At 71.2% G+C, this 57,671-nt stretch carries 52 protein-coding genes (2 of these 52 cut by a window edge); 23 read left to right on the top strand and 29 right to left on the bottom strand.

Translation table 11 applies throughout. The features are described from left to right. The 3 genes from Vlu01_RS04785 to Vlu01_RS04775 form a co-directional block, all read left to right on the top strand. On the top strand, nt 1-418 hold the 3' portion of the coding sequence (locus Vlu01_RS04785; protein ID WP_203994427.1) for a GNAT family N-acetyltransferase. The gene continues 26 nt to the left of window position 1, outside the view; the window shows 418 of its 444 coding nt (coding positions 27-444); its start codon lies beyond the left edge, outside the window; the stop codon is at nt 416-418. A 202-nt stretch (nt 419-620) separates the two neighbouring features. Then, nucleotides 621-1,706 (top strand): lytic polysaccharide monooxygenase auxiliary activity family 9 protein, encoded by a 1,086-nt coding sequence (locus Vlu01_RS04780; RefSeq protein WP_203994426.1) that lies wholly within the window; start codon nt 621-623, stop codon nt 1,704-1,706. Nucleotides 1,707-1,939: 233 nt separating this feature from the next. Next, entirely contained in the window at nt 1,940-3,037 is a 1,098-nt protein-coding gene (locus tag Vlu01_RS04775) for a lytic polysaccharide monooxygenase auxiliary activity family 9 protein (protein ID WP_203994411.1), read from the top strand. Between the two features lie 121 nt (nt 3,038-3,158). Here the strand turns inward: Vlu01_RS04775 and hemQ are convergent, their stop codons facing one another. Genes hemQ through hemE form a run of 3 tightly spaced genes read right to left on the bottom strand, consistent with a single transcriptional unit; the run spans nt 3,159 to nt 6,368 of the window. Then, complete coding sequence (hemQ, locus tag Vlu01_RS04770; protein ID WP_203994402.1) at nt 3,159-3,860, bottom strand: hydrogen peroxide-dependent heme synthase; 702 nt, start codon at nt 3,858-3,860, stop codon at nt 3,159-3,161. Beyond that, nucleotides 3,857-5,266: a protoporphyrinogen oxidase gene (gene hemG, locus Vlu01_RS04765; protein ID WP_203994400.1), complete on the bottom strand. Its 1,410-nt coding sequence runs from the start codon at nt 5,264-5,266 to the stop codon at nt 3,857-3,859. Before hemG ends, hemQ begins: the two co-directional genes overlap by 4 nt. A gap of 4 nt (nt 5,267-5,270) precedes the next feature. Next, the gene (hemE, locus tag Vlu01_RS04760; RefSeq protein ID WP_203994382.1) at nt 5,271-6,368 is read right to left on the bottom strand and encodes a uroporphyrinogen decarboxylase; all 1,098 of its coding nucleotides are present in this window, start codon (nt 6,366-6,368) and stop codon (nt 5,271-5,273) included. Nucleotides 6,369-6,584: 216 nt separating this feature from the next. Here hemE and Vlu01_RS04755 point away from each other — a divergent pair, with 216 nt between their 5' ends. The 4 genes from Vlu01_RS04755 (at nt 6,585) to Vlu01_RS04740 (ending at nt 12,038) form a co-directional block, all read left to right on the top strand. Beyond that, on the top strand, nt 6,585-7,157 hold the full coding sequence (locus Vlu01_RS04755) for a DUF3000 domain-containing protein (protein ID WP_203994379.1): 573 nt from the start codon (nt 6,585-6,587) through the stop codon (nt 7,155-7,157). Between the two features lie 142 nt (nt 7,158-7,299). Then, entirely contained in the window at nt 7,300-8,622 is a 1,323-nt protein-coding gene (locus Vlu01_RS04750; RefSeq protein ID WP_203994378.1) for a ribonuclease D, read from the top strand. Between the two features lie 156 nt (nt 8,623-8,778). After that, on the top strand, nt 8,779-9,972 hold the full coding sequence (locus Vlu01_RS04745; protein ID WP_203994368.1) for a thiolase family protein: 1,194 nt from the start codon (nt 8,779-8,781) through the stop codon (nt 9,970-9,972). Continuing rightward, a complete protein-coding gene (locus Vlu01_RS04740; protein ID WP_203994365.1) occupies nt 9,969-12,038 on the top strand; it encodes a 3-hydroxyacyl-CoA dehydrogenase NAD-binding domain-containing protein in 2,070 nt (689 codons plus the stop codon). The genes Vlu01_RS04745 and Vlu01_RS04740 overlap by 4 nt, the downstream gene beginning before the upstream one ends. 87 nt (nt 12,039-12,125) lie before the next feature. Here Vlu01_RS04740 and Vlu01_RS04735 read toward each other — a convergent pair whose 3' ends face one another. The 4 genes from Vlu01_RS04735 to Vlu01_RS04720 all read right to left on the bottom strand — a co-directional run bounded on the left by Vlu01_RS04735 (nt 12,126) and on the right by Vlu01_RS04720 (nt 16,467). Next, nucleotides 12,126-12,572 (bottom strand): VOC family protein, encoded by a 447-nt coding sequence (locus tag Vlu01_RS04735; protein ID WP_203994356.1) that lies wholly within the window; start codon nt 12,570-12,572, stop codon nt 12,126-12,128. A 675-nt stretch (nt 12,573-13,247) separates the two neighbouring features. Then, entirely contained in the window at nt 13,248-14,438 is a 1,191-nt protein-coding gene (locus Vlu01_RS04730; protein WP_373307275.1) for a sensor histidine kinase, read from the bottom strand. Further along, on the bottom strand, nt 14,435-15,103 hold the full coding sequence (locus Vlu01_RS04725) for a response regulator transcription factor (protein ID WP_203994354.1): 669 nt from the start codon (nt 15,101-15,103) through the stop codon (nt 14,435-14,437). Before Vlu01_RS04725 ends, Vlu01_RS04730 begins: the two co-directional genes overlap by 4 nt. Nucleotides 15,104-15,174: 71 nt before the next feature. After that, complete coding sequence (locus Vlu01_RS04720) at nt 15,175-16,467, bottom strand: outer membrane protein assembly factor BamB family protein (protein WP_203994351.1); 1,293 nt, start codon at nt 16,465-16,467, stop codon at nt 15,175-15,177. Nucleotides 16,468-16,536: 69 nt separating this feature from the next. Between Vlu01_RS04720 and Vlu01_RS04715 the strand changes: the two genes are divergently transcribed. Next, complete coding sequence (locus tag Vlu01_RS04715) at nt 16,537-18,387, top strand: DUF6311 domain-containing protein (RefSeq protein WP_373307273.1); 1,851 nt, start codon at nt 16,537-16,539, stop codon at nt 18,385-18,387. 89 nt (nt 18,388-18,476) lie between these two features. On the opposite strand, the gene Vlu01_RS04710 is transcribed toward Vlu01_RS04715, so the two are convergent. Together Vlu01_RS04710 and Vlu01_RS04705 are read right to left on the bottom strand one after the other, a co-directional pair. Beyond that, a complete protein-coding gene (locus Vlu01_RS04710) occupies nt 18,477-20,297 on the bottom strand; it encodes a hypothetical protein (protein WP_203994348.1) in 1,821 nt (606 codons plus the stop codon). Then, nucleotides 20,297-22,282 carry a DUF6311 domain-containing protein gene (locus Vlu01_RS04705; protein ID WP_203994527.1) on the bottom strand — a complete coding sequence of 662 codons (1,986 nt, stop codon included), beginning with the start codon at nt 22,280-22,282 and terminating at the stop codon, nt 20,297-20,299. The genes Vlu01_RS04710 and Vlu01_RS04705 overlap by 1 nt, the downstream gene beginning before the upstream one ends. Nucleotides 22,283-22,529: 247 nt before the next feature. Between Vlu01_RS04705 and Vlu01_RS04700 the strand changes: the two genes are divergently transcribed. Beyond that, entirely contained in the window at nt 22,530-23,729 is a 1,200-nt protein-coding gene (locus Vlu01_RS04700; RefSeq protein ID WP_203994345.1) for a hypothetical protein, read from the top strand. 151 nt (nt 23,730-23,880) lie between these two features. Here the strand turns inward: Vlu01_RS04700 and dxs are convergent, their stop codons facing one another. The 3 genes from dxs to Vlu01_RS04685 form a co-directional block, all read right to left on the bottom strand. After that, nucleotides 23,881-25,854: a 1-deoxy-D-xylulose-5-phosphate synthase gene (gene dxs, locus Vlu01_RS04695; RefSeq protein ID WP_203994342.1), complete on the bottom strand. Its 1,974-nt coding sequence runs from the start codon at nt 25,852-25,854 to the stop codon at nt 23,881-23,883. 172 nt (nt 25,855-26,026) lie between these two features. Further along, the gene (locus Vlu01_RS04690) at nt 26,027-27,247 is read right to left on the bottom strand and encodes a class I SAM-dependent RNA methyltransferase (RefSeq protein ID WP_203994339.1); all 1,221 of its coding nucleotides are present in this window, start codon (nt 27,245-27,247) and stop codon (nt 26,027-26,029) included. A 58-nt stretch (nt 27,248-27,305) separates the two neighbouring features. Next, nucleotides 27,306-29,369: an APC family permease gene (locus tag Vlu01_RS04685; protein ID WP_203994336.1), complete on the bottom strand. Its 2,064-nt coding sequence runs from the start codon at nt 29,367-29,369 to the stop codon at nt 27,306-27,308. 152 nt (nt 29,370-29,521) lie between these two features. On the opposite strand from Vlu01_RS04685, the gene Vlu01_RS04680 reads away from it, so the two are divergent. Then, on the top strand, nt 29,522-30,184 hold the full coding sequence (locus Vlu01_RS04680) for a potassium channel family protein (RefSeq protein WP_203994333.1): 663 nt from the start codon (nt 29,522-29,524) through the stop codon (nt 30,182-30,184). A 2-nt stretch (nt 30,185-30,186) separates the two neighbouring features. Continuing rightward, nucleotides 30,187-30,876 carry a potassium channel family protein gene (locus Vlu01_RS04675; protein WP_203994330.1) on the top strand — a complete coding sequence of 230 codons (690 nt, stop codon included), beginning with the start codon at nt 30,187-30,189 and terminating at the stop codon, nt 30,874-30,876. A gap of 61 nt (nt 30,877-30,937) precedes the next feature. On the opposite strand, the gene Vlu01_RS04670 is transcribed toward Vlu01_RS04675, so the two are convergent. The 4 genes from Vlu01_RS04670 to dut all read right to left on the bottom strand — a co-directional run bounded on the left by Vlu01_RS04670 (nt 30,938) and on the right by dut (nt 33,438). Then, a complete protein-coding gene (locus Vlu01_RS04670) occupies nt 30,938-31,660 on the bottom strand; it encodes a DUF3159 domain-containing protein (protein ID WP_203994327.1) in 723 nt (240 codons plus the stop codon). A gap of 31 nt (nt 31,661-31,691) precedes the next feature. Continuing rightward, nucleotides 31,692-32,072: an OB-fold nucleic acid binding domain-containing protein gene (locus tag Vlu01_RS04665; RefSeq protein WP_203994324.1), complete on the bottom strand. Its 381-nt coding sequence runs from the start codon at nt 32,070-32,072 to the stop codon at nt 31,692-31,694. A 173-nt stretch (nt 32,073-32,245) separates the two neighbouring features. Further along, nucleotides 32,246-32,911 carry a DUF3710 domain-containing protein gene (locus tag Vlu01_RS04660; protein ID WP_203994322.1) on the bottom strand — a complete coding sequence of 222 codons (666 nt, stop codon included), beginning with the start codon at nt 32,909-32,911 and terminating at the stop codon, nt 32,246-32,248. Continuing rightward, nucleotides 32,908-33,438 carry a dUTP diphosphatase gene (gene dut / locus Vlu01_RS04655; RefSeq protein ID WP_203994318.1) on the bottom strand — a complete coding sequence of 177 codons (531 nt, stop codon included), beginning with the start codon at nt 33,436-33,438 and terminating at the stop codon, nt 32,908-32,910. The genes Vlu01_RS04660 and dut overlap by 4 nt, the downstream gene beginning before the upstream one ends. A gap of 77 nt (nt 33,439-33,515) precedes the next feature. Between dut and Vlu01_RS04650 the strand changes: the two genes are divergently transcribed. Continuing rightward, the gene (locus Vlu01_RS04650; protein WP_373307279.1) at nt 33,516-34,016 is read left to right on the top strand and encodes a DUF3093 domain-containing protein; all 501 of its coding nucleotides are present in this window, start codon (nt 33,516-33,518) and stop codon (nt 34,014-34,016) included. 12 nt (nt 34,017-34,028) lie between these two features. On the opposite strand, the gene Vlu01_RS04645 is transcribed toward Vlu01_RS04650, so the two are convergent. Further along, nucleotides 34,029-34,814: a hypothetical protein gene (locus Vlu01_RS04645; RefSeq protein WP_203994312.1), complete on the bottom strand. Its 786-nt coding sequence runs from the start codon at nt 34,812-34,814 to the stop codon at nt 34,029-34,031. Between the two features lie 140 nt (nt 34,815-34,954). Further along, a complete protein-coding gene (locus Vlu01_RS04640) occupies nt 34,955-35,251 on the bottom strand; it encodes a DUF4193 domain-containing protein (RefSeq protein WP_007075406.1) in 297 nt (98 codons plus the stop codon). Between the two features lie 427 nt (nt 35,252-35,678). Between Vlu01_RS04640 and Vlu01_RS04635 the strand changes: the two genes are divergently transcribed. Beyond that, nucleotides 35,679-36,194 (top strand): LytR C-terminal domain-containing protein, encoded by a 516-nt coding sequence (locus Vlu01_RS04635; RefSeq protein WP_203994309.1) that lies wholly within the window; start codon nt 35,679-35,681, stop codon nt 36,192-36,194. Between the two features lie 45 nt (nt 36,195-36,239). On the opposite strand, the gene Vlu01_RS04630 is transcribed toward Vlu01_RS04635, so the two are convergent. Next, nucleotides 36,240-37,061, bottom strand: a complete 822-nt coding sequence (locus Vlu01_RS04630) for an inositol monophosphatase family protein (RefSeq protein WP_203994523.1) — start codon at nt 37,059-37,061, stop codon at nt 36,240-36,242. A gap of 288 nt (nt 37,062-37,349) precedes the next feature. On the opposite strand from Vlu01_RS04630, the gene Vlu01_RS04625 reads away from it, so the two are divergent. Both Vlu01_RS04625 and Vlu01_RS04620 read left to right on the top strand, forming a co-directional pair. Continuing rightward, entirely contained in the window at nt 37,350-38,951 is a 1,602-nt protein-coding gene (locus Vlu01_RS04625; RefSeq protein WP_203994307.1) for an RNA polymerase sigma factor, read from the top strand. Nucleotides 38,952-39,195: 244 nt separating this feature from the next. Then, nucleotides 39,196-39,429 carry a DUF7455 domain-containing protein gene (locus tag Vlu01_RS04620; protein WP_073835435.1) on the top strand — a complete coding sequence of 78 codons (234 nt, stop codon included), beginning with the start codon at nt 39,196-39,198 and terminating at the stop codon, nt 39,427-39,429. Nucleotides 39,430-39,548: 119 nt separating this feature from the next. Here Vlu01_RS04620 and Vlu01_RS04615 read toward each other — a convergent pair whose 3' ends face one another. The 3 genes from Vlu01_RS04615 to Vlu01_RS04605 form a co-directional block, all read right to left on the bottom strand. After that, nucleotides 39,549-41,279, bottom strand: coding sequence for a DEAD/DEAH box helicase (locus tag Vlu01_RS04615; RefSeq protein WP_203994304.1), 1,731 nt, complete (start codon nt 41,277-41,279; stop codon nt 39,549-39,551). Between the two features lie 196 nt (nt 41,280-41,475). Next, entirely contained in the window at nt 41,476-42,129 is a 654-nt protein-coding gene (locus Vlu01_RS04610; RefSeq protein ID WP_203994301.1) for a trimeric intracellular cation channel family protein, read from the bottom strand. Between the two features lie 40 nt (nt 42,130-42,169). Then, a complete protein-coding gene (locus tag Vlu01_RS04605; RefSeq protein WP_203994298.1) occupies nt 42,170-42,388 on the bottom strand; it encodes a DUF3039 domain-containing protein in 219 nt (72 codons plus the stop codon). Nucleotides 42,389-42,476: 88 nt separating this feature from the next. Between Vlu01_RS04605 and Vlu01_RS04600 the strand changes: the two genes are divergently transcribed. Both Vlu01_RS04600 and Vlu01_RS04595 read left to right on the top strand, forming a co-directional pair. After that, a complete protein-coding gene (locus Vlu01_RS04600; protein WP_203994295.1) occupies nt 42,477-43,412 on the top strand; it encodes a pseudouridine-5'-phosphate glycosidase in 936 nt (311 codons plus the stop codon). After that, on the top strand, nt 43,409-44,329 hold the full coding sequence (locus Vlu01_RS04595) for a carbohydrate kinase family protein (protein ID WP_203994281.1): 921 nt from the start codon (nt 43,409-43,411) through the stop codon (nt 44,327-44,329). Before Vlu01_RS04600 ends, Vlu01_RS04595 begins: the two co-directional genes overlap by 4 nt. A 14-nt stretch (nt 44,330-44,343) precedes the next feature. On the opposite strand, the gene Vlu01_RS04590 is transcribed toward Vlu01_RS04595, so the two are convergent. From Vlu01_RS04590 to Vlu01_RS04580, 3 genes are all read right to left on the bottom strand, one after another. Further along, a complete protein-coding gene (locus Vlu01_RS04590; protein WP_203994279.1) occupies nt 44,344-44,706 on the bottom strand; it encodes a DUF3099 domain-containing protein in 363 nt (120 codons plus the stop codon). 117 nt (nt 44,707-44,823) lie between these two features. Then, nucleotides 44,824-46,050, bottom strand: a complete 1,227-nt coding sequence (locus tag Vlu01_RS04585) for a low temperature requirement protein A (protein WP_203994277.1) — start codon at nt 46,048-46,050, stop codon at nt 44,824-44,826. Between the two features lie 36 nt (nt 46,051-46,086). After that, nucleotides 46,087-46,665 carry an HhH-GPD-type base excision DNA repair protein gene (locus Vlu01_RS04580; protein WP_203994275.1) on the bottom strand — a complete coding sequence of 193 codons (579 nt, stop codon included), beginning with the start codon at nt 46,663-46,665 and terminating at the stop codon, nt 46,087-46,089. A gap of 118 nt (nt 46,666-46,783) precedes the next feature. On the opposite strand from Vlu01_RS04580, the gene Vlu01_RS04575 reads away from it, so the two are divergent. The 3 genes from Vlu01_RS04575 to Vlu01_RS04565 are packed head-to-tail and all read left to right on the top strand — an operon-like array spanning nt 46,784 to nt 50,557. Then, nucleotides 46,784-47,839: an iron ABC transporter substrate-binding protein gene (locus Vlu01_RS04575; RefSeq protein ID WP_203994273.1), complete on the top strand. Its 1,056-nt coding sequence runs from the start codon at nt 46,784-46,786 to the stop codon at nt 47,837-47,839. Nucleotides 47,840-47,886: 47 nt separating this feature from the next. Continuing rightward, on the top strand, nt 47,887-49,440 hold the full coding sequence (locus Vlu01_RS04570) for an ABC transporter permease (RefSeq protein WP_203994271.1): 1,554 nt from the start codon (nt 47,887-47,889) through the stop codon (nt 49,438-49,440). Between the two features lie 43 nt (nt 49,441-49,483). Further along, the gene (locus Vlu01_RS04565) at nt 49,484-50,557 is read left to right on the top strand and encodes an ABC transporter ATP-binding protein (protein WP_203994268.1); all 1,074 of its coding nucleotides are present in this window, start codon (nt 49,484-49,486) and stop codon (nt 50,555-50,557) included. An 84-nt stretch (nt 50,558-50,641) separates the two neighbouring features. On the opposite strand, the gene Vlu01_RS04560 is transcribed toward Vlu01_RS04565, so the two are convergent. Beyond that, a complete protein-coding gene (locus Vlu01_RS04560; protein WP_203994265.1) occupies nt 50,642-51,862 on the bottom strand; it encodes a S8 family peptidase in 1,221 nt (406 codons plus the stop codon). A gap of 177 nt (nt 51,863-52,039) precedes the next feature. Between Vlu01_RS04560 and Vlu01_RS04555 the strand changes: the two genes are divergently transcribed. Together Vlu01_RS04555 and dtd are read left to right on the top strand one after the other, a co-directional pair. Continuing rightward, nucleotides 52,040-53,524 carry a DUF7782 domain-containing protein gene (locus Vlu01_RS04555; protein WP_239095693.1) on the top strand — a complete coding sequence of 495 codons (1,485 nt, stop codon included), beginning with the start codon at nt 52,040-52,042 and terminating at the stop codon, nt 53,522-53,524. Then, entirely contained in the window at nt 53,524-53,946 is a 423-nt protein-coding gene (gene dtd / locus Vlu01_RS04550) for a D-aminoacyl-tRNA deacylase (protein WP_203994262.1), read from the top strand. Before Vlu01_RS04555 ends, dtd begins: the two co-directional genes overlap by 1 nt. Nucleotides 53,947-53,998: 52 nt before the next feature. Here the strand turns inward: dtd and Vlu01_RS04545 are convergent, their stop codons facing one another. After that, a complete protein-coding gene (locus Vlu01_RS04545; protein ID WP_203994259.1) occupies nt 53,999-54,787 on the bottom strand; it encodes a sporulation protein in 789 nt (262 codons plus the stop codon). A 254-nt stretch (nt 54,788-55,041) separates the two neighbouring features. On the opposite strand from Vlu01_RS04545, the gene sigB reads away from it, so the two are divergent. Further along, nucleotides 55,042-56,052: an RNA polymerase sigma factor SigB gene (gene sigB, locus Vlu01_RS04540; protein WP_239095692.1), complete on the top strand. Its 1,011-nt coding sequence runs from the start codon at nt 55,042-55,044 to the stop codon at nt 56,050-56,052. 72 nt (nt 56,053-56,124) lie between these two features. Here the strand turns inward: sigB and Vlu01_RS04535 are convergent, their stop codons facing one another. Both Vlu01_RS04535 and Vlu01_RS04530 read right to left on the bottom strand, forming a co-directional pair. Beyond that, entirely contained in the window at nt 56,125-57,498 is a 1,374-nt protein-coding gene (locus Vlu01_RS04535) for an FAD-binding oxidoreductase (protein ID WP_203994256.1), read from the bottom strand. 105 nt (nt 57,499-57,603) lie between these two features. Then, on the bottom strand, nt 57,604-57,671 hold the 3' portion of the coding sequence (locus tag Vlu01_RS04530; protein ID WP_239095691.1) for an RrF2 family transcriptional regulator. 421 nt of this gene lie beyond the right edge of the window; only the last 68 of its 489 coding nucleotides appear in the window; its start codon lies beyond the right edge, outside the window; the stop codon is at nt 57,604-57,606.

The raw sequence follows: 57,671 nt of genomic DNA, 5'->3' as shown, positions 1-57,671 counted from the left end.
CGCCAGCTTCGCCGAGTTGGACGCCCGCACCTTCCACGACCTGGTACGCCTGCGGGTGGACGTCTTCGTGGTCGAGCAGGAGTGCGCGTACCCGGAGATCGACGGGCGCGACGTCGAACCCGGCACCCGGCATCTGTGGCTGGCCCACGACGGCGCTCCGGTGGCGTACCTGCGAATCCTGGCCGACCCCGACGGGGTGGTCAGGATCGGGCGGGTGGTGGTGGCGTCGGACGCCCGGGGCGCCGGGCACGCGGGACGGCTGATGACGGCGGCCCTGGCGGAGGTCGGCGACCGGCCGTGCGTGCTGGACGCGCAGTCGCATCTGGTCGACTTCTACACCCGGCACGGCTTCACGGTCAGCGGGCCGGAGTACGTCGAGGACGGCATCCCGCACACACCGATGCGCCGGACGCGGTGAACGACCCGAAACCAGTGCTGGAAGCGCTTCGACGACCCCTCGCACAGATTGCTGGAAATCGCTTTCCTCATTGACGAATGCCGATCTAACGTGCCATCCTTCCGGTCGAGTCAGCACGCGTGGGCACGCTGACAGCACGGGAGAGGGCAACTCCCGAGCGTCCGGGCGATGTCGAAAACCGACGACTCCCCCTGGGGGCTCCATGTCCAACTCACCCAGATCATCGCGGGCACTGTGGCTGCTGGCCATCACGGCCACCGCCACCCTGCTACTCACCACGGCACTGGTGAAACCCGCCTCCGCACACGGCTCGGTGGCCAACCCGGTCTCCCGCAACTACGGCTGCTGGCAGCGCTGGGGTGGTGACTTCCAGAACCCCCGGATGGCCACCGAGGACCCGATGTGTTGGCAGGCGTGGCAGACCGACACCAACGCCATGTGGAACTGGAACGGCCTCTACCGCGAGGGGGTTGCCGGCAACCACCAGGCCGCCATCCCCAACGGCCAGCTCTGCTCCGGCGGACGCACCGAGAACGGGCGCTACCGGGCGATGGACGTGCCGGGCGCGTGGCGGACCACCTCGGTCGCCAGCAGCTTCCGGCTCAAGTTCTACGACCAGGCCAGTCACGGCGCGGACTACATCCGGGTGTACGCCACCCGGCAGGGCTACGACGCGCTGACCACGCCACTGGCCTGGTCACACCTGGAACTGGTCGGCCAGATCGGGAACACGCCGGCCTCCCAGTGGCGGCCCGAGACCGGCGGGGTCTCCGTCGAGATCCCGGTCAACGCCCCCGGGCGCACCGGTCGGCACGTCATCTACACGATCTGGCAGGCCAGTCACTCCGACCAGTCGTACTACATCTGCAGCGACGTGCAGTTCGGCGGCGGATCCACGCCGCCGCCCACCACGCCGCCGCCGACCACTCCCCCGCCCACCACGGCACCGCCCACCACGCCACCGCCCTCCAACCCGCCAGCGACGGGTGCCTGCTCGGCGACGTACCGGGTCACCAACAGCTGGTCCGGCGGATTCCAGGGCGAGGTCCAGGTGACCGCCGGCAACGCAGCCATCCGAGGCTGGACCGTGCGGTGGACGTACGCCAACGGGCAACAGATCAGCCAGTCCTGGAACGCCACCGTCACCTCCAGCGGCTCGACGGTGACCGCCCAGAACGCCGCGCACAACGGCAACCTCGGCACCGGAGCCAGCACCACCTTCGGGTTCCTGGCCTCGACCAACGGCACGAACAGCACGCCGACGTTGACCTGCACGGCGACCACCTGACCCCGGGCGGGGCCGCGCTGCACTCCCTCAGGCGCGGCCCCGCCCGGCTCGGTGAGCGGTAGCCGGCGCCGCAACCCTGCTCCGGAGAGCGCTTCACGTTGACGTACGCCGATGATCCATGGCACGCTTCCTGCGGAGCCAGCACCACAGGGGCAACGCAGATCGGCCACGGGAGAGGCAACTCCCGAGCGTCCGGGCGCACTCGCGAACTGACAATTCCCTTGGGGAGCTCCATGTCGAACGTACTCAGATCACCACGCGCTGCCTGGCTGCTGGCCGTCGCAGCCGTCGCCCTGTTGCTGCTCAGCACCGCGCTGACCGCCCCCGTCTCCGCACACGGTGCCACGGTCAACCCGGGTTCCCGCGCCTACGGCTGCTGGGAGCGCTGGGGTGGTGACCACCTGAACCCGCGGATGGCCACCGAGGACCCGATGTGTTGGCAGGCGTGGCAGGCCAACCCGGCCGCCATGTGGAACTGGAACGGCCAGCTCCGCGAGGGCGTGGGCGGCAACCACCAGGCCGCCGTACCGAACGGCCAGCTCTGCTCCGGCGGGCGTGCCGAGGGCGGTCGCTACAACGCCCTCGACACCTTGGGTGCCTGGCGGACCACCCCGGTCCCCAACAGCTTCCAGTTGAAGTTCTTCGACCAGGCCAGCCACGGCGCCGACTACCTCCGGGTGTACGCCACCAGGCAGGGTGTGGACACGCTCACCAAGCCACTGGCCTGGTCCGACCTGGAACTGGTCGGCCAGATCGGCAACACGCCGGCGTCGCAGTGGCAGCGGGAGGTCGACGGGGTGTCGATCCAGATCCCGGTGAACGCGCCGGGTCGCACCGGCCGACACATCATCTTCACCGTCTGGCAGGCCAGCCACTTCGACCAGTCGTACTACCACTGCAGCGACGTGGAGTTCGGTGGCGGCACCACCCCGCCGACCACCACCCCGCCCACCACCACGCCGCCGACCACCACGCCACCCACCACCACGCCGCCGACCACCACCCCGCCCACCACCAACCCGCCGGTGACGGGTGCCTGCTCGGCGACGTACCGGGTCACCAACAGCTGGTCCGGCGGATTCCAGGGCGAGGTCCAGGTGACCGCCGGCAACGCGGCCATCCGCGGCTGGCGAGTGAACTTGACGTACGGCAGCGGCCAACAGGTCAGCCAGGCCTGGAACGCCACCGTGAGTTCCAGCGGCTCCACGGTGACCGCCACCAACGTCAGCTACAACGGCAGTCTAGGCGCCGGTGCCAGCACCACCTTCGGCTTCCTGGCCTCCGGCAGCAGCACGAACGCACCGACGGTGACCTGCACCGCGACCAGCTGACCCCGGGTCGGGGCCGCGCCGCACTCCCTCAGGCGCGGCCCCGCCCGGCCCGGAGTGTTCCGGTGTTAATAGGGGCCCCCTGTACTACGCCAGGCGTTAACAGGGGGCCCTTCCTTGCACCTCAGGCCAGGGCGGAGACGATGTCGGCGATCGAGCGGCGACGGCCGGTGTAGAAGGGAACCTCCTCGCGGACGTGCAGCCGGGCGCGGGAGGCGCGCAGGTCACGCATCAGGTCGACGATGCGGTGCAGTTCGTCGGCCTCGAAGGCGAGCATCCACTCGTAGTCGCCGAGCGCGAACGAGGCCACCGTGTTGGCCCGTACGTCCGGGTAGCCGCGCGCCTGCTGGCCATGCTCGGCCAGCAGTTCCCGCCGCTCGGCGTCGGGCAGCAGGTACCAGTCGTAGGAGCGGACGAACGGGTAGACGCAGAGGTAGGCGCGGGCCTCCTCGCCGGCCAGGAACGCCGGGATGTGGCTCTTGTTGAACTCGGCCGGCCGGTGCAGCGCCATCTGCGACCAGACCGGGGTCATCGCCCGGCCCAGGGCGGTTCGCCGCAACCGCAGGTACGCGTCCTGCAGGGCGTCGCTGGACGGGGAGTGCCACCAGATCATGAGGTCGGCGTCGGCCCGTAGTCCGGACACGTCGTAGGTGCCGCGCACCACCACGTCCTTGCCGGCCAACTCCTCGATCAGCGACTCGACCTCGGCGGTGATGTTGTCGCGCAGCGACGGCAGCGGCGCGCTGGCCCGGAACACCGACCACATGGTGTAGCGGATGGTGGAGTTCAGCTCGCGCAGCCGGGCCGCGTTGCTCTGGTCGGTCATGTCGCGGATCCTTCCAATGCGGTGATGATCTCCTCGGCCGCCGTCTCACCGGAGCGGACGCAGATCGGGATACCGACCCCGTCGTAACCGGCGCCGGCCAGCCGCAGCGTCGGATGCGCCGCCCGTAGCGCCGACCGGGCAGCGACGACCCGGTCGAGATGACCGGGGGTGTACTGCGGCAACGCCCCGCCCCAGCGCTGCACGTGTCCGGCCACCGGTGCGGGCAGCGGCGCACCCAGCACCGCCGACAGTTCCCGGTGCACGATGGCGGCGAGGTCCTCGTCGGGGCGCTGAAGTTGCTCCTCGTCGCCGTACCGGCCCAGTGAGGCGCGCACCAGGGCCAGCCCGTCCGACCGGCGCAGGTGCCCCCACTTGGTGGTGAAGAAGGTGGCCGCCTTGACCAGCAGCCCTACGGTGGCGGGCACCAGGAAACCGGAGAGTTCCGGCAGGGCCGGTTCGGGTAGCGCGAGGCTGACCAGCGCGACGCTGGCGTAGTCCAGCCCGCCGATCTCCTGCGCCGCTTCGGGGGCGACGTCGGCGAGCAGGCGCGCTGCCGGTCGGGCCGGTACCGCCAGCACCACCGCGTCCACGTCGACGTGCTCGGGGGCGCGGGTCGGGCCGACGGTCAGCCGCCAGCCGGTGCCGCTCGGGGTCAGTTCGCGTACCGCCGCGTTGCTGCGGATCGTCGCACCGCTGGCGGCCACCGCCGCGGCGACCAGGTGGCTCAGCCCGCCGTCGAGGGTGCCGAAGACCGGCTCACCGGGTGCGCGCGGCGTGGCGGTCTGCGCCGCGCGCACGGCGGCGAGCAGCGTGTGCTCCTCCCGGGCGGCCCGGGCCAACGTCGGCATGGTGGTCGCCAACGACAGGTCGTCGGCACGGCCCGCGTACACCCCGCCGAGCATCGGGTCGACCAGCCGGTCGACCACCTCGTCACCGAACCGCGCGCGGACCAGTGCGCCCACCGCGATGTCCTGGTCGGGACCGAGCAGCGGCCCACCACCGTCGCGGTCGGCGTCCGGGACGGGCCGGGCCACCGCCGCCACCTTCGCCAGATCACCGGGTACGCCGACCAGCGTCCCGCCGGGAATCGGGCACAGCCCACCGGCCATGGCGAGCGCCGCCTGCCCGACGGTCGGGTGCACGATCCGTCCCGCCAGCCCGAGCCGGCGGACCAGGGCCACCGCGGCGGACTCCCCGCCGGACGGGTCACGCATCAGGAACGACTCGGCGCCGAACTCGACCGGCCCGTCGGCCAGCTCGCCGGTGCGCAGCTTGCCGCCGAGCACGCCGGACTGCTCGTACACGGTGATGTCGAGGTCGGCGGGGGCGCGGTCGCGTAGCCGGACCGCGGCGGCCAGCCCGGCGATGCCGCCGCCGACCACCGCCACCCGCCGCCGCGTCGCCATCGGGTCAGTCCTGTCCGGCCGGCCGGGTGGAGAGCTCGTGCACCAGGGCGACGACCCGGGTCAGCACCTCCGGGTCCGTTTCCGGCAGCACACCGTGGCCGAGGTTGAACACGTGCCCCGGCGCGGCCCGGCCCTGCTCCAGGATCCGGCGTACCTCGGTCTCCACCACCGGCCACGGGGCCAGCAGCAGGGCCGGGTCGAGGTTGCCCTGCACGGCCCGCTCCGGCCCGATCCGCCGGGTCGCGACATCCAGCGGCGTACGCCAGTCGACGCCGACCACGTCGGCCCCGGCTTCACCCATCGCGCCGAGCAGCTCGGCGGTGCCGACCCCGAAGTGGATGCGGGGCACGCCGGCGTCGGCGAGCTCGGTGAGCACCGCCGTCGAGTGGGGCAGCACGAACCGGCGGTAGTCGGCCTCGGAGAGCGCGCCGGCCCACGAGTCGAACAGCTGCACCGCCGACACGCCGGCTTCGATCTGCACCCGCAGGAACGCCAGGGTCATCTCGGCCAGGCGACCGGCCAGCGCGTGCCACAACTCGGGCTCGCCGTACATCAACGCCTTGGTCTTCGCGTGGGTACGCGACGGGCCGCCCTCCACCAGGTAGCTGGCCAGCGTGAACGGGGCCCCGGCGAAACCGATCAGCGGAGTGTCGCCCAGTTCCTTGACCAGCATCCGGACCGCCTCGTCGACATAGTCGACGTCGTCGCGGCCGATCGGCCGGATCCGTTCGAGGTCGGCGGCGGTACGCACCGGCTCGGCCACCACCGGCCCGGTGCCGGGCACGATGTCCAGGTCGATCCCGGCGGCGGCCACCGGCACCACGATGTCGCTGAAGAGGATCGCGGCGTCCACCCCGTGCCGACGTACCGGCTGCAGGGTGATCTCGGTGACCAGGTCGGGGCGGCGGCACGACTCCAGCATCGCCACGTTGGCCCGGATCTCGCGGTACTCCGGCAGCGACCGGCCGGCCTGGCGCATGAACCAGACCGGGGTGTGCGGTACGGGCCGCCGGCGGCACGCCCGCACGAAGGGCGAATCGGCGGGCCCGCCGGGGCGGGAGTCGTCGTCTCGGGCGGCGGTGCCCGTGGTGTCGGTGGTCATCGCGGCAATCGTGCCACGCCGCCGACCTCTGGAAAGGAAGGGCCCCTTGTTAACTCCTCCGGTAGAGCAGGGGCCCCTTATTAACACCAGGGCCCGATAACGCCGAAGCCCGGTTGAACCCGTGCGGTCGGGTGGAGAACCGGTGGGCGATCATCGGCGAGTCGATCGTCGGCGCGCCTCGCGGCGGCGGCCCGGGCGGCGGAATAGGCTCGGGTCATGGCCCCCCCGATCGCGCTTCCCGACACGTTCGCCCGCGCGGTCGCGGGGCTCCGGTCGGCGACGTGCCGGCCGGAGATCCTCCTGGAGGAGGTGGGGGCGCCGCAGCGGCTGGCCCCCTACTCGTTCGCGCTCTCGGCGACGGTGTTGCGCGACGGCGACGAGGTGGCCACCGGGCGGCTGATCCTGCTGCACGACCCGGCCGGGCACGAGGCGTGGCAGGGCACCCTGCGGCTGGTCACCTACGTGACCGCCGAGCTGGAGGTTGATCTCGCCGCCGATCCGCTGCTGCCCGGAGTGGGCTGGACCTGGCTCGTCGACGCCCTCGACGCGCAGGACGCGGGATACCGGGCGATCGGCGGGACGATCACGCAGACCATGTCGACCCGGTTCGGTGAGCTGGCCGGCCCGCCCGCGGCCGGCGACATCGAGATCCGTGCCTCCTGGACACCGACCGGCGTCGACCTCGTCCCGCACCTGGACGCCTGGTGCACCCTGCTCGCCTCCACCGCCGGCCTGCCGCCCCCGGGCGTGACCGCCCTGCCGGAGCGCCGCCCGGCTACCACGGGCTGAGCCCAACCGACCCGGGGGCCGCACGGCGCAGCATCCGCCCGGCGCCGCCACAAGCCAGACCCGCTCCCGGCGAACACGGTCGGCCGACACGCGGCGAGGCGGGTGCGCGGCACTCGATCCACTCGCGCACTAGGGTTGTCAGGTGACCGACGAACCACCCCTGCGCCGTCGGGCCGCCGCAAGCCGTACGGGAAACGACACGCAGCACCCGCCATCGGCGCGGTCGGAGCCCTCGGACGCGGGGACCGAGCCCACCGACGGCCAGTCCGTGCCGCTGACCGCACCCCGCGAGGGCACCCCTGAACCAGTCGCCGCCCCGGAGCAGTTCGCCGAGGTCGTGGCGCGGTTCGCCGGCGGGACCGGACCGGTGGCCCTGGACGCCGAACGTGCCTCCGGCTACCGGTACAGCCAGCGTGCCTACCTCGTACAGTTGCGTCGCGCCGGTGCCGGCACCGTGCTGATCGATCCCCTGCCGCTGCCCGACCTGACAGCCCTGGACACCGTGATCGCCGACGCGGAGTGGGTGCTGCACGCGGCGAACCAGGATCTGCCCTGCCTCGCGGAGTTGGGGCTGCGTCCGCGCCGGTTGTTCGACACCGAGCTGGCGGCGCGGCTGGCCGGTTTCGAGCGGGTGGGGCTCGCCGCGCTCACCGAGCAGTTGCTCGGGTTCAGCCTGGAGAAGCACCACTCCGCGGCGGACTGGTCGAGCCGGCCGTTGCCCGAGTCCTGGCTGACCTACGCCGCCCTGGACGTCGAGTTGCTGACGGACCTGCGCGACGCGCTCGACGCTGAGCTGGCCCGACAGGGCAAGTCCGAGTGGGCGGCGCAGGAGTTCGCCGCGCTCGTGCTGAACGGGGCCCGACCGCCCCGGGTACGCGCCGAACCGTGGCGACGCACCTCCGGAATCCACCGGGTCCGAGGCGCGCGGGCGCAGGCCCGGGTCCGTTCCCTGTGGTACGCCCGGGACCAGATCGCCGCCCGACGGGACACCGCACCGGGGCGGGTGCTGCCCGACTCGGCCATCGTCGCCGCGGCCGAACTGGATCCGAAGGACGAGAAGGCGCTGCTCACGCTGCCCGGCTTTGGCGGCCGGTCGGTGCGACGGTTGGCCCGTACCTGGCTGGCGGCGCTCGACGACGCCCGGCAGTTGCCCGACGAGGCCCTGCCGGCGGCACCGACGGTGGAGGGTCCGCCCCCACCACACCGGTGGGCGGAGCGCGATCCGGCCGCCGCCGCGCGCCTGGCCCGCTGCCGGGAGGTGGTGCTGCGGGTGGCCGGCGAACACAACCTGCCCGCGGAGAATCTGATCTCCCCCGACACCATCCGCCGGATCGCCTGGCAGCCTCCCGAGGAGATCTCCGAAGCCACCGTCGCCGACGCCCTGCGCGACCACCACGCCCGCGAGTGGCAGATCGCCCTCCTCCTCCCCCACCTACCCACCGCCCTGGCCCCACCCGCCCCCTGACACCCCCCGGTGTGGGATGGGTTACAGGGGGAGGTGCGGCGGGGGTTATTACTGGCGAGTAGCATCGGGTAAACGCCAGTGCTGGCGACCTTCGTCCGGTCCCGCGTGCCGCCGGGCGGCGCGATGACCGGATCGTGGTCGAATAGGAGGCTCATCGTGCCCCGTGAAGTCCGGGATGTCGTCTTCGTCGACGGCGTCCGCACCCCCTTCGGCAAGGCGGGTGGCATGTACGCCAACACCCGCGCCGACGACCTGGTGATCCGCTGCATCCGCGAACTGCTGCGCCGTAACCCTCAACTGCCACCGGAGCGGGTCGAGGAGGTCGCGATCGCCGCCACCACCCAGATCGGTGACCAGGGTCTGACGATCGGTCGCACCGCCGCGCTGCTGGCCGGGCTGCCCAAGACGGTTCCCGGTTTCGCCATCGACCGGATGTGCGCCGGGGCCATGACCGCCGTGACCACCGTGGCCGGCGGCATCGCCATGGGTGCCTACGACATCGCGATCGCCGGTGGCGTCGAGCACATGGGCCGCCACCCGATGGGCGAGGGCGTCGACCCGAACCCGCGCATCATCGCCGAGAAACTGGTCGACCCGTCCGCACTGGTGATGGGCGCCACCGCGGAGAACCTGCACGACCGGGTCCCGCACATCACCAAGCAGCGCACCGACGCGTTCGCCCTCGCCTCCCAGCAGAAGACCGCAAAGGCGTACGCCAACGGCAAGCTCCAGGACGATCTGGTCCCGGTCGCGATCCGCGACGAGGAGACCGGCTGGGGCCTGGCCACGGTGGACGAAGCTCCCCGGGACACCTCGATGGAGAAGCTCGCCACGCTGAAGACCCCGTTCCGCCCGCACGGCAAGGTCACCGCGGGCAACGCGGCCGGCCTCAACGACGGCGCCACCGCCAGCCTGCTCGCCGACGAGGCCACCGCCCGCGAGCTGGGCCTGCCGGTGGCGATGCGGCTGGTGTCGTACGGCTTCGTCGGCGTCGAGCCCGAGGTGATGGGCATCGGCCCGATCCCGTCGACCGAGAAGGCGCTGCGCATCGCCGGCCTGACCATCGACGACATCGGCCTGTTCGAGCTGAACGAGGCGTTCGCCGTGCAGGTGCTGGCCTTCCTCGACCACTTCGGCATCGCCGACGACGACCCGCGGGTCAATCCGTGGGGCGGCGCGATCGCCATCGGTCACCCGCTCGCCTCCTCCGGCGTACGGCTGATGACCCAGCTCGCCCGGCAGTTCGCCGAGCACCCGGAGGTCCGCTACGGCATCACCGCCATGTGCATCGGCATCGGCATGGGCGGCACGGTCATCTGGGAGAACCCGAACTGGGAGGGAGACAAGTGAGCGCGCTCGCCGCACCGAACGAGGTGGTCACGAAGGCCCTGCTGCGCCAGGTGAACGTGCCGGGGCTGGACCGCCCCGCCGCCCTGATCACCCTGGACAACGGCTTCGACCACACGAAGCCGAACACCTTCGGCCCGGCTGGCCTGACCAGTCTGGACCAGGCGATCAGCGCGGCGCTCGCGGCCGAGCCGGCGTTCATCGCGGTCACCGGAAAGCCGTACATCTTCTGCGTCGGCGCGGACATCACCGGCCTGCCGATGCTGGCTGACCGGGAGCAGGCGCTGGAGATCGGCCGGTTGGGCCACCGGGTCTTCGCCCGGCTCAAGGACAGCGAGATCCCGACCTTCGCCTTCGTCAACGGCGCGGCGATGGGCGGCGGCCTGGAGCTGGCCCTGCACTGCCACTACCGGACGCTGTCCGGCGGCGCGACGGCCCTGGCACTGCCGGAGGTCTCCCTCGGTCTGATCCCGGGCTGGGGCGGCACCCAGTTGCTGCCGAACCTGATCGGCATCCCGGCGGCCACCCAGGTGATCATCCAGAACCCGCTGATGCAGAACAAGATGCTCAAGCCGAAGCAGGCGGCCGAGCTGGGCATCGCGGATGTGCTGCTGGAACCGGCCGACTTCCTGGAGCGGTCCCTGGAGTGGGCCGCCGGAGTCGTCCGGGGCGAGGTCACCGTGACCCGGCCCGAGGTCGACAAGGACATGTGGGCGGGCGTGCTCTACTTCGCCCGGCAGACGCTGGACCAGCGGCTGCACGGTGCGGTTCCGGCCGCGTACAAGGCGCTGGATCTGCTGGAGACGGCGAAGGACGCCGACTTCGCCACCGGCACCGCCGCGGAGGACGAGGCCCTGGCCGACCTGGTCTTCTCCGAGGAACTGCGCAGCGGCCTGTACGCCTTCGACCTGGTGCAGCGGCGGGCCAAGCGGCCGGCCGGCGCGCCCGACAAGGGCCTGGCCCGGCCGGTGACCAAGGTCGGCATCGTCGGTGCCGGTCTGATGGCCAGCCAGTTGGCGCTGCTGTTCGCCCGCCGTCTTCAGGTGCCGGTCGTCCTGACCGACCTGGACCAGGCGCGGGTCGACAAGGGCGTGGGTTACGTGCACACCCAGATCGAGAAGTCGGTCAGCAAGGGCCGGATGGACAAGGGCACGGCCGCGAAGCTGTACGGCCTGGTGTCCGGCTCGGTCGACAAGTCCGTCTTCGCCGACGCCGACTTCGTCATCGAGGCCGTCTTCGAGGACCTGAACGTCAAGAAGCAGGTCTGGGCCGAACTGGAGAAGATCGTCAAGCCGGAGGCGGTGCTCGCCACGAACACCTCCTCGCTGTCGATCACCGCGATGGCGGCGGAGCTGGAGCACCCGGAGCGGGTGGTCGGCTTCCACTTCTTCAACCCGGTCGCGGTGCTGCCGCTGCTGGAGATCGTCCGGGGCGAGCGGACCGACGACGCCACCCTGGCCACCGCCTTCGCAGTCGGCAAGCAGCTCAAGAAGTCGAGCGTGCTGGTGAAGGACGCCCCGGCGTTCGTGGTGAACCGGCTGCTCACCCGCTTCCTGGGCGCGGTCTTTGCCGCCGTCGACGCCGGTACCCCGCTGGAGGTGGCGAACCGGGCACTGGATCCGTTGGGTCTGCCGATGCGTCCCCTCGCCCTGCTCCAGTTGGTCGGGCCGGCCGTGGCGTACCACGTGGGCGGGACCCTGCACGCCGCGTTCCCGGACCGGTTCGGCGTCAGTGAGAACCTCAAGCGGATCGCCGACTCCGGCCAGCCGATCGTCGTCGATGACGAGATCAACGCCGAGGTGGCGAAGCTGCTGGTGGTCGGCGACCAGCCGCTCACCGAGGAGCAGGTACGGCAGAACGCGCTGGATGCGCTGGCGCAGGAGATCCGGTTGATGCTGGACGAGGGCGTCGTCGCCGAGGCGCAGGACATCGACCTGTGCATGATCCTCGGTGCCGGTTGGCCGTTCCACCTGGGCGGCGTCACGCCGTACCTGGACCGGACCGGCACCAGCGAGCGGGTCACCGGTCAGCGGTTCCTGCCGCGCGGCGCAGCCAGCCTGGCCGGCTGAGCAACGACGAGCGACACCGATGGCGGTGGCCACCCGACGAGGGTGACCACCGCCATCGTCGTGCGGGGGAAAGGCCGACGAGGACGCCTACTTCTGGTCCTCCCCGACCGACTCGGCTGGGGAGGAGCCGGGCTGTCCCTGCGTCTCCGCCGCCCGCGCCGCCGCCTTCTCGGCGGCGCTGCGCAGCACGCAGAACTCGTTGCCCTCCGGGTCGGCGAGCACCACCCAACCCGCGCCTGTCGGCCCGATGTGGTCGGCGACGTGCCGGGCGCCGATGCCGAGCAGCCGCTCGACCTCCTCGTCCCGGGTCCGGTCGGTGGGTTCCAGGTCGAGGTGCAGCCGGTTCTTCACCGTCTTGCCCTCCGGCACCGCCAGGAAGAGCACCTCCGGACCACCCGGCGGCAGCAGCATGGCCTCCGGGTCGCCGGGGAAGTCGTCGGGCTGGCGGGGGCACTCGAAGACCTGGGCCCAGAAACCGGCCAGGGCGTACGTGTCGTGACAGTCGATTCCGATGTTGTGGATCCGTGCGCTCATGTCTCGTCCCTCGTGGTGTTCGCCACCGACTCCGCCGCCCGGTCGGCTGCCGGCCGACGAACCGCCGGGACCGGCGAGCCTGCGAGAGGCGAGACGGCATGGCGGATCGAAGGCGGCCCTGCGGGCACGGACGTCGGGGCAGTCAGAACTGGCGTGTCTGCTCCGCTGCTGCGTTACGGGACAGCGATCCCGCTACAGGTGCCCCGCGAGGATGAGCGGTCAGCCGGCAAGGCGGGGCGCGGACAGCATCATGGTGAACATCGACGCACCCCCTCCTCGTTCGGGCTGACCCGAAGATCCTCGCACCGCCCCGCCTCACGGAGCAACCCACGCCGGCAACAGACCCACCCCTGTGTGGATGCCGCGAGCCCGGCCATCACATTCCGTGGTCCCAGGCCAGCCCCATGATGTGGTACTCCCATCCTTTGCTCTGCTTCAACCGACGCAACGATCACGCTCAGTGTCCGAGGCTTGCCGATGGCTGATTCTCGCTCCCGCATCCCCGCTGCTCACGCACCAGTGCGTGGATTGAAGCAGAGCAAAGTGTGCGGGGTGGTAATGCGGGTCCTGGCGAGATAGTGACACAGCGTAAGAAGCACGGAGAGTTAGCCACCGAGGAGATGACGACCACCGCCACGGGCGGTGGCATAAGGCTCGACGGCTGACGGCGACGCCTCATCGGGCGACCTCGGCCGCCGGCAGGGTGACGGTCACCTCCAGGCCGCCACCGGGCTGCGCGACAGCGGTCACCGTGCCGCCGTGCGCGTCGCAGACCGCACGCACGATGGAGAGGCCGAGACCCGAGCCCCGCGCACCGGTACGCTCCCGGCCACCCCGCCGGAAGGGCTCGAAGAGCCCCGGCACGTCGGCCTGATCCACCTCGAAGCCGGTGTTGCCGACCACCAACCAGGATCGCTGCCCGTCGGAGCCGGTCCGCACCCAGAGCCGGCCGTGCAGGTGGTTGTAGCGGACCGCGTTCTCGATCAGGTTGCCGGCCAGCCGGTCCAGCAGCCCGGGATCGCCCACCACCGGTGCCGGTTCCAGCGACGTACGGACCGCCAGCTTGATCCGCTCCACCTCCCGGCGTACGGCGGAGAGGGCGTTGACGGTGCCGGTGGCCAGGTCGCACTCGCTGCGCCGGCCGAGCCGTTGGCCGGTCTGCGCCTCGCTGCGCGCCAGCACCAGCAACGCGTCGACAAGCCCGTTGGCCCGCTCGGAGGCGTCGCGTACCACTGTCGCCATCCGACGGTACTCCGCCGTGTCCGCCTCGTCGTCGCTGAGCGTCACGTCGATCTCGGTACGCATCACCGCCAGCGGCGTACGCAGCTCGTGCGAGGCGTTGGCCACGAACCGCTTCTGTGCCTCGAACGCGGCGGCGATCCGGTCCAGCATGGCGTCGAACGTGTCGGCCAGCTCGGCCACCTCGTCGTCGGCGCCGGAGTAGCCGATCCGCTGGTCCAGCGTGGTCTCGCCGAGCCGGCGCGCAGTGGCGGTGACCTGGTGCAGCGGGCGCAGCGCTCGCCCGGCGACGGCGTACGCCCCGACCACGCCGACCATGCCGATCGCCAGCAGCGCGGCCAACCCCTTGGCCAGCAGTTCCCCGGAGGCCGAGTCGACGAGCCGCTGCTGCCACGCGGCGGCCTCCAGGGTGCTCCCGTCGGCGAGCACCACAGTGGTGCCGGGCAGCAACTCGTCGGTGGGGCGCAGCGCGTCGCGCACCAGCAGCCAGGCCAGCAGGACCAGGATCGCACCGGCACCGACCAGCAGCACGCCGTTGAGCAGGGTCAGTCGCAGCCGCAGCGTGGGACGCAACCGCAGGGAGGGCCGCCGTAGCGCGGGCAGCCGCCGGTTTGACGGACGGCTCACGCCACCACCTCGGCCGTCCGGTAGCCGGCGCCGACCACGGTCTCGATCAAGGGAGGGTCACCGAGCTTGCGGCGCAGCGTCATCACGGTGACCCGGACGATGGTGGTGAACGGGTCGGTGTTGGCGTCCCAGACGCGTTCCAGGAGTTCCTCGCTGGAGACCACCGCACCCCGGGCCTTGAGCAGCTCGCAGAGCACACCGAACTCCTTGTTGGTCAGCTCCACCGCCGCCCCGCCCCGGGTGGCCGTGCGGCGTGCCGGGTCGACCACCAGGTCAGCGAGTTCCAGCACCGGCGGTGCCGCCGGGGTGGCCCGTCGGCCCAACGCCTGCACCCGGGCGACCAGTTCGTCGAAGGCGAACGGTTTGGGCAGGTAGTCGTCGGCACCGAGCTGCAAACCCTCGACCCGGTCGGCGACCGTGCCGCTGGCGGTCAGCATCAGCACCCGGGTCAGCGTGCCGGACGTGGCCAGTTCCGCGCAGATCTGGTCACCGTGCATGCCGGGCAGGTCACGGTCGAGCACCACCACGTCGTACCGGGTCACGAAGGCCATCTCGTGACCGCTGTCGCCGTCGTACGCGACGTCCACCGCCATACCGCGTTTGCGTAGGCCCCGCGCTATCGCGTCGGCGAGATTGCGCTCGTCCTCGACCACCAGTACCCGCATGCTCGCCCCTTTTCCGCACACCGACCCCGACAACGTAACGTCGCCGACCAAGCGGCCCGTGGCGGGACGGGTCAGTGGGGCAGTTGCCAGACGCCGTAGTTGCCGTCGAGCAGGCGGCAGGCGATGAGGTCGGACCGGCCCTGGCAGTCACCACCGGCGTCCGACAGCACATCGATCCGGCGTGCCGGTGCGCCGCTCGGGTCGAGTCGAGCCAGGACCAGCCCCACCTCCGGCACCGTACGCACGGCGAGCATCTGCGGCTCGTACTCGTAGCGGACGACCATGTTCCACGATCCGTGCTCGGCCAGCAACGCACCGGAGGACAGCCTGATCGTGACCATCTCGTTGGTGTTCCTGGCCACCGCGAGGGCGTTGCGGTCGTCGACCAGCACGATGTCGAGAATCTCCTCGCTGCCCCACCGCACCGCGCCGGTGGCGGGATCGAGGATCTGCAACCCGCCGCTGGCCAGTCCCGCGCAGAGCAGCGGCCCACAGGCGGTGACGTAGGTCGCCGTCGGCACGGTCACCTGCCAGCGCTCGACCAGACCGTCGATGGTGAGCGCGACGACGGTGTTGGAGTTGCGCACCACGGCCACCAGATCGCCGGCCACCCACGCCTGCTGGTAGCCGCTGGCATGGTCGTCCGGAGCGGGAAGTCGGTGCCGTACCGTCCCGGTCATCGAGTCGATCACCTGGACCTCGCCGTCGACCGTGGCCACCACGATGGAGTCGAGCATCCCGTCCCGCTGCCGGTAGTCGACACTGGCCGCCGACAACGGCATGGACCACAGCTCGCGGGCGGTCGCCAACTCGATCATCCGAAGGACGTTCGGCTCGCGGTCGCTGAAGGTACGCAGCAGCGCCCGGTCGGGCATCTCCATGATCGTGATACCCGGCACCCGCCAACTCTCCTGGCCGGTACGCGCGTCGAGTCGCACGGTCTCGGTGGTGCCGGTCTCCCAATTTGCGGTGGCGACCAGGATCCCGCCGTCGGCGACGGACTGCACCCGGTAGACCCGGTTCTGTGACGGCACGGGTCTCCGCCACAGCGGCACCGGCCGCTGCGGCGCGGCGGTAACCCGATCGGGGCGCGGGTAGGCGAGCAGTTCCTGGCTGCCGTCGGTGACCCCGGGACGCGGCGTGACGGTGAGGATCTGATCCCCGGCCAGGAACAGGTCGCTGCCCAGGGCGGCGGGGACGATCGCGTGGATCCGCCTGGCCGGCGGTGTGGCACCCCCCGACGCGAGCAGCACGAGCAGCGCCACCACCACGACCGCCAGCCAACGGTTACCCGGCCGGGGGCGTCGCTGCGAAGGTGGCGGATCGGTCTGCTCGGTCAGCTCACCGAGGTCGATCAACGTCACGCTGGTCCTCCCTGACACACACCAGACGCGCGGCGGGCGGGCGAGGTTCCGCCTGTACGATGGCCCGTCGTGGCTGCGCCGGTGGTGAATCCCTCGCTGAACTCCGTCTCCGAGACCGTCGAGACGCGATCAACGACGACACGTCCCCGGCGGCGGCCGACGCGCGCCGACGCGCTGGCCATCGGAGCCTACGTGCTGCTCGGCGTCATCGTCTGCCTGAACTACTGGGCGGACGTGAACAACCGGGTCTCGTCGCACCTGCCCACCGACCACAGCTGGTTCGAGTGGCTTTTCGCGCACGGCGCGTACTCGGTGCAGCACCTGGAGAATCCGCTCTTCACCGCCCGGCAGAACGCCCCGGACGGGGTGAACATGATGGCCAACACGTCGCTGCTCGGGGTGACCCTGCCGCTGGCGCCGCTCACCCTGCTGCTCGGCCCCCAGGTGGTCTACGCCCTCTATCTGGGCGGTGCGTTGGCGGCCACCGCCGGCACCTCCTACTGGATGCTGTCGCGGCACCTGGTGCGTTCCCGGGCGGCGGCCTTCGTCGGCGGCGCGTTCCTCGGTTTCGCCCCCGGCATCGTGCACCACGCCAACGGCCAGCCCAACTTCGTCTCCAACTTCCTGCTGCCACTGATCGTGGTGCGGGTTTTCCGGCTGGTCGAGCCGGGCCGGTGGCGGCGCAACGGGCTGGTGCTGGGGCTGCTGGTGGCGTACCAGATCTTCATCAACGAGGAGATGCTGCTGCTCACGGCGATGGCCTGCCTGGTCGTCGTGATCGCGTACGCGGCGATGCGTCCCCGCCTCGCGCGGGCGCGGGCTGGCACCTTCGCGGCCGGGCTGGGCCTCGGCGGTGGGGTGGCGCTGCTGCTGACCGCGTACCCGATCTGGTTCCAGTTCAACGGCCCGCAGTCCTACCGGGGACTCCAGGGCGGGGTCTTCCACAGTTGGGGCGAGGACATCGTCGCCTTCGTCACCTTCCCCCGGGACACCATCGCCGGTGACGAGGCGGTGGAGGCGACCATCGGCATGACCGAGCAGAACACCTGGTTCGGTTGGCCGCTGGTGCTGCTGTCGGTGGTGGCCCTGGTCCTGCTGGTACGCCGCTCGCTGGTGGCTCGGATCCTGGCCGTGCTGGTGGTGCTCTTCTCGGTCGCCGCGCTCGGCCCGGAGATCCGGTTCAACGGCGAGCTGACCGGCATCGCCGGCCCGTGGTCGTACATTCCGGAGGATCTGCCGCTGGTCGAGATGATGATGCCGACCCGGCTGACCCTGGTGACCACCGCCGCGCTCGGCGTACTGCTGGCGTTGGCCTGGGACGCGGTGGCCCGCAGCCACCGGTCGCCGGTGCCGGCGCCCCGCGCCCCGGAGGGGGCGACCCCGGTTCGGCGGCGACCTCGCTGGCAGCACATTGTCGGGTACGCCGCGATCATCCTCGCGGTGCTGCCGCTGCTGCCCCGCCCGCTACCGGCCGAGCCGGTCGACCCACCGCCGACCTTCATCACCTCCGGCGCCTGGCGACCGTACGTGCCGGACGGCCGCACGCTGGTGCCGGTGCCCATCCCCAGCAACGTGCACGGCCTGCCCACGCTGCGGTGGAGCGCGCTGACCGGGCACGAGTTCCCGATCCCGGCCGGCTACTTCATCGGCCCCAACGAGAACGGCGAAGGCGTGTTCGGCGCTCCGAACCGCCCTACCAGCACCCTCATCTACCGCACCATGGACGCGGGTGAGCTGCCCGAACTCAGCGACGAGAACCGTCGGCAGGCGGTGGAGGACCTGCGCTTCTGGCGGGCCTCGGTGGTGGTGCTCGGCGCGCATCCCCGCGAGGCGGTGCTGCGGGACCTGCTGACCGCGCTGTTGGGCGACCCGCAACGCGTCGACGACGTCTGGCTCTGGGACGTACGCGACCGGGTGTAAGGAAGGGCACCTTATTAACGCCTCCGGTAGAGGAAGGGTCCCTTCCTAACATCACGGCGGACGCCGAGCGGTATGCCCGCGGCCGGGGCTCAGCTGACCAGGGGGCGGACGTCCCAGATGAGCGCGCCGTCGACCTCGCGGGCCGGACCGAGCAGCGCCTCGACGGTGCGTCGTACCGGGTCACCATGGTGCAGCCCGCCCTGGACCACCACGGCGGCCCGCCAGTGCCGCAGGTCGGCCACCGCCTGCCGGCGGTCGGCCTCGGTGATCGGCGGCACCTCGCCGGTGTCGGCCACCCGGCGCAACAGCAGCGACGTGGGCCGGTCCGGCGCACCCCAGCGCGCCCCCGGGTCGTCCGCCGAGCGGGGGCCGATGAAGAAGCCACCCGGGGCGGTGAAGGCCAGCCCGGTCCGAGCCGACCAGAGCATCGCCGGACTGCGGCCGGCGTTGGTCACCGGGGGCACCGGCACCAGCGTCCGCCCCGCCGGCACGTACGCCCGCCAGGTCCCGTCCGCGACGAACGCCGGAACCGGCCAGGCCGGCACCGTGCGGATCGGTGTCGGGGTCATCGGCAGCAGCGCGGCGGCAACCGCTGCGGCCCAGAGCAGCCGCCACCGCCCGGCCGCGCCTGCCGGACGCCCGGCGGCGGTGGCCGGCTGCCGTCGTACCCGGTCCACCGCGAGCGCGAGCAGGATGCCCAGCACCGGCACGCAGACCAACGAGAACCGGGCCGGCACCACGTGGTCGACCAGGGGCAACTCGGCGATCAACCGGTACGGGCCGGGCAGGTCCGTCACCGTGCCGTCGAGGCGTACCCGCGCACCGAGCGAGAGCAGGGCGAACACCACCCCACAGGCGGCGAGTGCCCGGACCAGCGGGCGACGCCACAGCCACACCGTCACGACCAGGGCCACCACGAGCAGACCCGGTCCGAAGAAGGAGTTCTCCTCGGTCGCGTTGGGGGCCAGCAGGGCGGGCAGGCGGGGATCGCCGAAAAGGGTCTGTCGGGCCGTGGCGGTGAACGAGGCGGCGTCGAGCTGATAGCCGTACGCGTGGAACGGCATCCCCCGGTAGTGCCCGGGGCCGAAGAACTGGAACCACAGTGGATAGGCCAGCAGGGTCATCGCCACCACCGCACCGACCGCGATCCGGCCGGCCGTGACCGGGGCGAGCCGGCGGGCGGCGGCCCGGTCGGCCAACGCGTACCCGAGGACGAAGACCCCGGCGGCGAGCGCCACGAAGAGCAGCACCTCCTCGCCGAGGAAGACCTGGTACGACACGACCAGACCGAGCAGCACACCGGGACGCCACACCCGCGACCAGGCGCCCGCTGCCGGACCGGACGGGTCGGGCACAAACACCAGCGCCAGGATCACCGGCACCAGGAACTGGGCGGCCATGTGCAGGTGCGAACCGGCCTGGGCGACCATGCCGGGGGCGAAACCACAGACCAGCCCGCCGACCGCGGCGGCCAGTCGGGACTCCACCAGGCGGCGACGCAGCAGCACGTACCAGGCGGTGGCCGTGCCGGCGAGGCACCCGACCACCGCCACCTCGAACGCCACCTGCGAGCCGAACAGCAACGTGACCGGGGCCAACGGGACGCCCAGGCCGAGCACCGAGGTGTTGGCCATCAGGTTCACCCCGCCGGGCGCGTTCAACGCGTCACTCCACAGCGGATTCTCCAACGCGACCACGGCACGGGCCGCACGGGCCAGCATCCATTCGAAGAGGATCTGGTCCCCGGCCTGGTGGTAGAGCCGGTCCGGCCGGCCCCACTGCCCGCTGGTCAGCCACGCGGCCAGCGCCAGGTAGCCGGCCACCACCGCCACATCAGGCGTACGCGGGCGCAGCCACCGACGGCGAGGGGCGCGGACCTCGACGTCCCGCTCGATTGTGCCGACCGACATCAGGCCCGGGGGTCGGTGAGTGACCGTACGTCCCACACCCAGACATCCAGTTCGAGCCGGCCCGGGCCGACCAGTTGCTCGACGGTCTGCCGCAGCGGCTCGGAGTGCGGCTGCCGGACCGGCAGCACCAGGACCGCCGCCCGCCAGTGCCGCAGTTCGTCCAGGGAGCGGCGCCGCTGGCGGTCGTCCAGTTCCGGCGTCCGGCCGGTGGTGGCGACCTCCTCCAGCAGTTTCCCGATACCGCTCGGCCGGCCCCCGAAGCGGCCCGGGTCACCGGTGTTGCCGTTGCGTGGGGCGAGGAAGTAGCCGCCGGGGATCTTGAAGTCGAGATTGGTGGAGGCCGCCCAGCGCATGCCGTGGGTGTTGCCCATGCTCGGTACCGGGATCGGCACCAGGGTCTGGTCCGGCCCGACGTAGGCACGCCACCGGTCTGAGGTGATGAAGTCGGGCACCGGGGGGCGCGAGGTCATCGGCAACGGCATCGGGGTGATCGGCAGCAACGCGAGCACCAGACCGGCGACGGTCAGCGTACGCACGGTTCGCCGGTCCATGGACAGCGTGCTGGTCCGCTCGATGGCCAGCGCCAGCAGGATCGCCACCACCACCGTGGTGATCATGCCGAACCGGGTCGGTACCACCGCGTCGAGCAGCGGCAGCCGTACCAGCCACTCCCACGGGCCGACGACCAGTTCCCGGTCCCACCAGGTGATCCGCTCGCCGAGGGAGAGGATGGTGTAGAAGGCGGCGGTGGCGGCGAGCGCGCGGACCAGCACCTCCCGCCGGAGCCAGAGCACGATCCCGACCGCGATCAGCGCCAGGCTCCACCCGAAGAAGGCGTTCTCCTCGGAGTAGTTCGGCGCGAGGTTGACGTTCGCCCGCTGGTTGCCGCCGAGGGTGGGCGAGCCGGGGGCGAAGTACGCGGCGATGTCGTTGCCGTAGTCGCGGACCGCGTCGCTGAGCCCGTGGTACGCCATCGGGCCGGCGAACTGGATGTACAGCGGGTACGCCAGCAGTGATCCGGCGATCACCGTGCAGGTGACCAGCGCCTTGGCCAGCGGCCGCCAGGCCGCCGACCAGAGCTCCGGCCGCTGGGCCAGCACCGCGATCAGGAAGATCCCGCAGCCCATCGCGGTGAAGAGCAGGATCTCCTCGTTGATGAACGCCTGGGCGGTGACCAGCAGGGCCAGCAGCGCGCCGTCCCGGTACGGCCGGGTCGACCGGGTGATCACCATGACCCGCCAGACGATGAACGGCAGCAGGAACTGGCTGATGATGTTCGGGTGCCAACTCGCGTGCGACAGCATCGCCGGTGAGAACCCACAGAGCCAGCCACCCACCACGGCGGCGAGCCGGTTGTTCACCACGTGCCGGGACAAGACGAAGTACCAGGCCGAGGCGGTCCCGGCGAGACCGAGCGTCACCAGCAGCACGAAGGTCACCGCCGGCCCGAAGAGCAGGGTCACCGGCACCATCGGAATACCCAGGGCGAGGATGGCCGTGTTGGCCATCAGGTTGACCCCGTCGGGGTAGTTGAACTGCTCGGTGAAGAAGGGGAACTCCCCGTGCAGCACCACCCGCACCGAGTGAGCGAGGAAGAACTGCACCTGGGCCGGGTCACTGCTGTAGAGCGAGGCCACCCGGCCGGCCGGGTCCATCCAGATCTGGCTGGTCACCCAGAGCGCGGTCAGCAGGAACCCGCCGAAGATCGCGAGGTCGAGACGTCGAGGCGTCCAACGGAACCGGCGTCGGCGTGCCGACCCGGCATCGCCGGTGTCGGCGTCCCGCGTACCGTCGGATGCCGCTGGTCCGGTCTCCGCCAGCTGGCGGGTCGTCCCGGCCTCGGTCGCGGACGTCGCAGCTACGGTTGTCGGCACGGGGCCTTCGGTCGCGGGCGCCGGGGCGTCGGTCGCGGGGGCAGCCTCGGTCGCGGGGGCAGCCTCGGTCGCGGATTTTGTTCCGGCAGCGCCGCGCCCGACATCACCCATGGTGACGACTTCGGACGGAGAGTCAGCGACGTCAGCGGATCTCGGCAGCGCGGCGGCGCGGGTCTCAGCAGGCGTCACAGTCGGCGGAGTCTACCCGAGTAGGGAATATGCCCCAACTCGACGCGGTGTCCCCTGTGGCCGTTGTGGTTACGGTGCGACGCAGCGTATGGCGACCCGAAGCGCCGGCAGGACATCTCGTACTATTGCCCTCCGACACGACAACGCGATCCGATCGGGGGCGTGACAGGTGGTTCCAGCCCGTTGGCGCGGCTTGACCGCCACCGGCCTGTCCACCCTGCTGATCGCCGTCACCGCCTGCGGGCCGGTCGCCGAGCGTCAGCCACGGGACCTGCGGGTCGGCTACGACAGCATGGACGGGTCGCTGACGGTGTGGCCACCGCGTGGCTCGCTGGCCGAGGACAGCACGGCGACCGCCGCCGTCACCGAGGCGGTACGCCGCTGGCGTTCACCTGTGGACGACCGGGTGCACGTACCCTCGTCCGGGATCCTCTACTCCGGTGAGGTGGACGGCGCGCCGCTGGCCCTGGTCGCCGCGTCGGTGCCCGGTGAGGCCGCGTCCTGGCTGCTCCAGCTCACCGGCGACGGCGACGGCTACACGGTCAGTCACGCCACCGAGTACACCGATCCCGGCTACCTGATCTACTCCGACGTGTTGCCGGTCCAGTCCGCTGACGGGAGGCGTTATCTGACCTCCGAACGGGTCCGGCGGCTGGCCGGGCCGAACGGCCGGACCCTGTCCAACACCGACGGCCTGACCGATCCGGTGCGGGTGCCCCAGTGCCGGGCGGTCACCGTCACCGCCACCCTGCGCTCCACCGAGTCACTGCCCCGAGGGCGGGCCTCCGATCGGCTCCTCGATCTCGGCACCGGCACCGCCGCACCCCGCTATCCGCTGGTACGCGACCAGAGCGGCTCCGGCCGGCGCGCCCTGACCGGCCTCGACACCTGCCTGCTGGCCGGCGAGGACGGCCCGTTCGGCAGCATCTTCCGGCGGGTCGGCGACCGGGACGTACCGCAGTCGGTGCCGGCCTCCTGGCCGATGGCGAAACTCGCCGTGCGTACGCTCGGCGAGGTCACGCTCGACGGCGGCGAGCCTGCCGAGTTGGAGCAGCTCACCTGGGAGAGCGCCGAGGGCTCGATGAGCGCGGTGGTGTACCGGCCGGCCGACGATGGACCGGTGGTGCTCTCCCCCGCTGACCGGACGAACGCGTTGCAGGTCTACGAGCTTTCGGTGCCGGAGCAGCCGCTGGTCGTGCTGAGCTGGCGCGCCACCAAGGACACCACGCTGTCGGTGCCGCCGAACACGACCCGTCTGGTCGACCGCCCCGGGCTGGTGGTGGCGCCCCTTCCCGAGCGCCGCGAAACCTTCAGCCTCGCCGCCGACGAAAAAACCCACTACCGCACCGCCGGCTCCCCCCACCGCTAACCCCCCCACCCCACCCTCCCCCCTCCCCTCCCTCCTTCACCTCCGCGATCATGCAGTTGTGGCACCCTCCAAAAGGTGCATTCTTCGCGAAGCGACGACCACCACTGCATGATCGATGCAGTGAGGGGGTGGGGGGTGGGGGGTGGGGGGGTTAGGCGGGGTGGGTTGACTGGCTCGGTGTCGAGGCGGGGGATCCGGCCGGTGACGTCGCGGGGTCGACCGGCTCGGTGTCGAGGCGGGAGATCCAGCCGGTGACGTCACGGGCCACGTCCTGGGCGGTCAGGCCGAGGTCGGTCAGGATCTGGTTGCGGGAGCCGTGCGGATACCAGTCGGCCGGCACACCCAGGTCCCGCAGCGGCACCCGGACACCGGCATCGCGCATGGCCTGGGCGAGGCCGTCACCGACGCCGCCGACCCGGACGCCGTCCTCGACGGTGACCACCAAGCGGTGCCCGGTGGCCAGCTCGACCAGTTCGGGTGGGATCGGGCGCACCCAGCGCGGGTCGACCACGGTCACCCCGTAACCCTGCTCCGCGACCCGGGCGGCAACCTCCGTGCCGAGCCGGCCGAAGGCGCCCACGGCGACCAGCAGCACGTCGGTACGCGCCGACTCCGCCAGCACGTCGACCGTGCCGACCCGGCGTACGGCGGGCAGGTCGGCGGCGACCGCGCCGGTCGGGTAGCGCAGCACGGTCGGACCGTCGTCGACGGCGACCGCCTCACGCAGCTCCTCACGCAGCGTGGCGGCGTCCCGGGGCGCCGCGATCCGCAGGCCCGGCACCACCCCGAAGACCGACATGTCCCAGATGCCGTAGTGGCTCGGCCCGTCCGGGCCGGTGATGCCGGCGCGGTCCAGCACGAAGGTGACCGGCAGCTTGTGCATCGCCACGTCCAGCAGGACCTGGTCGAAGGCCCGGTTGAGGAAGGTCGCGTAGACCGCCACCACCGGGTGCAGCCCACCGAGCGCCAGGCCGGCCGCCGAGGTGGCGGCGTGCTGCTCGGCGATACCCACGTCGTAGGTGCGCTCCGGGTACTTGCGGGCCAGCTTCGCGATGCCGGTCGGCTCGGCCATCGCCGCGGTGATGCCCACCACGTCGGGCCGCTCGTCGGCGATCGCGACCAGCTCGTCGGCGAAGACGTTGGTCCACTTCACCGCCGGCGCGGCGGTGGCCTTGCCGGTGGCGATGTCGAAAGCACCGGGACCGTGGAAGCAGTCCGCCTCGTCCTCCTCGGCGGGGCGGTAGCCGTAGCCCTTGCGGGTGACCGCGTGCACGATCACCGGGCCGCCGAAGTTCTTCGCCGCCCGCAGCGCCGTCTCGACGGCCGCGAGGTCGTGCCCGTCGACCGGGCCGACGTACTTGATGCCGAGGTCCTCAAACATCGCCTGCGGCGCGACCGCGTCCTTGATGCCCCGCTTGACCGCGTGCAGCACCTCGTACATCGGCTTGCCGACCAGCGGGGTCGAGCCGAGCGCGTCCTTGACGGCGTCCAGGACCTTCTCGTAGCCCGGGTTGAGCCGCAGCGTGGAGAGGTGGTGCGCGAGGCCGCCGATCGTCGGCGCGTACGAGCGGCCGTTGTCGTTGACCACGATGACCAGCGGGTTGTCGGTGGCGGCGATGTTGTTCAGCGCCTCCCAGCACATGCCGCCGGTCAGCGCCCCGTCGCCCACCACCGCGACCACGCTGCGCGACTCGCCGCGCAGCGCGTACGCCTTGGCCAGCCCGTCGGCGTACGACAGGGCGGTCGAGGCGTGCGAGTTCTCGATGATGTCGTGTTCGCTCTCGGCCCGGCTCGGGTAGCCGGAGAGCCCGCCACGCTGGCGCAGCTGGTCGAAGCCGTCCTGCCGGCCGGTAAGGATCTTGTGCACGTACGCCTGGTGACCGGTGTCGAAGAGCAGCCGGTCCCGGGGAGAGTCGAAGACCCGGTGCAGGGCCAGGGTGAGTTCCACCACGCCCAGGTTGGGCCCGATGTGCCCGCCGGTACGCGACACCTTGGCGATCAGGAAGTCGCGGATCTCGGCGGCGAGGATGTCCAGCTCGGTGGCTGACATCCGCTTGACGTCCTGGGGACCGTGCACCGTGGCCAGCAGCCGGCCGTGGTTGGCCGTGTCCTCTTCAACACTCATAAGCGCAGAGTCTATCGGCCCTGGCGCACCTCGCAGCCTGGGTGCGGCGTCCGTCGGCGCTGAGCACCTGGTCAGCCCCGCACCCGCAGCCGGCGTGCCGCCCGCTGCGAAGGAAGGGTCCCTTCCTAACGCCTGCGGTAGAGGAAGGGTCCCTTCCTAACACTCACCACACTCACCGGCCGGGCAGCAGCAACCCGACCAGCTCCACGTGCTGGGTCATCGGGAACAGGTCGTACCCACGCAACGCCGCCAGCCGCCAACCCAGGCCGGTGAAGACCCGTACGTCCCGGGCGAACGCGGCCGGGTCACAGGCCACGTACGCCACCGCGCGCGGCCCGGCCGCCACCACGTCACGGACCACCCGCGCCCCCGCTCCGGTCCGGGGCGGATCGAGCACCACCACGTCGACCGGGCCGGTGACCCGACGACGGGCCAGCGCGGTCTCCACGCGGGCCGCCACCACCTCGACGGCGGGCAGGTCGCGGAGGTTTTCCCGGGCCGCCGTGACGCCGTCACCGGCCGCCTCGACCAGGGTGATCCGCCCGGTCTCGCCGACCCGATCGGCCAGCGCGGCCGCGAAGAGGCCCGCGCCACCGTAGAGATCCCAGGCCCGCTCCCCCGGCCGGGGGTCGGTCAACTCCAGCACCGCGTCGACCAGGGTGTCCGCGGCGGCGGGATGCACCTGCCAGAAGGACGAGGTGGGCAGCACCCACTCGCGGCCGGCGGCCCGCTCCCGGACCCGTTCCGGGCCGCTGACCCGGCGGCTGGACCCGGCCGCTACGGCGGTCACCGCCACGTCCCCGCCGGTGGTGGCGACGGTCTCCACCGCCTCGGCCTCCGGCCAGCTCACCCCGGCGGCGGCGAGCACCGGCAACTCCTGGATGGCCGGATGGGCGATCAGGCAGCGGTCGACCGGCACCACCTCGTGGGAGCGGTGCTTGAGCAGTCCGGCGCGACCCGCCGCGTCGACCGCGTAACGGACCCGGGAACGCCATCCCAGCGGACCACCCGGCAGCGCGCTCACCCGCAGGCCCAACGCGTCACAGCCGGCTTCGTCCAGCCCGCCGAGGCGGATGAGCTGCTCGCGGACCACCGCCTCTTTCCAGCGCAGTTGGGCGTCCGGAGCGACGTGTTGCAGGTCGCAGCCGCCACAGCGACCCGGTCGCGCGTACGGGCAGGGTGGGGTGACCCGCTCCGGGGCGGCCGCCAGCACGGTGACCGCGTCGGCCCGCACGAAGCCCCGGTGCACCTCGGTCACCTCGACCAGCACCCGCTCACCCGGCAGCGCGTGCCGGACGAAGACCACCTGACCGTCCACCCGGGCCACGCAGTGCCCTCCGGGGGCGACCGCCGCCACGGTCAGCTCGACCCGCTCGGCCTCCTCCAGGCTCATCGCGCCCCCTCACCTGGTACGTGTCCAGGACACCGCACTGGCCGCATGATCCGCTCGCTCATCGCGGTTCGCCGTCCGTCGGTTCCCGATCCGGGGCCAGCGGCGGAACGACAGGTGGCAGGGTGCTGCGCGGCGCGACCCGGGGGCCGCGGACCGGTCCACGACCGAGCGTGGCGTCCATCCGGTCCAGGTCCTTGCCGGCCGTCGACGCGAGCTGCCACGGCACGCTGGTCACCATCACCCCCGGTTCGAACAGCAGTCGGCCCTTGAGCCGCAGCGCACTCTGGTTGTGCAGCAGGTTCTCCCACCAGCGTCCCACCACGTACTCGGGGATGAAGACGGTGACCACGTCGCGCGGCGAGTCCCGGCGGACCCCGGCCACGTAGTTCAGGATCGGGCGGGTGATCTCCCGGTACGGCGAGTCGATCACGGTCAGCGGAATCGGCACGTCCCGCCGTTCCCAGTCGGCCTGCAACTGGCGGGTGTCGTGGTCGTCGACGTTGACGGTCACCGCGGTGAGCGTGTCGGGGCGGGTGGCCTGCGCGTACGCCACCGCCCGCAACGTGGGTTGATGCAGCTTGCTGACCAGCACGATGGCATGGTTGCGGGCCGGCAGCACCGGCCGCCCCTCATCCGGGGCGAGCTCGACCGCCACCCGGTCGTAGTGCCGCCGGATGGCCAGCATCAGCACGTAGATCAGACCCATCGCGACGATGGCGATCCACGCGCCGAGCAGGAACTTGGTGATCAGCACGATCACCAGCACCGCGGCGGTCATCGCCATCCCGAAGGTGTTGATCGCCCGGGACCGGACCATCCGACGCCGCGCCTGCGGGTCCCGCTCGTTGCACAGCAGCCGGTTCCAGTGCCGGATCATCCCGGCCTGGGAGAGGGTGAACGAGACGAAGACGCCGACGATGTAGAGCTGGATGAGCTTGGTCACCTCGGCCTGGAAGCCGACGATCAGCAGGATCGCGAAACCGGCCAGGAAGAGAATCCCGTTGGAGAAGGCGAGCCGGTCGCCCCGGGTGTGCAGTTGTCGGGGCAGGTAGCGGTCCTGGGCGAGGATCGACCCGAGCACCGGGAAGCCGCTGAAGGCCGTGTTGGCGGCCACGAACAGGATCGTGGCGGTCACCCCGACGACCAGGAACAGCAGCACCGAGCCCGACCCGAAGACGGTCTCACCGAGCTGGGCGGTGACGGTCTTCTGCACGTACCCCTCGGGACCGGCGACGATCTGCGCGGCGGGATTCTCGACGAACTGCAACCCGGTGAGCCGGGCCAACCAGACGATGCCGAGCAGCATGGTCACCGAGACCAGGCCGAGCATCAGCAGCGTGGTGGCGGCGTTACGACTCTTCGGCGCCTTGAACGCCGGCACCCCGTTGGAGATCGCTTCCACGCCGGTCAGCGCGGCGCAGCCGGAGGAGAAGCTGCGCAGCAGCAGGAACGCCATCGCCCAGCCGGTGGTGTCGTGCCACTCGGCGGCGATGACCAGGTCGGCGCTGGGGGCGCGCAGCTCCTCACCGAACACGACGATCCGGACCAGCCCGGTGAGGATCATCCCGATGATCACGATCATGAAGCCGTACGTCGGAACGGCGAACGCGCTGCCCGCCTCCCTGACCCCGCGCAGGTTGACCGCGGTCAGCAGCACCACGGCGGAGACCGCGATGAGCACCTTGTGGGTCGCCACGAAGGGAATCACCGAACCGAGGTTGGCCACCCCGGAGGAGACCGACACGGCGACGGTCAGCACGTAGTCGACCAGCAGCGCGCTGGCCACCCCCACCCCGGCGCGCCGGCCGAGGTTCACCGTCGCCACCTCGTAGTCGCCACCGCCCGAGGGGTAGGCGCGCACGTTCTGCCGGTAGCTGGCCACCACGGTCAGCATGACCACCACCACGCCGAGGGCGACCCACGGCGAGAACACGAACGCCGAAGCGCCCGCGATGGAGAGCATCAGCAGGATCTCGTCCGGCGCGTACGCCACGCTCGACAGCGCGTCCGAGGCGAAGACGGGCAGGGCGATGCGCTTCGGCAGCAGCGTGTGCTTGAGTCGGTCGGACCGGAACGGCCGGCCGACGAGCAGCCGCTTCAGCAGGGAGGTGGATCGGGCCACAACGGCAAAGCGTACGACCACCACCGGTGAGCACGTGGGGAGGCCGGCTGCGGGCTCAACCTGCGCGGGAGTACCGTCGGTCCCCGCCGGCGACCCCGACGTGGCAGGCTCGCAAGCGACGAGGCGCGGCGGTCCGCACCGTGGGAGGCAGCGTGCATATCGTGATCATGGGTTGTGGCCGGGTCGGCTCGACCCTGGCGCACAACCTGGAGTCCCGGGGGCACTCGGTAGCGGTCATCGACCAGGACGCGGACGCCTTCCGCCGGCTGCGACCCGACTTCACAGGTGTCACGGTCACCGGGGCCGGCTTCGACGGCGACGTGCTGCGCCAGGCCGGCATCGAGCGGGCCGACGCCTTCGCCGCCGTCTCCAGCGGCGACAACTCCAACATCATCTCGGCCCGGTTGGCCCGCGAGACCTTCGGCGTGGTCCGGGTCGCGGCCCGCATCTACGACCAGCGCCGCGCACAGGTCTACGAACGGCTGGGCATTCCCACCGTGGCCACCGTCCGGTGGACGGCCGACCGGATGCTGCGGCACCTGCTGCCCGAGGGCAATGTGGAGATCTTCCGCGACCCCACCAGCACCGTCTCGATCGTCGAGGTGCCGGTGCACAAGGACTGGATCGGCCGTCCGGTACGAGACCTGGAGGAGGCGGCCGGTGCGCGGGTGGCGTACCTGATCCGCTTCGGGATCGGCACGCTGCCCACCGCCTCCAGCGTGGTGCAGGAGGGTGACCAGGTCTTCATGCTGGTCACCGATGACATGGTGCCGGCGGTCACATCCGTGGCGGCGACGCCGGAAGGGGGTCAGTGATCATGCGGATCGCCATCGCCGGTGCCGGCAACGTGGGCCGCTCCATCGCCCAGGAGCTGATCGAGAACGGCCATCAGGTGATGCTGATCGAGCGGCAGCCCCGGATGCTCCGGCCCGCCCGGGTACCGGACGCGCAGTGGATGTTGGCCGATGCCTGTGAGCTGGCCAGCCTGGAGGAGGCCGAGCTGGCCGGCTGCGACGTGGTGGTCGCGGCGACCGGCGACGACAAGGTCAACCTCGTGGTCTCGCTGCTGGCCAAGACCGAGTTCGCGGTGCCGAGGGTGGTCGCCCGGGTCAACCGGGCCGAGAACGAGTGGCTGTTCACCGAACAGTGGGGCGTGGACGTGGCGGTCAGCAAGCCACGGGTGATGGCCGCGCTGGTCGAGGAGGCGGTGACCGTTGGTGACCTGGTCCGCCTGATGACGTTCCGGCAGTCCGAGGCGAACCTGGTCGAGATCACGTTGCCGCCGACCGCGCCCTATGTCGGACGTCCGCTCCGCGAGGTGCCACTGCCCCGGGATTCCGCGCTGGTGGCGATCCTGCGCGGCAAGCGGGTCCTGGTGCCCAGCCCGGACGATCCGGTCGAGGCCGGCGACGAACTGGTCTTCGTCTGCACCGCCGAGGTGGAGGATTCCGTGCGGGCGGTGGTCCTCGGTCCAGACAGCGTCGAGCGTACCCGCGAGTCACACTGAGCCCACCGGTCCCGGCCCAACGTGGTCCGGCAGGGCCGGGCGGGTCGCCGCTGGTGGCGGCTCAGCCCGTCAGCGGCTCCGTCGGGCGCTGGCGGGTGACCCGCCGCACCGTCCAGACCGTGATCAGCAACAGCAGCACGTACGGTGGGTAGCCCAGGGCCAGCCGCGCCACCCCGAGCGCGGTCTCCATGTCGGCGGCTGCGGCTTCGTCGCCGAGCTGGTCGAACCGGCGGGCCGCCAGGTAGATGGCGGCCTGCACGCCGACCTTGACCAGCCAGACCACCCCCCACAGCACGGTCAACCTGGTGAAGGTGCGGACCAGCAGGGCATCCTCGCGCCACTCCGAGCTGCCCTTGGCCACCAGCACCGACCAGATCCAGCCGACCAGCGGTTGCCGGATCACCGCCGAGAGCAGCAGGGCCAGGCCGTAACCGATGCCGTAGAGGATCCCCGGCAGGTAGAAGTCGCGCGCGTCACCGGTGCGCCAGGCGATGGCGGCACCGATCCCGATGCCGAACAGGCCGTTGACCGCGTGCCGCACCGGCCGACGCTGAGCCAACCGCAGCCCACCGATCAGCAGCGCCACCGCCACCGACGCGATCACGGCGGGCCGCAGCTCGCCGACGATGTTGGCGACCACGAAGACCACCACCGGGATGCTGGACTCGACCAGCCCCCGCCAGCCACCGAGCTGGTCGGCCATCTGTTCGGCGACCGTGGGCAGCCGCTCCTCGTCCACCGGCCCGGCCTCCGGCTGGGTCGCCGGATGTTGTCCGGTCGTCATCGCCCGCTGTCCATCTGCAACGCCCGCAGGTTCACTTTGGCGGCTCCAGCTCGTAGTACGGGTTGTAGATCACCTTGCGGTCGTCACGCACCGCGACCCGTCCCTGGGCCGTCAGGTGCCGCCCCGGCTCGATGCCGACGATGTGCCGCCGCCCGAGCCAGACCAGGGTCACGACGTCGGTGCCGTCGTAGAGATCCGCCTCCAGCGCCGGCAGGTTCGTCCGAGGGGTGTAGACGACGGTACGCAGCCGGCCGCTGACCGACACCACCTGCCCCCGCGCACACTGCAGCACCGGCACCGCGCCACAGCGGGCGCTTTCCCGCTGCAACTGCTGCGCCTCGATCTCGGCCTCGCTCGCGGTCAACCGTCGCAACATCCGCCGCAGCGAACCCCGACCCTCGTCGGTGGTCATGAGTTCCGCGTCACCCTCTCCTCGCCGCCGGCAGGCACCGGAAGCCACCGCCTGCGGACGACAGCCGGGACGGCACCCGCCAGCGTACGCCGGAAAGGGCGCTCCCGTCGCACCGGAAGCGCCCGTCCGGCCGTGCCGGGCATCCCTGAAGACGCCGGACGTCCGAAGCTCGCTCAGCGGCCTCCGGGTGTCGACGCGGCATCGGTTTGTCCAGTCGCCGCAGCCTGCTCGCCCGCCTCACGCGGCAGCCGCAGCGGCAGCGGCTCACGTACCGGCTTGGCCTCCACGCCCCGGTCGACGACCAGTCCGTCCAAGCACTGGGCCAGCGCACCGGCGGCGGCCGGATCGGTGGCCGCAGCGCCCTGGTAGACCGCGCGGACCATCCAGCGCGGACCGTCGACCCCGACGAACCGCAGGTCGGTCAGGCCGTCCTCGTTGCGTACCCGGGCGTGCAGCTCGGTGCCGTACTCACCGACGGCCTCCTGCACCGCGGCCCCGTCGGCGATGAGCGACTGGCGGATCTCCTCGCGCACCTCGTCCCAGATCCCCTCGGACCGCGGGGCGGCGAAGACACCGAGTTGCAGGGCGCTCTGGCCGTGCACCAGCACCACCTGCTGGACCACCCCCTGTTGGTCGGCCTGCACCCGTACCTCGACGCCGGCCACCGCCGGGATCTGCAGGCTGCCCAGGTCGAGCCGCTGCACCCCCTCCGGCGCCTCGGTGACGTCGTACGGCCCGCGCGCCGGCTCCACCGGGGTCGATGGGCTAGTCTCGGGCACGTTGGCGGCCCGCTCGTCAAGGGCGTGCCGTCCCGCGTCCCGCTTTCGGGAGAAGATCACTGCGTCCAACCTCCGCTTTTGGCACTCACGGTGCCATCTTTTCCGTTCGCGCCGTCCATCGCCGGCGGCGGTACCAGCCCGGCGTGGCCGCCGGTGGAGCCGTGCCCACCGGTGCCGCGTCCAGACGCGGGCAGCTCGACCACCGGGTGAAAGGTCGCCCGTTCCACCCGCTGCACAACCAACTGCGCGATCCGGTCGCCCCGGGAGATCTTCACCGACGCGGCCCGATCATGGTTGATCAGGTTCACCAGGATCTCACCCCGGTAGCCGGCGTCGACCGTACCGGGCGCGTTGAGCACCGTCACGCCGAGTCTGGCGGCAAGCCCCGATCGGGGATGGACCAGGCCCACGTACCCCTCGGGCAGCGCGATCGCCACGCCGGTCGGCACCAACGCCCGACCACCGGGTGGTAGTTCGACGTCAACGGCCGCCACCAGGTCGGCACCGGCGTCACCGGGATGGGCGTACGCCGGCATCGGCAACTCGGGATCGAGCCGCCGGACCGGCACGGGCACCACGTCGGTCACGATGTCCCTCTTTCGTCCGTTCCGCTGGGGGTGACCCTGTCATCCTGCCCGGTACCCGGGAGCCGCCGCGCCGTACCCTGGCACGAGTGAGCCAGTCACCGTCACCTTCGTCCGTCTCGGCGCCTCCGACGTACGCCGAGCGTCTGCGTCTGCCCTGGTGGTTGTGGCTCGCCGGGCTCGCGGCCGCCGCCGGACTCGCGGTCGAGGTCTGGATGGGCGCGCCCGGTGCCCGCGCCTGGCTTCCGTTCGCGGTGCTGCTGCCGGCCACCGTCGCCGGGCTGGCCTGGCTGAGCCGCATCCGCGTCGCGGTGGCCGATGGAGAGTTGCGGGTCGATGACGCCCGGCTGCCCGTCCGGTTCGTCGCCGACGCCGTCGCGCTGGACGCCGAGGGGCGGCGTGAGGTGCTCGGAGTCGCTGCCGATCCGCTGGCGTTCGTCGTCCAGCGGCCGTGGATCCCCGGCGCCGTCCAGATCGTCCTGAACGACCCGGCCGACCCCACGCCGTTCTGGGTGGTCAGCTCCCGGCACCCGGTAGAGCTGGCCGAAGCCCTGCTGGCGGCGCGGGACGCGGGCCGCTGATCCGAGGGAGGGTCAGGAGCCGGGCAGCGCGGTTCGCTCACCGGGCAGGCCGCGCCGCTGCCGACGCAGGTCGACGCGGAGTTGCTCGGCCAGGGTCCGGGTGGCCCGCCGGTTGAGGTAGCTCGCCACCGCAGCTCCGGTCAGGAACGGACCCAGCGTGGTGAGGTTACGGCCGAAACGCTTGAGCAGGGTTTCCCGCAGCTCGTTCCGGGCGGCCGTGCCCAGCACCGCGCCCACGCCGACTCCCGGCATCATCGGATTGACCCCGCGCTGGCTGGCCCAGGCCTGCACCAGGGCGATCGTCCGTTCGGTGCCACCGGCCGGCAGCGGTGCACCGTAGACCTCGTGCAACTCACCGGTCAGCTTCAGCTCCACCGCCACCACCGCGACCGTCTCGGCGGCGAGCAGTACCGGAGCGGACAGCAGACTCGGGGTGACCGTCCACTGCACCGCCGAAGCGCCACCGCCGGCAGCACCGACCCCCGCCGTGGCCCGGGACGCGTTGCGAACCAGCCGGTCGGCCAGTTCCTCGCCCTCCAGCCCGGGAAAGTGCCGACGCAGGGTGGCCAGGTCCCGGACCGGTACGTGCGGGGCGATCTCCGCGACGGTGTCCACCATCCAGCGCAGCGCGGCCCGTGGCTTGAACAGGTCGCCGATCCCCCGGGCTCGGGCCTGCCCGACCAGCCTGCCGAGCAGCTGACGCCGTTTCGCCGGCTCGATGTCGTCGGCGGTCAGCGCGGCGACCGTCTTCCCCAGCTCGTCGGTGCCGTCCTCGGCACGCTCACCGTGCTCGCTCATGACCGCACCACGACGCCGAGGCCGCCGATTCGCTCGCTCATGGCTAACGAGTCAACCAGGTTGGACGGCGTGGCGCTCGCGGAGCCGGGCGGCGGCGACTCCACTCGGGAGTCGCCGCCGTGGTCGTGGTCGTCCTGTGATCAGACGCACTCTCGGCAGATCAGCTCGCCGTTCCGTTCCACTGCCAGTTGGCTGCGGTGGTGCACGAGGAAGCAACGGGCACAGCGGAACTCGTCCTGCTGCATCGGCAGCACCTTTACCGTCAGTTCCTCGTCGGCAAGGTCGGCGCCGGGCAACTCGAAGCTCTCAGCCACTTCGGCCTCGTCGACGTCCACGGCACCCGACTGCGAGTCGACGCGCCGGGCCTTGAGTTCTTCCAGGCTGTCCTCGCCGAGGTCGACCTCGTCGCGGCGCGGGGCGTCGTAGTCGGTGGCCATCGGTTCACTCTCCCATTTCGATGTTGTCGCTTCCGGTTGTAACGCCGGACGACGCTGTTTCGGTTCCGCTGGCCGGCCACCGCAAGTGTCGGCCACCTGACCCGACGACCGCTCGGACCAGACCGCCAGAGGATCTCCCCGGCGAGCGCGGAACCCTACCCCCCCTTTGGGCGAGGCATGTATACCGCCCTCGTGGCTGAGATGTACGCCCCTGCACGGGAAGTTGTTCCCAATGTGACTCAGGCGACACGAAGATAGGGGTAGTACTACCCCGTTCTCCGGTGGCGCGCCGGCATGTCGGACTGTTTCCACGCGACGGTCGGACACCCGTTAACCTCAGCGGCGTACCCGACGGCCGACGGACGGCCCGATCGCCGGCCGCCGCCACCCACCACTGCCCGGGAGTGCCCTGATGAGCTTTGCGCGAGTGCGAGCACTCGTTATCGTCGGCGTGCTGGCGGTGGTCGCCCTGGTTTTCGTGGTCATGGCCCTGGTCAAGGACACCCAGGGTAGCGCCGGTCTCGGCGAGGGTTGTCCGGACGACTGGCCGCGCGCCGACGTCACCTTGCGCGACCACAAGGACGTCAAGATCAACGTGTACAACGCCACGGAGCGTCGTGGGTTGGCCGCCAATGTCGGGGACGACTTCCGCAACCGCGACTTTCAGGTGCAGAAGGAAGCAAACCAGAAGAAGCAGATCGACGACGTGGCGGTGCTGCGCTACGGCCCGAAGGGGGTCGGCTCGGCGCACCTGCTGCGGGCGTACTTCCTCGGCGACGCCGAACTGGAGTACGACCCCAAGCGCGAGGACGACATCGTCGACGTGGTGCTGGGCAGCAACTTCCAGCAGTTGGCCACCATCACCGAGGTCAACCAGTCGCTGGGTGACCTCGGTGCGCCGGTCGCGCCGCCTGGTTCCTGCCCGATGCCGGTCGACGGCTGACCGGCCAGGGCCACCGGGCGGTCCCACCCCGGCCCTGGCCCGGCGTCAGGGGCCGCCGGAGGCGTCCAACGCGGCGAGGTGGTCGTGCAGCACGTCGAACAGCGTGGGCGGAGCGGCGATGACCATCTCCGGTCCAGGGGCCAGCCCCTTGAGCCCGCCCACCCGCAGGCCGGCCTCGGTGGCCACCAACGCTCCGGCAGCCTGGTCCCAGGCGGCCAGGCCCTTCTCGTAGTACGCGTCCGCCCGCCCCTCGGCGACCAGGCAGAGATCGACGGCGGCGGCACCGAGGCGGCGGATGTCGCGTACGTGGGAAATCAGTTCGGTCAGCACCCGGGCCTGGTGTACCCGGCGGGCGGAGTCGTAGCCGAAGCCGGTGAGCACCAGCGCCTGACCGAGATCGGTCTCGGTGGAGCAGCGCAACCGCCGGCCCTCGCGCCAGGCGCCGCCGCCGACGGTCGCGGTCCACTCCTCGCCGGTGTGGATGTTGCGCACCACACCCGCCACCACCGCGCCGTCCACCTCCGCCGCGATCGACACTGCACAGTGCGTCAGCCCGTACAGGTAGTTGACGGTGCCGTCGATCGGGTCGACGATCCACCGCACCCGGGTTCGGGGGCCGTCGCCGCCTGCCGCGGCGCCGTACTCCTCGCCCAGCACGGCGTCCGCCGGCCGCAGCCGACGCAGTTCGGCGGTGATCTGACGTTCCACGGCCCGGTCCGCCGCGGTCACCACATCGGTGACGGTGCTCTTGGTCGCCGCGACCGAGACACCCTCGGTGCGCATCCGGTACGCGGTGGCCGCCGCGCCCCGAGCCACCTCGATCGCGATCTCCAACAGGTGCGGTGGCGATGGTGCCGAGAGGTCCATCATCCGTCCCCTTCCCACACGGCCAGGTATCTGGCTTTCGCGCAGGTATCATCCTTACAAAGTTCAAAAGCGCACCGAATCGGCGGTCCCGACCGTCGATCAGCCGTGCGGCGCAGGATGATCGCCGCAGACGGCGTTACAATTCACCCCTGCCCACGCGCCACGGGCCGCCCGACAACCGGCCGGCCCGGGACACGGGGGCCTCTCAACCACATCGCCCGGCGCGGTGCCCCTCGCTGCGTCGGACGAACCCGGCCGTGCTCGCTCTTCGCCTCCGGAAGGTCATTCGTGACAGAACCCCGCCAGACCGGCGCCGACGTTCGCTCGCTCACCGACACCCTGATCGCCCACGCGCAGAGCGCCGGCGGCCAGCTCACGTCGGCCCAGCTCGCGCGCACCGTCGAGTCCGCCGAGGTGACTCCGGCCCAGGCCAAGAAGATCCTGCGGGCGCTCTCCGAGGCCGGGGTGACCGTCGTGGTCGACGGCTCGGCCAGCACCCGCCGACGGGTCGCCGCCGCCCGGTCCGCCACCCCCGCGTCCCGAGCCACCACCGCCAAGACCACCAAGAAGGCGGCCGCTCCTGCCCCGAAGCAGGCGCCCGCGGCCGAGGAGGCACCGGCGCCCGCGCCGCGGAAGGCAACCTCACGCAAGGCGGCCGGCACCACCGCGGAGGTCGCCGCCAAGGCCGCTGCGCCGGCCAAGAAGTCCACCCGGGCCACCAAGGCCACCGTGGCCGCTGCGGCCGGCGCGGCGAAATCGGGCAAGGTGGGCCAGAGCGAGGGTGCCGAGGGAGAGGTCAATCCCGAGGAACTCGCCGCGGAGATCGAGGACGTCGTGGTCGAGGAGCCGGCAGAGCTGGCCCAGGCCGCCGCGACCGACGCGGCGAACTCCGCCACCGACAACGACTTCGAGTGGGACGACGAGGAGTCCGAGGCGCTCAAGCAGGCGCGCCGGGACGCCGAGCTGACCGCCTCGGCGGACTCGGTCCGGGCGTACCTCAAGCAGATCGGCAAGGTTCCGCTGCTCAACGCCGAGCAGGAGGTGGAGCTGGCCAAGCGGATCGAGGCCGGGCTCTACGCCGCAGAGCGTCTGCGGGCCGCCGACGAGGGTGAGGAGAAGCTCGCCCGGGACATGCAGCGCGACCTGCTGTGGATCTCGCGGGACGGCGAACGGGCCAAGAACCACCTGCTGGAGGCAAACCTCCGCCTGGTCGTTTCGCTGGCTAAGCGGTACACCGGCCGGGGCATGGCCTTCCTCGACCTCATCCAGGAAGGCAACCTCGGCCTCATCCGCGCCGTCGAGAAATTCGACTACACCAAGGGCTACAAGTTCTCCACCTACGCCACCTGGTGGATCCGCCAGGCCATCACCCGCGCCATGGCCGACCAGGCCCGCACCATCCGCATCCCGGTACACATGGTCGAAGTGATCAACAAGCTGGGCCGGATTCAGCGCGAGTTGCTTCAGGATCTGGGCCGGGAGCCCACGCCGGAGGAACTGGCCAAGGAGATGGACATCACACCGGAGAAGGTGCTGGAGATCCAGCAGTACGCCCGGGAGCCCATCTCGCTCGATCAGACCATCGGTGACGAGGGCGACAGTCAGCTCGGCGACTTCATCGAGGACTCGGAGGCGGTGGTCGCCGTCGACGCGGTCTCGTTCTCCCTGCTGCAGGACCAGCTCCAGCAGGTGCTGCAGACGTTGTCCGAGCGTGAGGCGGGTGTGGTACGCCTGCGGTTCGGGCTGACCGACGGCCAGCCCCGTACCCTGGACGAGATCGGTCAGGTTTACGGAGTGACCCGCGAGCGGATCCGGCAGATCGAGTCGAAGACGATGTCCAAGCTTCGGCACCCCTCCCGTTCCCAGGTGCTCCGCGACTACCTTGACTGATCAGCCTCAGTCAACTGATCGTGCCCGTTTGACCACCAGACGTACAACGTCGGATGGTGATCAGGTGGTTGCACGATTGTGATCGTTGACGTGGCACCCTTGGTGCACGGCACACTGTCCGTGCCAGGTGTGACCTCGGTCCCCCGTGGGCACACAGGGAAGGCGAGGGCCCGCAAGGGTGTTGCACGATAGGTGACCAAGACCGAAGAGAGTGTTCATCGGTGACGACCAGAGGAGGAAGGCGATGACCCCGACCCTCACGCCGCCGCCCGAGACGGTGAGCCCCCCGGCCGCCGATGAACGGTGCGACCGCTGCAATGCTGCTGGCAAGCTCCGGATCACCTTGGCGGGTGGCAGCGAACTGGTGTTCTGTGGCCACCACGCCAACAAGTACGCCGAGGATCTCGTGAAGATCACCGTGCGGTACGCGACGGACCCGGAGTTCAGCTGGCGTGGCGCTGACCTGATGGCCAACTGAGGGGCTCAGCAACCCGACATAAGCCGGCCGGAGGCATCCCTGGGATGCCTCCGGCCGGCTTTTCCATGCTGTCCCCCGACCCCAACGTGATCAAGCGTGAAGAGGCGGGGTGGGTGGGTTCAGAGGGTTTGGACGGTGGCTATGCGTTCTTCCAGTTGCTCGATGGTGGCCTGGGCACTGGGAGGGCCGCCGCACAGGCGACGCAGCTCGGCGTGAATCTTGCCGTGGGGCTGACCGGTGCGGTGGTGCTGGGCCGCGACCAGGGCGTTGAGCTGTCGGCGCAGTGCCACCCGGCGTTGGGCGGCGCTCATCGGTGCCGCCGGAGCGGAGGCGGGCGCCGTTGACTCCGTCCGCCGCTCGGCCGCCCGACGTCGCTGGGCGGCGAGCTGATCGGCCTGCCGCTTGGCGAGCAACGACGCCACCTGTTCCGAGGTGAGCAGTCCGGGCAGGCCCAGGTACTCCTCCTCCTCGGGGGTGCCGGCCTGGGCCGCCGTACCGAACGAGGCGCCGTCGAAGATCACCTGGTCCAGTTCGGCGGTGGCGGAGAGCGCGGCGAAACGCTTCTCCAGCTCGCCGCTGGCCTGCTCGTCGCGCTGGGCCCGCTCCAGCAGGTCGTCGTCGAAGCCCTCACGGTCCTTCGGCTTGCCGAGCACGTGGTCCCGCTCGGCCTCCATCTCGCTGGCCAGCCCGAGCAGGTGCGGCACGCTGGGCAGGAACACCGACGCGGTCTCCCCCGGACGCCGGGCCCGGACGAAACGCCCGATCGCCTGCGCGAAGTACAACGGCGTGCTGGCACTGGTCGCGTAGACGCCGACGGCCAGCCGGGGGATGTCGACGCCTTCGGACACCATTCGCACCGCAACCAGCCAGCGCTGTTCGGACGCCGCGAACGTCGCGATCCGGGCCGAGGCGCCCACGTCGTCGGAGAGGACGACCGCCGCCTTCTCCCCCGTCACCTGCTCGATGAGCTTGGCGTACGAGCGGGCCGCCTGTTGGTCGCTGGCGATGACGAGCCCGCCCGCGTCCGGCATGCCCGCCTCCCGCAGCACGGTCAGCCGGGCGTCGGCCGCCCGCAGCACCTGGGGCATCCAGTCGCCGGCCGGATCCAGGGCGGTACGCCAGGCCTGCGCGACGAGATCCTGGGTCATCGGCTCACCCAGCCGAGCCGCCAGTTCCTCCCCCGCGTTGGTGCGCCACCGGGTCTCCCCCGAGTACGCCAGGAACAGCACCGGCCGCACCACGCCGTCGCGTAACGCGTCGCTGTAGCCGTACACCGAGTCGGCCCGGGAGCGCAGCAGGCCGTCGTCGCCCCGCTCGTAGCTGACGAAGGGGATCGGGTTGTCGTCGGATCGGAAGGGTGTGCCGGTCAGCATCAGCCGGCGTACTGCGGGCTCGAAGGCCGCCTTCACCCCGTCGCCCCAGGTACGTGAGTCGCCCGCGTGGTGGATCTCGTCGAGGATGACCAGGGTCCGTCGGGTCATGGTGCGTCGCCGGTGCACCTGTGGGGCCATGCCGACCTGCGCGTAGGTGACCACCGCACCGTGGAAATCCGCCGAGGAGTGCAGGTCGGCGTTGCGGAACGCGGCGTCGAGCTGGATCCCCACCCGCGCGGCGGCCTCCGCCCACTGCGTCTTCAGGTGCTCGGTCGGGGCGACCACGGTCACCGCCTCGACGCTGCCGTCGGCGAGCAGCTCGGCGGCGATCCGCAGGGCGAAGGTGGTCTTCCCCGCCCCCGGGGTGGCAACCGCCGTGAAGTCCTCGCCGCGCCGGCGCAGGTACTCCACCAGAGCCTTGCGCTGCCAGGCGCGCAGGGGCGGGAACGTTTCGAGCGCCGGTGTCCGGACTGCCACGCGTTCGCTCCTCTCCGGCCACACGGGGACGTCCCGGCCGCAGGCCGGCGGATCCGGGCCGAGGGGCGTGGCGGTCGCCCCACGAAAATGCCTCCGCGCAGCCGAGCCGCGAAGGCCGACTCAGCATAACCAGGACCCGCTGTGGTGCCGACGCGACGCCACACCCGTCGCCGGGGTGCCCTTCGCCACTGCCGACTCACTCCGGCGGCGGCCCCGACAGGCCGGTGCGCGGCGGGCGCATCGTCGCGACCGGCGCCGACCAGCGCCGTCGCAGGGCAATCAGGCGTACGCCGAAGACCAGCGCGGCGGCGGCGGTGAGCGGGATCGGCCCGGGGTGCCCGAGACCGTGCAGCAACACCACCATGATCGACCCGACGAGCGACGCGACGGCATAGATCTCCCGCCGCAGCACCACCGGGATCTCACCGGTGAGCAGGTCGCGGACGAGTCCGCCACCGATCGCGGTGATCATGCCGATCACGCAGGCGCCGACCGCCGGGACCTGGACGTCGAGTGCCTTGACGGTGCCGACGACGGTGAACAGGCCGAGCCCGGCCGCGTCCAGCACGAGGACGGTGGTACGCAGCCGGGCGAACTGCGGATGCAGCCAGAAGATCGCCGCGGCGGTCACGGCGGCGGTGCCCGCGTAGCGCCAGTCAGCGAAGGCCAGTGGTGGGACCTCGTCGATGACCAGGTCCCGGACGATTCCGCCGCCGAGGGCGGCGACGAATCCGACGAAGACCACGCCGAAGAGGTCGAGTCGTTTGGCCACCGCCGCGGAGGCACCGGAGGCGGCGAAGACCGCGACTCCGGCCAGGTCAGCCAGGAGCAGGGCGGTGGAGGTGGTCACCGCCGCAGGTTACGCCGGCCGCCGCGCGAGGCCGAAGACTTCACTCGCGGTACGAGTCGTAGATCTCCTTGCACTTCGGGCAGACCGGCGAGCCCGGTTTGGGCGTCTTCGTCACCGGGAACTTCTCCCCGCACAACGCCACGACGAAGGTGCCCATGACGGCACTTTCGGCGATTTTTTCCTTCCGGACGTAGTGGAACATCTCCGGACCGGTGTCGGCGTCCTTGAGTTCGGGACGTTCGAGGACCTGTGCACTCACGTCTGCACCTCCGACCGTCAAGTTTGGCAGGTCACCCTAACCCGGTCCACCTGAGGTGACCCGCGTGGCGAGCGTACCGTGAGCGACTGTGACCAACTTTCATCTTCGCTACGGCACCGAGGTGGCCCGGGCGCTGCGCGAGCAGGGTCCCGTGGTCGCTCTGGAGAGCACCATCGTCTCGCACGGCCTGCCCCGGCCGGACAATCTCCGGGTGGCCCGGCAGATCGAACAGGCCGTCCGGGACGCGGGCGCGGTGCCGGCCACCATCGGCATGGTCGCCGGCGAACTCGTGGTGGGACTCGACGACGCTGAGCTGACCCGCCTGGCCACCGCCGACAATGTGACCAAACTCTCCGTACGCGATCTCGCGGTGGCCGCCGCGACCGGTGCGGACGGTGCGACCACCGTGGCCGCGACCAGTGCCGTGGCGGCTGCGGCGGGCATCGGCGTTTTCGCCACCGGCGGGCTGGGCGGGGTGCACCGGGAGGCGGCGCAGACCTTCGACGAGTCGGCGGACCTGGTCACCCTGGCGCGTACGCCGATCGCGGTGGTCTGTGCCGGGGTCAAATCGATCCTCGACGTGGGTGCCACCCTGGAGCGGCTGGAGACCCTCGGAGTGGCCGTGGTCGGCTACCGGACGCGCCGGTTCCCGGGCTTCTTCATCACCGACGGTGGCTTCGACCTCGACTGGTCGGTGGACTCCCCCGAGCTGATCGCCGACGTGCTGGCCGCCCGTGACCAGCACCGCGCCCACCACGGCGGGCTGATCGTCGCCAACCCGCTGCCCACCGACGAGCAGCTCGACCCGGGCCTGCACGACCGTACGCTCGCCGAGGGTCTCGCCCTGCTGGAGCGCGACGGGGTGACCGGCAAGGCCGTCACGCCGTACCTGCTGGCCCACTTCCACTCCGCGACGGCGGGGGCCAGCCTGGCGGTCAACGTCCGGATCATCCTGCGCAACGCCGACCTGGCCGCCCGGATCGCGGTCGCCGCCGCCCAGCGCCGGGCTGACACGCCGACGTGAACGCCAACGGTGGCGGGTCGGGTGGGACCCGCCGCGTCCTGGTCGTCGGTGACGTGGTGACCGATGTGGTGGCGGTGCTCACCGGTCCGTTGGCACCCGGCTCCGACACCCCGGCGACGATCAGGTTCGCCGGGGGTGGGCAGGCGGCCAACACCGCGTCCTGGCTGGCCGCCCAGGGCGTTCCGGTGACCCTGGTCGGGGCGGTCGGTGACGACGGCTCGGGGCGTGATCGGTTGGCGGAGCTGACCGCTGCCGGAGTCGACTGCGCGGTGGAACGGATCGCCGGATCCGCCACCGGTACGGTGATCGTGCTGGCCGCCGGTGGCGAGCGCACGATGATCACCGAGCGCGGGGCGAACGTACGGCTACGTCCCGAGCACGTGGACGCGGCGCTGGCCGGTACGCCGGACGCGACGCACCTGCACCTGTCCGGGTACACCCTGCTGGACGCCGACTCCCGACCGGCCGGCCTGCGGGCGCTGGCCGGCGCTCGCGTGCGCGGCCTCACCACCAGTGTCGACGCGGCCTCGGCGGCACCGTTGCGGGCGGCGGGTACGGCGGCGTTCCTGGAGTGGGTACGCGATGTCGACCTGCTGCTGGTCAACGTGGACGAGGCCACGGTGCTGGCCGGCGGGCTGGAACCGGCGGCACAGGGCAGGGCCCTCGTCGCCGTGGCGCGTCACGTGGTGGTCAAGCGCGGCGGTGCCGGCGCGATCTGGATCGATCGGGACGGCAGGATCGTCACCTCGCCCGCGCATCGGGTGGCGGTGCGGGACGTGACCGGGGCGGGTGACGCCTTCGCGGCAGGCCTGCTGGGTGCCTGGCTGGCCGGGGCGACGCCCGAGGCCGCCCTGGCCCGGGCGGCCGATCTCGGCGCTGCGGCGGTGGCCCAGGTGGGTGCGCGACCGGCGACCTGAGCTGCGCCGACGGATCAGGGCTCGGCGTCAATGATCTTGTGTGGTCGTTCCTCGGCGGCGAGGCTCATCGGAGGCGGTGCCGCCTCCGTGGCGGAACGCGCCGAGAAGCGGTTGGCGAGGCGGTGCTGCTCCTTGGGCGGCCGGTCGTTGGCCAGCAGCACCGCGAGCCACGGGATGACCACGCTGCCCAGGGCGACCAGGGGCAGCCAGAGCCAGAGCATGGGTGCCCGGGTGCCCACCAGGATCGAGCCGACGATCACGCAGGCGACGCGAATGCCCATCATCACGACGTAACGCCGCTGCCGACTGGTCAGTTGGTCGTCCTGGCTGCGTGACGCGTCGGTGATGAGGATCGGCTGGTACGCCTGACGCTTCACCGTGGTACCTCCTCCGGAGGGGTCACCCCCATCCTGTCACCCTGACCGGGCGACCGACGAGATATGGCCTGCGTCCTGGTGTGCTCGGCATGATGCCCCGGCAGCGCAGCGCGCGGGTCAGGTAGGGAAGTCGACGCGGCCGTGATCGTCCCAGGCCAGTGGAGACGCCGACGTTTCCATGGGCTGACGCCGGCTGTACAAGCCGTCCACGAGGGCGATCACGGCCAAGCCACCGGCGACCACGGACAGAGCCAGCATCGGCGTCCCGAGCAGAAGCAGTGGCGCGGATCCGGCCAGCACCAGCACCATCAGCAACCGTCGGCGGGCGATCCGGGCGAAGATCTCATACTCGAAACGGACCCGCCCCAGGAGGAACAGGGCCGGACCTCCGACGATGAAGATCAACCATGCCGGCTCGACGCGATCGAACGGCTTCACGATGACCAACTCGTAGCCCACTCCGGTGAGCACGACACCGAGCACCATCACCAGATGGGTGCTGGATGTCGACGCACCGAGCCGGCCCGGCGACCGGGCCATCCGAAGCGCCTCGGTCAGCAGGTGACCGGCACGGTGGAAGTAGATCCGCCAGAGCAGCGCGGTGGTGAGGAAGGCCACCGTGAAGGCCGCCACGGCCAGCTTCCCGTATCCCTCGCCGCTGTAGGTGATCCCGATGACCAGGATCGTCTCACCCAGTGCGATGAGAAAGATCTGCTGGTAGCGCTCCGCCATGTGCTCCCCGGCGATCCGCCAGGCCGAGACCGGCGCCCGGCCGAGACCGGGCACCGGCCAGCCCAGTAGATATCCGACCATGTCTATCGAGATGGCCACGACCCACAGCCCGAACCTCATCTCGGGGACCAGCGCGCCGGCCAGCCAGAACACCCCGGCCGCAGCCGCCCACGCGGCCAGCCGCCACGGCACGCTACGACGGGGATGCCTTCCCAGCGCGGTGGCGATCAGCACGGGGCGGACGATCACCGCCGCCAGGTACGCCACCACGAACAGCAGCGCCCGCTCCTCGAACGCCCGAGGCAGGGTGACCCCCATCACCAGGCTGCAGAACATCGTCCCGACCACGACGAACTGGATCGTCAGAGCGTCCGGCTCGTACCGGCTGGTGACCCAGTTGATCAATGTCCAGACGTGCCACAGGACGAGGAACAGGAGCAGGGCCTCCAGGAAGCCCATCACGGTCAACCCGTGCTCGACCTCGTCGATGAAGCGCACCGACACCCGGGTCAGCGCGAAGACCAGGGCCAGGTCGAGAAAGAGTTCCAGGAAGGTGGTCCGCGCCGATCCGACCTCGCCACGCAGTAGCGCGCCGCCCCGCTGCGCTGCCATCGACCGCCCTCCTGCCGTCGTAGGAGGCGGCCCGGATCAGCCCCCGCCCGCGCCCGCCTTCACCGCCTTCATCTGCTGTTTGTACTCCCGAACCAGGCGCAGTGACTGGGCATCGGTGACATCGGCGACGGACCGGTGGGCATCCGGATCGCCGTAGTCGCCGGCCGCCTCCCGCCAGCCCGGCGGCCGCACCTCGAACCGCTTGCCGAGCAGCGCGATGAAGATCTGTGCCTTCTGCCGGCCAAATCCGGGCAGGGCGGTGATCCGCTTGAGCAGCTCACGGCCGTCTTCCAGGCCCGCCCACAGGTGGGCGGCGTCGCCGTCGTAGCGCTCGACCAACACCCGGCACACCTCCTGTACGCGGGCCGCCATCGCCTTGGGAAACCGGTGCAGCGCGGGCGGTCGGGCGAAGATCGCCACCAGGGCTTCCGGGTCGTACTCGGCCAACTCCCGGGCGTCCAGGTCGTGGCCGAGCCGCTCGACGAGCACGTACGGCGAAGAGAACGCCTTCTCCATCGGGACCTGTTGGTCGAGCACCATCCCGATCAGCAGGGCCAGCGGATCGCGGATCAGCAGCCGGTTCGCCTCCGGGTCAATGGGCAGTACGAGCGTCATGCCCACATCCTGCCTGGTCGTCGAGGGTAGGGCGTGATCCGCCACCCATCTCGATGCCAACTTTGGTTAGGCTGTGCTAACTTCCCGTCGGTCGTCCTGACCGGAAGAGGGGTTCACCGTGCCAGTCACCCATCGCGCCACGAGCGCGTTGCTCACCGCCAGCCTGCTCGTTCTCGGCTTGGCCGCCTGTGGTTCCGGCGGAGACGAGAAAGCTGGCTCCGACGAACAGGGCGACAAGCAGATCACCGTCTACAGCGGACGCAGTGAGAAGTTGGTCGAGCCGCTGCTGGAGAAGTTCACCGCGCAGACCGGCATCACCGTGCAGCCGCGGTACGCCAGCACCGCGCAGCTCGCCGCCCAGCTCGTCGAGGAGGGCGACAGGTCCCCGGCCGACGTGTTCTTCGCGCAGGACGCGGGCGCACTCGGCACCGTCGCCAAGCGCGGAATGTTCAGCACGCTGCCCGAGGCGACCACGTCCCAGGTGCCGCAGACCTACCGGGCCGGCACCGGCCAGTGGGTCGGCGTGAGCGCCCGGGCGCGGGTCCTGGTCCACAACCCGGATCTGGTCCCGACCGACCAGTTGCCGAAGTCCGTCTTCGACCTGGTCGATCCGGCCTGGAAGGGAAAGGTCGCCCTGGCCCCGACCAACGCCTCGTTCCAGGCGTTCGTGACCGCGATCCGGGTACAGCACGGTGACGCCCGGGCCGAGGAGTTCCTGGCCGGGCTCCGGGCCAACGATCCGCAGATCCGCGACGGCAACGGCAAGATCGTCGAGGACGTGAACAGCGGCATCGTCGCGGTCGGCCTGGTCAACCACTACTACCTCGGGGAGATCGCCAAGGAGCAGGGCACCACCCCGGAGGAGCTCAAGGCCAAGGTGCACTTCTTCCCCGGCGGGGACACCGGTGCGTTGGTCAACGTGGCCGGCGTGGGCGTGCTCAACCGTGCCGCCAGCGACCCGGACGTGCAACGGTTCGTGGACTTCCTGCTCAGTGCGGAATCGCAGGCCTATTTCGCCGAGCAGACGTTCGAGTACCCGGTGATCTCCGGTGTGCCGGGACCGGCCTACGTACCGCCGCTGGCCGACCTGTCGGTGCCCGAGGTCGATCTGAACGACCTCGACACGCTGGACGCCACCGTCACCATGATCAAGAATTCGGGGCTGGTCCCCTGACCACTCCGTCGACCACCGCAGGGCCGCCCGGCATCCGGTCGGCCCTGTTGGTCGTCTCCGGCCGGCTACGGAAACTGACCCCTCGTCCGGCGCTGCTGGCCGCTTCCGCCGCAGCCGTGGCCGTCGCCCTGATCCCGCTTGCCTACCTCGGGGTACGCACCGTGGAGGCCGGTGGGGACCGGATCGCCGCCGAACTCTGGACCGAGCGGGTCGGTCTGCTCGCCCTACGCAGTCTCGGGCTGGCCGGCGTGGTCACTGTCGCCTGCGTACTGCTCGGCGTCGGCACCGCCTTCCTGGTCACCCGTACCGACCTTCCCGGACGACGACTGTTCGCCGTGCTGGCAGCGCTACCGCTGGCGGTCCCCACCTACATCGCCGCGTTCGCCTGGGTCTCCACGGCACCCCGGCTGGCGGGGTTCTGGCCGGCGGCCCTGGTGCTCACCCTCTGCTCCTACCCGTACGTGCTGCTGCCGGTGGCCGCAGCACTGCGCGGCGCGGACCCCGCCCAGGAGGAGGTGTCCCGGTCCCTGGGGCGCGGCGGGTGGCGCACCTTCACCGCCGTCACGTTGCGACAGATCCGGCCGGCCACCGCCGCCGGGGCGTTGCTGGTGGCGCTGTACGTGCTCTCCGACTTCGGCGCGGTCTCCATCCTGCGCGCGGAGACCTTCACCCGAGCCATCTTCGTCGCCCTCGAACTGGGCTTCGACCGCACCGGGGCGCTGGTGCTCTCCAGCGTGCTGGTCGCGCTGACCGTGCTGCTGCTGACCGGCGAGACCGCCACGCGTCGCCGCGGAGCCCAGTACGCAGGGCTGTCCGGCGCGCGCCGTCCGGTACCCCGGTTGTCGCTCGGTGCGGCCCGCTGGCCGGCCGTGTCCGCCCTGGTAGCTGTCGCCGTACTGGCGTTGGGTGTACCGGCGGTCAGTTTGGGACGGCGGCTCGCCGCCGGCACGTCCCGTCCTGGGGCCCTGCCCGAGGTGCTCGCCGCAGCCGGTAACTCCCTGACCGTGTCGCTGGCCGGTGCCGCCTTGACCATGGTGCTGGCGCTGCCCCTCGGCCTGCTCGCGGCCCGCGCCCCGGGCCCACTGACCACCGCACTGGACCGGCTGGCGTACCTCGGTCACGCGCTGCCCGGTGTGGTCGTCGGGCTCTCACTGATCTTCTTCGGCATCAATGTGGCGTACCCGCTCTATCAGACGCGGTGGTTGCTGGCCCTGGCGTACGCCACGCTGTTCCTGCCGCTGGCGGTCGGCGCGGTGGCCAGCGCCGCCGCCCAGTCCTCCGCCCGGCTGGAGGAGGTGGCCCGCTCACTCGGTCGCGGGCCGTGGACGGTCCTCCGCACGGTGACCCTGCCGCTGATCCTGCCGGGCATCGGCGCCGGTGCGGCGCTGGTCTTCCTCACCGGCATGAAGGAACTGCCCGCCACCCTGCTGCTGCGTCCCACCGGAACGGACACCCTGGCGACCGAGTTGTGGACCAGCACGGCAGTCGGTGCCTACGCCGCAGCGGCACCCTATGCCGTGTTGCTGGTGGTGATCTCGGCCCTGCCCACCTGGTTGCTGGTCGCCCGCAGCGGGCTGCTCGACAAGGAGAAGCGGTCATGAGCGAGGGTCAGCCGGGCCGGAACGCAGCGAAGCGGAGGGCGACATGAGTGAGGTCGTGGTCAATGGCCTGATCAAGCGGTATGGCCAGGTGAATGCCCTCGCCGGGGTCGATCTCCGCGTACCGTCTGGCCAACTGACCGCCGTACTCGGCCCGTCGGGCTGTGGCAAGACCACCCTGCTGCGCTGCCTGGCCGGATTCGAGCGGCTGGACGCCGGGGAGATCCGCATCGACGGCGTCCTGGTCGCGGGCGGCAGGCGGCACCTTCCGACGCACCGACGCAACATCGCGGTGGTGCCGCAGGAGGGTGCCCTCTTCCCGCACCTGAGCGTGACGGACAACATCGGTTACGGCCTGGACCGGGCGGCCCGACGGTCCGGCCGGATCGAGGAGGTGCTGGCACTGGTGGGGCTCGCCGGGCTCGGCGCTCGCATGCCGCATCAGCTCTCCGGCGGGCAGCAACAGCGGGTGGCGGTTGCTCGCGCCCTGGCGCCCCGTCCGTCGGTGGTGCTGCTGGACGAACCGTTCAGCGCCCTCGACGCGAGCCTGCGCGCGGGGTTGCGCCACGACGTGCGCGAGGCGCTGCGGGCTGACGGCGCGACCGGTGTGATCGTGACCCATGACCAGGGCGAGGCGCTGTCGGTAGCCGACCAGGTGGTGGTGCTCCGCGCGGGACGGGTGGTACAGGCCGCGGCACCGGCCTCGGTGTACCGCGAGCCGGTCAACCTCTGGGTCGCCGAGTTCGTCGGCGACGCGGTGCTGCTGCCGGCGGTCGTCGAGCAGGGCACCGCGCGGACCGCGCTGGGTCTGGTACCGCTCACCGGTGCGGTGCCCGACGGTTCGGTCACCGTGCTGGTGCGTCCCGAACAGGTGCGCCTCACGACCGGCACCGAGGGCGTCACCGCGACCGTCCTGCGCCACGACTTCCACGGCCACGACGCCCTGGTCGGTCTCGGTCTGCCCGACGGCACCCACATCACCGCCCGGATCCTCGACGGCGATGCCGCCGTGGTCCTGGGGGGCGAGGTGACCGTACGCGTGCAGGGCGCGGCCCGGGCCTTCCCGACCGACCCGCCGGTGCGCCCTCCGGCGCCCACTCCGGCGCGGTTGGCCGGGTGAGGTCCGGCGCGCACCGCACGGCACCGGCGCGAAGCGGCCCGGCGGATCGGTGTCGATCGGTCCGCCGGGCCGGTTCGGGTCAGGTCAGTTGACCACGAACAGGAGGCGGTTCGGCGAGCCGCTGCCCGGGCTGGTCACCACGCCGGTGGTGGCGTTGTTGACCAGGTAGCTCTTGACCTGGGCCGGCGAGTACGACGGGTTGGCGCCGAGCACGAGCGCGGCAGCGCCGGCCACGTGCGGCGACGCCATCGAGGTGCCGCTGATGGTGTTGGTCGCGCTGTTGCTGGTGTGCCAGGTCGACGTGATGCTCGAACCCGGCGCGAAGATGTGCACGCAGGAGCCGTAGTTGGAGAAGGAGGAGCGGGCGTCGGTGTTGGTGGTCGAGCCGACGGTGATCGCGGTCGTGGTCCGGGCCGGCGAGTAGTTGCAGGCGTTGGCGTTGGAGTTGCCCGCTGCGACCGCGTAGGTGACGCCGGAGGCGATCGAGTTGCGCACCGCGTTGTCGATCGAGGTGCTGGCACCGCCGCCGAGGCTCATGTTCGCCACGGCCGGCTTCACCGCGTTGGCGGTCACCCAGTTCACGCCGTTGACCACGCTGGTGGTGGTGCCGCCGCCGGAGCAGTTGAGCACCTTCACCGCGACCAGGCGGACGCCCTTGGCCACGCCGTGGGTCGAACCGCCGACGGTGCCGGCGACGTGGGTGCCGTGGCCGTTGCAGTCGGTGTTGTTGCTGTCCACCGTGTTGGTGCCCCAGGTGGCCCGGCCGCCGAACTGGCTGTGGCTGGTCCGGATGCCGGTGTCGATGATGTACGCCCGCACGTTCGAGGCCGTGTTCGGGTAGGTGAAGGTGCCGTTCAGTGGACGGTTACGCTGGTCGATCCGGTCCAGCCCCCAGGTGGCGTTGGTCTGGGTCGCCTGGATCGTGACCACCTGGTCCTGCTCCACGTAGGCCACCGCCGGGTTGGCCGCGAGCCGGGCCGCCTGCTTGGCGGTCATCTTGGCGGCGAAACCGGTCAGCGCGGCGCTGTAGGTGTCGGAGACGCTGCCCCCGTACCGCTTGACCAGGGCGCTGGCCCGGTCCGGCACGGCGGAACGAGCCTTCGACGACCCGGCGGCACCGACGGCGTCGGTGCTCAGGACGACGAGGTAGCTCCCGCTGACCGCGTTCGACGCGCTGGCGCCGCGGATCTCGCCGGTGGGTGCGGCGACCGCCGCGGTGGTGCTGGCCGCTGAGACGGCCGCCGCGGTGGCGACGACGGCGAGCGCCCGGATGAGCTGCCGTCGCGCGGTGGACCCTGAGGACATGGTGCCTCCCTTACCTGGGCGGCCGACCGGGCTTCTGGCCGGGCGGTCCGCACCCTGGACTTGAGTTGGAGAGATGCTAGCGTTAGATCGACAAATATGACAGAGATGTTCGTCGATCGATTTCCAATGTCACGGGCGGTGCCCTCTCGACCCGGTGTCACCAGGCAGGATGACGGTGTGGACGGACACGACATGCTGCTCTCCCCCGCCGGCGTCGAAGCGCTACGGACCGCGTTGACGCGGGCCGACTTCACCGCGAACGGCATCGCCACTCGGCTCGGCGCGCAGGCCACCGGCGGGGTCGCCCGCAACGACTTCCGGGCCGCGCTGCGGGCCACCGTCGACCGGGACCCTCTCGCCACCCTGATCCGGGTGTTCATCTGCGAGCAGACCGAGCCGGAAGCGGCGGTCGCCGCCGCGCTGGCGCCGCTACCGCTCACCGATGCGCTCGCCGCGGGACTTGTCGAACGGCACGACGACGGGCTGCGGATGGGACTGGACCTGGAGCCGTACGGCGACGACTGGTGGGTCATCGCGGACGTGCCGGCCAGCGCCCGCCCCGGCCGCCCGTTGCATGCCGAACACGTGCTCGGCATCGGCGGGGCGACGCAGACGATGATCGGCGCCGCGGTACGGCGACCGGTGGACACCGCACTCGATCTGGGCACCGGTTCGGGCGTGCAGGCGCTGCACCTGGGCACCCACGCGCGGCGGGTCACCGCCACCGACGTGTCCCGGCGTGCGCTGCGTTTCGCCGCCACCACCGCCGCACTCAACGGTCAGGATTGGGAGCTGCTCCGCGGTGACATGGTGGCCCCGGTCGCCGGCCGTCGGTTCGACCTCGTGGTGAGCAACCCGCCCTTCGTGGTCGGGCCCGGCACCACCACCCACGTCTATCGGGACTCCGGCCGGGTCGGCGACGCCATCGGGGCCGAGCTGGCCGCCGCCGCCCCGGGACTGCTCACCGAGGGCGGCACCATGCAGTACCTCGCCAACTGGGTGCAGGTGGCCGGCGAGGACTGGGGCGAGCGGGTCGCCGGCTGGTTCGCCGGCACCGGCCTGGATGCCTGGGTCATCCAGCGCGAGGTCGCCGACCCCATGGCGTACGTCAACCTGTGGCTGACCGACGTCGGGGAGAGCACCGACCCGCAGCGGATGGCCGACTGGCTCGACTGGTTCGATGCGCACAAGGTGGAGGCGATCGGCTTCGGCATCGTCTCCCTGCGCCGGAGCGACCGCGACGACCCGGTGCTACGGGTGGAGGACCTGCGCCAACGGGTGCAGCCACCGATGGGCGATCGGATCGCCGAATGGTTCGACCGGCAGGACTGGCTGCGCGGACGCGACACCGCCAGCCTGCTGGCCACGCGTTACCGGGCCGCCGATGGGCTCCAACTGCGTCAGGAGGCGACGATGGGCTCCGACGGTTGGGCGGTGGACCGGCAGGTTCTCGCCATGCCCGACGGGCTGCGCTGGAGCGAGGAGATCGACCCGCTGGTGCTGGCCCTGGTCGGCGGAGCTGACGGACGGTTGCCGCTGCGGGACCAACTGGCGCTGCTCGCCGCCGCCCACGACGTGGCCACCGAGGAGTTGGCCGAGGCGGCCGGGCCGATCGTGGCGCACCTGGTGGAGCGGGGCTTCATCACGCCGGTGGTCGCCTGATGCGGGCGGTGGTGCAGACCGTCGGCCGGGCCAGCGTGACCGTCGACGGCGAGGTGGTCGGCGCGGTCGACGACGGGCTGCTGGTGCTGCTCGGGGTGACCCACACCGACACCCCGGAGATCGCCCGGACGATGGCCCGCAAGGTGTACGAGCTACGCATCCTGGATGACGAGCGATCAGCGGCGGACATCGCCGCGCCGATCCTCGTGGTCAGTCAGTTCACCCTCTACGGCGACGCCCGCAAGGGACGCCGGCCGACCTGGACCGCTGCCGCACCCGCGCAGGTGGCGGAGCCGCTGATCGAGGAGATGATCCGGGCGCTGCGCCAGCGTGGCGCGACGGTCGCGACCGGCCGGTTCCGCGCACACATGCTGGTGGAGAGCGTGAACGTCGGTCCCCGGACCATCCTCCTCGACCTCTGACGCCACCAGGTGCCGGTCAGCGACCGGCACCGACCACGACGCGGGACGGAGATCAGCCGAAGAGGCCGCGGCGTTGCAGCGACTGACGCAGCCAGCCGTCGAGCTGGGCGGCCAGGTCGGTCGTGGCCGCCGAGGCATGCTCCACGGAGAAGCGGCCGAAGACGTCGCGGCCCTCGGTGAACAGCCCGCCGCGCTTGTCCAGCTCCAGCACCACCTGCACCTGCCGGGGGTCGGTGACGAAGGTGACCTCCAGCTGCTTCATCGCGCCCGCGTACTGCGGTGGCGGGTAGAACTCGATCTCCTGGTAGAACGGCAACGTCTGGTGGACACCGTAGATGTGCCCGCGCTCCACGTCGGCTCGCGCGAACCGGAAACCGAGCCGTAGCAGCGCCTCCAGCAGGCGCTCCTGGGCCGGCAACGGATGCACCGCCACGGCGTCCAGGTCACCCTTGTCGACGGCGCGGGCAACCTCCAACTCGGTACGCAGACCCATGGTCATCCCGTGCAGGTGCTGCCCGTACAGCTCGGTGAGCGGGGTTTCCCACGGCACCTCGAACCGGAACGGAACGTCGTAGCGTTGCCCCGCCTCCAGCCGGAACGGGCCGGTGACCTGCTGGCGCTGGAACTCCTGGTTGGTGACGTACTCGTTGTCGCCGCTCTCCACCTCCACCCGGGTGAGCAGCCCCAGGGCGACGTAGGACACGTCGACCGCGTGGTCGCCGCCGGTGACCGCGATGCTGCCCTCCAGGTGGCCGCCCGGCCGGCAGTTCGGATTCGACAGCACCGTCTCCACCGACGGACCGCCAACTCCCATCGCCTGCATGAGCCGTTTGAAGACCACGATTTCCTCCGTCGCTCGATCGCCCGCATCCGGGCGGTTACGTCGGCCCGACGGCCGACCGCTGGCACGGTAACCGGCATCGACAAGCCGAGGCCGTCGACATGCTGGAGCACCACGCCACCGAGTGCCGACTCAGCAACTGTCGGTTCCCCGATCGCCTCACTCCCGTTTTACGCCCCGACCGCCAAGCTGTTTGTCACCGGCGCAACTGGCCGGCGGACACGGCACGGACGTGGACACGGGGAGAGACTGAGATGGCCCAGCAGATGACGGAGCACCGGACGCACGCCGGCACCGAGGCGGAGCACGGCGTCGACACCCTGACCGACCTGGACGCCACCGACGAGCGCGGCGTCTCCACCGACCTGGTCCGGGCATACCTCAACGGAATCGGTCGGACGAAGCTGCTCACCGCGGTGCAGGAGGTGGACCTGGCGAAGCGGATCGAAGCCGGCCTGTTCGCCGAGGAGAAACTGAACACCTGCATCCCGGTTTCCGAAGAGCTGCGCGCCGACCTGGAACTGATCGCACGACAGGGCCAGGCCGCGAAGAACCACCTGCTGGAGGCGAACCTGCGGCTGGTGGTGAGCATCGCCAAGCGGTACACCGGCCGGGGCATGGCCTTCCTCGACCTCATCCAGGAAGGCAACCTCGGCCTCATCCGCGCCGTCGAGAAATTCGACTACACCAAGGGCTACAAGTTCTCCACCTACGCCACCTGGTGGATCCGCCAGGCCATCACCCGCGCCATGGCCGACCAGGCCCGCACCATCCGCATCCCGGTACACATGGTCGAGCAGGTGAACCGGATGGTCCGCGCCCGACGGGAGCTGGCGGCGTCGCTGGGTCGGGAACCCACGGTCGCCGAGGTGGCCCGCGCGCTCGACGTGCCGGAGTTCCAGGTGATCGAGCTGATCTCGTACGACCGGGAGCCGGTGAGTCTGGACCAGGCTGTCGGCGAGGACGGTGAGAGCGCCCTCGGTGACTTCGTCGCCGCCGTCGACCCGGCCGCCGGACCGGGTGACGCCGCCGCCCATGGCGAGCTGCGCAACGAGGTGAGCATCGTGCTGGCCACACTTTCGCAGCGCGAGCAGGCGGTGATCCGGCTACGGTTCGGCCTCGACGACGGCCGGCAACGCACCCTGGACGAGGTCGGCCGGGAGTTCGGCCTCTCCCGTGAGCGGATCCGGCAGATCGAGAAGGTGACGCTGCTCAAGCTGCGGGCGCCGGAGCGGGCCCAGCGGTTGGAGGCGTACGCCTGCTGACCTGACCAGCGTGGTGTCGGCCCCGGCGGTTGCCGGGGCCGACACCGTCTGCGCCACCTGGCGCGAGTCGAGTCAGGCCCGACCTCCCGGGTGGCACGGCGGCACGTTGTGGTTGATCCGGAAGAGGTTGTCCGGGTCCCAGGTTGCCTTGATCCCGGTGAGCCGCCGGTAGTCCCCGTCGTCGTAGCCGGTCCGCAGTTGGGACGTCGTGACGCGCGGGCCGGAGAGGAAGGCGGGCGTGACGCCGCCGGTGCTCCAGGGGAGCATGGCGCGGTGCAGGTGATCCTGCGCGGCGGCGGCCTCGTCACCGGTGAGCGGGTGGAGTCGGCTGCCGGTGTAGAGGATGAACTCGCCGTCCCGGCGGCCGATCACCGCACGGCTGGTCGCCGAGGGACCGAAGGCGCCGCCGAGGTGGCGCAGTTCGACCAGGTAGTCGTCGTTTCCGGCGGTACCAGCGTGGTCGAGGAGCCGGTCGACCGCCGCCGGGTCGAGCCGGTTGAGCAGAGTGTTGCGGGCCTCGAAGGTGACCGGCCCCGGCGGCTCCCCGTGGATGCTGGCGAGTCCGCTGGCCGGCATCTCGCCGACCGTGTCCAGGGCTGCGGGGGCGGCCACGCGCAGCGGCTGAAGCAGCCGGTCGACGGTGTCGGGATCGCCCAGGTAGGCGATCCGGACGTGCGCGATCCGGCGCCCACGCAACGGCTCCGGCACGCCGTCGAGGTCGGGCATTCGCATCAGCAGGACCGAGGAGGACATCTCCTCGGGGATCGTGGCGCTCCACTCGACGTAGCTTCGGAGCGCGGGCGCGATCGCATCGCCGGTGAACCAGAGGCCGCCCCCGACCAGGTTCGTCAGCGGTATCACCTCGGTGGTCAACGCGGTGACGACACCGAAGTTCCCGCGGCAACCGAGCATGGCCCAGAACAGCTCGGGTTCGGACTCGACGGTGACGGTGCGCTGATGCCCGTCGGCGGTGACCACCTCCAGGGAACGGACCCGGTCGGCGGCGTAGCCGAACCGCCGGCCCAGCAGCGGGATGCCACCGCCCAGGTGGTAGCCGACGACCCCGACATCGGGTGAGGAGCCTACGAGCGGAACGAGCCCGTGCGGGGCGAGGGCGGCCATGAGGTCCTTGGCGAGCACGCCGGCACCGACGGTGACCGTACGATCGGCGGGGTTGACCTCGATGCGTTGCATCCGGCGGGTGCTGATCAGGACGCCGTCAGCGGGGACGCTGGGCCCGTGACCGGTGGCCTGCACGCCGACCGACTGTCCGGTTTCGGTGGCGTGCCGGACGGCGGTGACGACGTCGGTGGGGTGTCGGGCGCCGACCACGAGCGTGGGTCGGTGAACGACCAACTGGTTGTACCCGGCCAGTTCGGAGGCATAGCCGGCCTGACCGGGGGTGAAAATCGGGCCCTGGGTGTCGAGCCGGGTGTTGACGTTCATGTGCCTCTCCTCGAGTGAGGGAACGGACATCCGTCCGTATTTCTAGATTTCTAATGTCCAGATATGAGGTGACAGTGGCGCCGGGACGCCGCGCCCTTCGATCACCTAGCGGTCGTGCAACTCGGCGAAGCGGCCGCGGGTCGCCTCCGGCGTGCCGGGAAAACTCCGCTCGA

Origin of the sequence: Micromonospora lutea (assembly GCF_016863535.1) — a bacterium.
Lineage (GTDB): Bacteria > Actinomycetota > Actinomycetes > Mycobacteriales > Micromonosporaceae > Micromonospora > Micromonospora lutea.
Note: the sequence above shows the minus strand (reverse complement) of the source record. Positions and strands in the feature narration are given on the sequence as shown.

Bases quoted from the DNA above. Each gene is read 5' to 3' on its own strand.
- Vlu01_RS04775 (WP_203994411.1), top strand. From the start codon at position 1,940: ATGTCGAACGTACTCAGATCACCACGCGCTGCCTGGCTGCTGGCCGTC.
- Vlu01_RS04665 (WP_203994324.1), bottom strand. From the start codon at position 32,072: ATGACCACCGACGAGGGTCGGGGTTCGCTGCGGCGGATGTTGCGACGG.
- hemQ (WP_203994402.1), bottom strand. From the start codon at position 3,860: ATGACCGACCAGAGCAACGCGGCCCGGCTGCGCGAGCTGAACTCCACC.
- Vlu01_RS04565 (WP_203994268.1), top strand. From the start codon at position 49,484: ATGAGTGAGGTCGTGGTCAATGGCCTGATCAAGCGGTATGGCCAGGTG.
- dtd (WP_203994262.1), top strand. From the start codon at position 53,524: ATGCGGGCGGTGGTGCAGACCGTCGGCCGGGCCAGCGTGACCGTCGAC.
- Vlu01_RS04630 (WP_203994523.1), bottom strand. From the start codon at position 37,061: ATGGACCTCTCGGCACCATCGCCACCGCACCTGTTGGAGATCGCGATC.
- Vlu01_RS04560 (WP_203994265.1), bottom strand. From the start codon at position 51,862: ATGTCCTCAGGGTCCACCGCGCGACGGCAGCTCATCCGGGCGCTCGCC.
- Vlu01_RS04585 (WP_203994277.1), bottom strand. From the start codon at position 46,050: ATGGCAGCGCAGCGGGGCGGCGCGCTACTGCGTGGCGAGGTCGGATCG.
- Vlu01_RS04645 (WP_203994312.1), bottom strand. From the start codon at position 34,814: ATGAGCGAGCACGGTGAGCGTGCCGAGGACGGCACCGACGAGCTGGGG.
- Vlu01_RS04755 (WP_203994379.1), top strand. From the start codon at position 6,585: ATGGCCCCCCCGATCGCGCTTCCCGACACGTTCGCCCGCGCGGTCGCG.
- Vlu01_RS04735 (WP_203994356.1), bottom strand. From the start codon at position 12,572: ATGAGCGCACGGATCCACAACATCGGAATCGACTGTCACGACACGTAC.
- Vlu01_RS04580 (WP_203994275.1), bottom strand. From the start codon at position 46,665: ATGACGCTCGTACTGCCCATTGACCCGGAGGCGAACCGGCTGCTGATC.
- sigB (WP_239095692.1), top strand. From the start codon at position 55,042: ATGGCCCAGCAGATGACGGAGCACCGGACGCACGCCGGCACCGAGGCG.
- Vlu01_RS04710 (WP_203994348.1), bottom strand. From the start codon at position 20,297: ATGTCGGTCGGCACAATCGAGCGGGACGTCGAGGTCCGCGCCCCTCGC.
- dxs (WP_203994342.1), bottom strand. From the start codon at position 25,854: ATGAGTGTTGAAGAGGACACGGCCAACCACGGCCGGCTGCTGGCCACG.
- Vlu01_RS04705 (WP_203994527.1), bottom strand. From the start codon at position 22,282: ATGGGTGATGTCGGGCGCGGCGCTGCCGGAACAAAATCCGCGACCGAG.
- hemE (WP_203994382.1), bottom strand. From the start codon at position 6,368: ATGACCACCGACACCACGGGCACCGCCGCCCGAGACGACGACTCCCGC.
- Vlu01_RS04690 (WP_203994339.1), bottom strand. From the start codon at position 27,247: ATGAGCCTGGAGGAGGCCGAGCGGGTCGAGCTGACCGTGGCGGCGGTC.
- Vlu01_RS04780 (WP_203994426.1), top strand. From the start codon at position 621: ATGTCCAACTCACCCAGATCATCGCGGGCACTGTGGCTGCTGGCCATC.
- Vlu01_RS04620 (WP_073835435.1), top strand. From the start codon at position 39,196: ATGACCCCGACCCTCACGCCGCCGCCCGAGACGGTGAGCCCCCCGGCC.
- Vlu01_RS04535 (WP_203994256.1), bottom strand. From the start codon at position 57,498: ATGAACGTCAACACCCGGCTCGACACCCAGGGCCCGATTTTCACCCCC.
- Vlu01_RS04725 (WP_203994354.1), bottom strand. From the start codon at position 15,103: ATGCGGGTACTGGTGGTCGAGGACGAGCGCAATCTCGCCGACGCGATA.
- Vlu01_RS04670 (WP_203994327.1), bottom strand. From the start codon at position 31,660: ATGACGACCGGACAACATCCGGCGACCCAGCCGGAGGCCGGGCCGGTG.
- Vlu01_RS04675 (WP_203994330.1), top strand. From the start codon at position 30,187: ATGCGGATCGCCATCGCCGGTGCCGGCAACGTGGGCCGCTCCATCGCC.
- hemG (WP_203994400.1), bottom strand. From the start codon at position 5,266: ATGGCGACGCGGCGGCGGGTGGCGGTGGTCGGCGGCGGCATCGCCGGG.
- Vlu01_RS04640 (WP_007075406.1), bottom strand. From the start codon at position 35,251: ATGGCCACCGACTACGACGCCCCGCGCCGCGACGAGGTCGACCTCGGC.